The organism is Microbacterium sp. NPDC055442, assembly GCF_053644215.1.
Map to the genome: position 1 here is coordinate 1 of NZ_JBSHLF010000006.1, position 57,292 is coordinate 57,292.

At 69.0% G+C, this 57,292-nt stretch carries 48 protein-coding genes and 2 tRNA genes (1 of these 50 cut by a window edge); 30 read left to right on the forward strand and 20 right to left on the reverse strand.

Features of this window, described 5'->3' with window-relative positions:
* On the forward strand, positions 1-846 hold an 846-nt coding region (locus ACWIBS_RS13510), incomplete at its 5' end, for a DUF222 domain-containing protein (RefSeq protein ID WP_454137032.1).
* Positions 847-875: 29 nt separating this feature from the next.
* Here the strand turns inward: ACWIBS_RS13510 and ACWIBS_RS13515 are convergent.
* Positions 876-1,004 (reverse strand): hypothetical protein, encoded by a 129-nt coding sequence (locus ACWIBS_RS13515; protein ID WP_376127666.1) that lies wholly within the window; start codon positions 1,002-1,004, stop codon positions 876-878.
* 487 nt (positions 1,005-1,491) lie between these two features.
* Here ACWIBS_RS13515 and ACWIBS_RS13520 point away from each other — a divergent pair, with 487 nt between their 5' ends.
* Positions 1,492-2,160, forward strand: coding sequence for a hypothetical protein (locus ACWIBS_RS13520; RefSeq protein ID WP_454137033.1), 669 nt, complete (start codon positions 1,492-1,494; stop codon positions 2,158-2,160).
* Here the strand turns inward: ACWIBS_RS13520 and ACWIBS_RS13525 are convergent, their stop codons facing one another.
* From ACWIBS_RS13525 to ACWIBS_RS13535, 3 genes are all read right to left on the reverse strand, one after another.
* On the reverse strand, positions 2,161-3,573 hold the full coding sequence (locus tag ACWIBS_RS13525; protein ID WP_376127670.1) for a rhamnulokinase: 1,413 nt from the start codon (positions 3,571-3,573) through the stop codon (positions 2,161-2,163).
* 91 nt (positions 3,574-3,664) lie between these two features.
* The gene (locus ACWIBS_RS13530; protein ID WP_376127672.1) at positions 3,665-5,701 is read right to left on the reverse strand and encodes a bifunctional aldolase/short-chain dehydrogenase; all 2,037 of its coding nucleotides are present in this window, start codon (positions 5,699-5,701) and stop codon (positions 3,665-3,667) included.
* A 74-nt stretch (positions 5,702-5,775) separates the two neighbouring features.
* Positions 5,776-6,537, reverse strand: coding sequence for a DeoR/GlpR family DNA-binding transcription regulator (locus ACWIBS_RS13535; RefSeq protein ID WP_376127674.1), 762 nt, complete (start codon positions 6,535-6,537; stop codon positions 5,776-5,778).
* Positions 6,538-6,712: 175 nt separating this feature from the next.
* Here ACWIBS_RS13535 and ACWIBS_RS13540 point away from each other — a divergent pair, with 175 nt between their 5' ends.
* The 6 genes from ACWIBS_RS13540 to ACWIBS_RS13565 are packed head-to-tail and all read left to right on the forward strand — an operon-like array spanning position 6,713 to position 13,563.
* The gene (locus ACWIBS_RS13540; RefSeq protein WP_376127676.1) at positions 6,713-7,969 is read left to right on the forward strand and encodes a hypothetical protein; all 1,257 of its coding nucleotides are present in this window, start codon (positions 6,713-6,715) and stop codon (positions 7,967-7,969) included.
* A complete protein-coding gene (locus tag ACWIBS_RS13545; RefSeq protein ID WP_376127678.1) occupies positions 7,970-9,019 on the forward strand; it encodes an aldose 1-epimerase family protein in 1,050 nt (349 codons plus the stop codon).
* Positions 9,016-10,509, forward strand: a complete 1,494-nt coding sequence (locus ACWIBS_RS13550) for a sugar ABC transporter ATP-binding protein (protein ID WP_376127679.1) — start codon at positions 9,016-9,018, stop codon at positions 10,507-10,509. The genes ACWIBS_RS13545 and ACWIBS_RS13550 overlap by 4 nt, the downstream gene beginning before the upstream one ends.
* Positions 10,506-11,519: an ABC transporter permease gene (locus ACWIBS_RS13555; protein WP_376127681.1), complete on the forward strand. Its 1,014-nt coding sequence runs from the start codon at positions 10,506-10,508 to the stop codon at positions 11,517-11,519. The genes ACWIBS_RS13550 and ACWIBS_RS13555 overlap by 4 nt, the downstream gene beginning before the upstream one ends.
* Complete coding sequence (locus tag ACWIBS_RS13560; RefSeq protein WP_376127683.1) at positions 11,516-12,580, forward strand: ABC transporter permease; 1,065 nt, start codon at positions 11,516-11,518, stop codon at positions 12,578-12,580. Before ACWIBS_RS13555 ends, ACWIBS_RS13560 begins: the two co-directional genes overlap by 4 nt.
* Positions 12,577-13,563 carry a sugar ABC transporter substrate-binding protein gene (locus tag ACWIBS_RS13565; protein ID WP_376127685.1) on the forward strand — a complete coding sequence of 329 codons (987 nt, stop codon included), beginning with the start codon at positions 12,577-12,579 and terminating at the stop codon, positions 13,561-13,563. The genes ACWIBS_RS13560 and ACWIBS_RS13565 overlap by 4 nt, the downstream gene beginning before the upstream one ends.
* A gap of 57 nt (positions 13,564-13,620) precedes the next feature.
* On the opposite strand, the gene ACWIBS_RS13570 is transcribed toward ACWIBS_RS13565, so the two are convergent.
* From ACWIBS_RS13570 to ACWIBS_RS13580, 3 genes are all read right to left on the reverse strand, one after another.
* Positions 13,621-14,622 (reverse strand): LacI family DNA-binding transcriptional regulator, encoded by a 1,002-nt coding sequence (locus ACWIBS_RS13570; RefSeq protein WP_376127687.1) that lies wholly within the window; start codon positions 14,620-14,622, stop codon positions 13,621-13,623.
* 73 nt (positions 14,623-14,695) lie between these two features.
* Entirely contained in the window at positions 14,696-15,862 is a 1,167-nt protein-coding gene (rhaI, locus tag ACWIBS_RS13575; protein WP_376127689.1) for an L-rhamnose isomerase, read from the reverse strand.
* Positions 15,859-16,236, reverse strand: coding sequence for an L-rhamnose mutarotase (locus tag ACWIBS_RS13580; protein ID WP_376127691.1), 378 nt, complete (start codon positions 16,234-16,236; stop codon positions 15,859-15,861). Before ACWIBS_RS13580 ends, rhaI begins: the two co-directional genes overlap by 4 nt.
* A 165-nt stretch (positions 16,237-16,401) precedes the next feature.
* On the opposite strand from ACWIBS_RS13580, the gene ACWIBS_RS13585 reads away from it, so the two are divergent.
* Positions 16,402-17,415, forward strand: coding sequence for a LacI family DNA-binding transcriptional regulator (locus tag ACWIBS_RS13585; RefSeq protein WP_376127692.1), 1,014 nt, complete (start codon positions 16,402-16,404; stop codon positions 17,413-17,415).
* Between the two features lie 155 nt (positions 17,416-17,570).
* Here the strand turns inward: ACWIBS_RS13585 and ACWIBS_RS13590 are convergent, their stop codons facing one another.
* Both ACWIBS_RS13590 and ACWIBS_RS13595 read right to left on the reverse strand, forming a co-directional pair.
* Positions 17,571-18,935, reverse strand: a complete 1,365-nt coding sequence (locus tag ACWIBS_RS13590; protein WP_376127694.1) for an MFS transporter — start codon at positions 18,933-18,935, stop codon at positions 17,571-17,573.
* Entirely contained in the window at positions 18,932-19,360 is a 429-nt protein-coding gene (locus ACWIBS_RS13595) for a MarR family winged helix-turn-helix transcriptional regulator (protein WP_376127696.1), read from the reverse strand. Before ACWIBS_RS13595 ends, ACWIBS_RS13590 begins: the two co-directional genes overlap by 4 nt.
* A 69-nt stretch (positions 19,361-19,429) precedes the next feature.
* Here ACWIBS_RS13595 and ACWIBS_RS13600 point away from each other — a divergent pair, with 69 nt between their 5' ends.
* Entirely contained in the window at positions 19,430-20,281 is an 852-nt protein-coding gene (locus ACWIBS_RS13600; RefSeq protein WP_376127697.1) for an alpha/beta hydrolase, read from the forward strand.
* A gap of 215 nt (positions 20,282-20,496) precedes the next feature.
* On the opposite strand, the gene ACWIBS_RS13605 is transcribed toward ACWIBS_RS13600, so the two are convergent.
* Positions 20,497-22,005: a DEAD/DEAH box helicase gene (locus ACWIBS_RS13605; RefSeq protein ID WP_376127699.1), complete on the reverse strand. Its 1,509-nt coding sequence runs from the start codon at positions 22,003-22,005 to the stop codon at positions 20,497-20,499.
* A gap of 225 nt (positions 22,006-22,230) precedes the next feature.
* Here ACWIBS_RS13605 and ACWIBS_RS13610 point away from each other — a divergent pair, with 225 nt between their 5' ends.
* The 4 genes from ACWIBS_RS13610 (at position 22,231) to ACWIBS_RS13625 (ending at position 29,196) form a co-directional block, all read left to right on the forward strand.
* Positions 22,231-23,280, forward strand: a complete 1,050-nt coding sequence (locus ACWIBS_RS13610) for a lipoate--protein ligase family protein (RefSeq protein ID WP_376127701.1) — start codon at positions 22,231-22,233, stop codon at positions 23,278-23,280.
* 185 nt (positions 23,281-23,465) lie between these two features.
* Positions 23,466-24,446: a DNA-methyltransferase gene (locus ACWIBS_RS13615; RefSeq protein WP_376127702.1), complete on the forward strand. Its 981-nt coding sequence runs from the start codon at positions 23,466-23,468 to the stop codon at positions 24,444-24,446.
* Positions 24,447-24,530: 84 nt separating this feature from the next.
* Positions 24,531-25,520, forward strand: coding sequence for an LLM class F420-dependent oxidoreductase (locus ACWIBS_RS13620; protein WP_376127704.1), 990 nt, complete (start codon positions 24,531-24,533; stop codon positions 25,518-25,520).
* A gap of 145 nt (positions 25,521-25,665) precedes the next feature.
* Positions 25,666-29,196 carry a S8 family serine peptidase gene (locus ACWIBS_RS13625; RefSeq protein WP_376127705.1) on the forward strand — a complete coding sequence of 1,177 codons (3,531 nt, stop codon included), beginning with the start codon at positions 25,666-25,668 and terminating at the stop codon, positions 29,194-29,196.
* 54 nt (positions 29,197-29,250) lie between these two features.
* Here ACWIBS_RS13625 and ACWIBS_RS13630 read toward each other — a convergent pair whose 3' ends face one another.
* From ACWIBS_RS13630 to pgm, 4 genes are all read right to left on the reverse strand, one after another.
* Positions 29,251-30,087 carry an alpha/beta fold hydrolase gene (locus ACWIBS_RS13630; RefSeq protein ID WP_376127707.1) on the reverse strand — a complete coding sequence of 279 codons (837 nt, stop codon included), beginning with the start codon at positions 30,085-30,087 and terminating at the stop codon, positions 29,251-29,253.
* Between the two features lie 525 nt (positions 30,088-30,612).
* A complete protein-coding gene (gene galK, locus ACWIBS_RS13635) occupies positions 30,613-31,794 on the reverse strand; it encodes a galactokinase (RefSeq protein WP_376127709.1) in 1,182 nt (393 codons plus the stop codon).
* Positions 31,791-32,972: a galactose-1-phosphate uridylyltransferase gene (gene galT / locus ACWIBS_RS13640; RefSeq protein WP_376127776.1), complete on the reverse strand. Its 1,182-nt coding sequence runs from the start codon at positions 32,970-32,972 to the stop codon at positions 31,791-31,793. The genes galK and galT overlap by 4 nt, the downstream gene beginning before the upstream one ends.
* 139 nt (positions 32,973-33,111) lie before the next feature.
* Entirely contained in the window at positions 33,112-34,752 is a 1,641-nt protein-coding gene (gene pgm / locus ACWIBS_RS13645) for a phosphoglucomutase (alpha-D-glucose-1,6-bisphosphate-dependent) (RefSeq protein WP_376127712.1), read from the reverse strand.
* A 145-nt stretch (positions 34,753-34,897) separates the two neighbouring features.
* Here pgm and pheA point away from each other — a divergent pair, with 145 nt between their 5' ends.
* Positions 34,898-35,848 (forward strand): prephenate dehydratase, encoded by a 951-nt coding sequence (gene pheA, locus ACWIBS_RS13650; RefSeq protein ID WP_376127713.1) that lies wholly within the window; start codon positions 34,898-34,900, stop codon positions 35,846-35,848.
* A gap of 3 nt (positions 35,849-35,851) precedes the next feature.
* Here pheA and ACWIBS_RS13655 read toward each other — a convergent pair whose 3' ends face one another.
* Positions 35,852-36,916 (reverse strand): LLM class flavin-dependent oxidoreductase, encoded by a 1,065-nt coding sequence (locus ACWIBS_RS13655; protein ID WP_376127715.1) that lies wholly within the window; start codon positions 36,914-36,916, stop codon positions 35,852-35,854.
* Between the two features lie 198 nt (positions 36,917-37,114).
* Between ACWIBS_RS13655 and ACWIBS_RS13660 the strand changes: the two genes are divergently transcribed.
* Positions 37,115-37,615, forward strand: a complete 501-nt coding sequence (locus tag ACWIBS_RS13660; protein WP_376127716.1) for an Ig-like domain-containing protein — start codon at positions 37,115-37,117, stop codon at positions 37,613-37,615.
* A 3-nt stretch (positions 37,616-37,618) separates the two neighbouring features.
* Here ACWIBS_RS13660 and ACWIBS_RS13665 read toward each other — a convergent pair whose 3' ends face one another.
* Together ACWIBS_RS13665 and ACWIBS_RS13670 are read right to left on the reverse strand one after the other, a co-directional pair.
* Positions 37,619-38,953 (reverse strand): cryptochrome/photolyase family protein, encoded by a 1,335-nt coding sequence (locus ACWIBS_RS13665; protein WP_376127718.1) that lies wholly within the window; start codon positions 38,951-38,953, stop codon positions 37,619-37,621.
* 3 nt (positions 38,954-38,956) lie between these two features.
* A complete protein-coding gene (locus ACWIBS_RS13670) occupies positions 38,957-40,126 on the reverse strand; it encodes a diacylglycerol/lipid kinase family protein (RefSeq protein ID WP_376127720.1) in 1,170 nt (389 codons plus the stop codon).
* A gap of 53 nt (positions 40,127-40,179) precedes the next feature.
* On the opposite strand from ACWIBS_RS13670, the gene serS reads away from it, so the two are divergent.
* The 7 genes from serS to ACWIBS_RS13705 all read left to right on the forward strand — a co-directional run bounded on the left by serS (position 40,180) and on the right by ACWIBS_RS13705 (position 46,573).
* Complete coding sequence (serS, locus tag ACWIBS_RS13675) at positions 40,180-41,454, forward strand: serine--tRNA ligase (protein WP_376127722.1); 1,275 nt, start codon at positions 40,180-40,182, stop codon at positions 41,452-41,454.
* Complete coding sequence (locus ACWIBS_RS13680; RefSeq protein ID WP_376127723.1) at positions 41,451-42,368, forward strand: HAD hydrolase family protein; 918 nt, start codon at positions 41,451-41,453, stop codon at positions 42,366-42,368. The genes serS and ACWIBS_RS13680 overlap by 4 nt, the downstream gene beginning before the upstream one ends.
* Positions 42,369-42,624: 256 nt before the next feature.
* Positions 42,625-42,709, forward strand: a tRNA-Ser gene (locus ACWIBS_RS13685).
* 48 nt (positions 42,710-42,757) lie between these two features.
* Positions 42,758-44,050 (forward strand): LCP family protein, encoded by a 1,293-nt coding sequence (locus tag ACWIBS_RS13690; RefSeq protein ID WP_376127724.1) that lies wholly within the window; start codon positions 42,758-42,760, stop codon positions 44,048-44,050.
* Complete coding sequence (locus ACWIBS_RS13695; protein WP_376127726.1) at positions 44,050-45,327, forward strand: LCP family protein; 1,278 nt, start codon at positions 44,050-44,052, stop codon at positions 45,325-45,327. The genes ACWIBS_RS13690 and ACWIBS_RS13695 overlap by 1 nt, the downstream gene beginning before the upstream one ends.
* Before the next feature lie 64 nt (positions 45,328-45,391).
* A tRNA-Ser gene (locus tag ACWIBS_RS13700) sits at positions 45,392-45,483 on the forward strand.
* Between the two features lie 280 nt (positions 45,484-45,763).
* On the forward strand, positions 45,764-46,573 hold the full coding sequence (locus ACWIBS_RS13705; RefSeq protein ID WP_376127728.1) for a MerR family DNA-binding transcriptional regulator: 810 nt from the start codon (positions 45,764-45,766) through the stop codon (positions 46,571-46,573).
* A gap of 357 nt (positions 46,574-46,930) precedes the next feature.
* On the opposite strand, the gene ACWIBS_RS13710 is transcribed toward ACWIBS_RS13705, so the two are convergent.
* Positions 46,931-48,184: a DUF6880 family protein gene (locus tag ACWIBS_RS13710; RefSeq protein WP_376127729.1), complete on the reverse strand. Its 1,254-nt coding sequence runs from the start codon at positions 48,182-48,184 to the stop codon at positions 46,931-46,933.
* A 138-nt stretch (positions 48,185-48,322) separates the two neighbouring features.
* Here ACWIBS_RS13710 and ACWIBS_RS13715 point away from each other — a divergent pair, with 138 nt between their 5' ends.
* The 3 genes from ACWIBS_RS13715 to ACWIBS_RS13725 all read left to right on the forward strand — a co-directional run bounded on the left by ACWIBS_RS13715 (position 48,323) and on the right by ACWIBS_RS13725 (position 50,854).
* The gene (locus ACWIBS_RS13715) at positions 48,323-49,618 is read left to right on the forward strand and encodes a hypothetical protein (RefSeq protein WP_376127731.1); all 1,296 of its coding nucleotides are present in this window, start codon (positions 48,323-48,325) and stop codon (positions 49,616-49,618) included.
* Between the two features lie 100 nt (positions 49,619-49,718).
* The gene (locus tag ACWIBS_RS13720; RefSeq protein ID WP_376127732.1) at positions 49,719-50,243 is read left to right on the forward strand and encodes an excisionase family DNA-binding protein; all 525 of its coding nucleotides are present in this window, start codon (positions 49,719-49,721) and stop codon (positions 50,241-50,243) included.
* Between the two features lie 26 nt (positions 50,244-50,269).
* A complete protein-coding gene (locus tag ACWIBS_RS13725) occupies positions 50,270-50,854 on the forward strand; it encodes a PIN domain-containing protein (RefSeq protein ID WP_454137034.1) in 585 nt (194 codons plus the stop codon).
* A gap of 195 nt (positions 50,855-51,049) precedes the next feature.
* Here the strand turns inward: ACWIBS_RS13725 and ACWIBS_RS13730 are convergent, their stop codons facing one another.
* Complete coding sequence (locus ACWIBS_RS13730) at positions 51,050-52,657, reverse strand: PucR family transcriptional regulator (RefSeq protein WP_454137035.1); 1,608 nt, start codon at positions 52,655-52,657, stop codon at positions 51,050-51,052.
* Between the two features lie 165 nt (positions 52,658-52,822).
* On the opposite strand from ACWIBS_RS13730, the gene ACWIBS_RS13735 reads away from it, so the two are divergent.
* Genes ACWIBS_RS13735 through ACWIBS_RS13750 form a run of 4 tightly spaced genes read left to right on the forward strand, consistent with a single transcriptional unit; the run spans position 52,823 to position 56,886 of the window.
* Positions 52,823-53,671 carry a transporter substrate-binding domain-containing protein gene (locus tag ACWIBS_RS13735; protein WP_454137036.1) on the forward strand — a complete coding sequence of 283 codons (849 nt, stop codon included), beginning with the start codon at positions 52,823-52,825 and terminating at the stop codon, positions 53,669-53,671.
* An 11-nt stretch (positions 53,672-53,682) separates the two neighbouring features.
* A complete protein-coding gene (locus ACWIBS_RS13740) occupies positions 53,683-54,564 on the forward strand; it encodes an amino acid ABC transporter permease (RefSeq protein WP_376127740.1) in 882 nt (293 codons plus the stop codon).
* On the forward strand, positions 54,564-55,328 hold the full coding sequence (locus ACWIBS_RS13745; protein WP_376127778.1) for an amino acid ABC transporter ATP-binding protein: 765 nt from the start codon (positions 54,564-54,566) through the stop codon (positions 55,326-55,328). The genes ACWIBS_RS13740 and ACWIBS_RS13745 overlap by 1 nt, the downstream gene beginning before the upstream one ends.
* Positions 55,329-55,338: 10 nt before the next feature.
* Positions 55,339-56,886, forward strand: coding sequence for a flavin-containing monooxygenase (locus tag ACWIBS_RS13750; RefSeq protein ID WP_376127742.1), 1,548 nt, complete (start codon positions 55,339-55,341; stop codon positions 56,884-56,886).
* Between the two features lie 260 nt (positions 56,887-57,146).
* On the opposite strand, the gene ACWIBS_RS13755 is transcribed toward ACWIBS_RS13750, so the two are convergent.
* Positions 57,147-57,292 carry the 3' end of an aldehyde dehydrogenase family protein gene (locus ACWIBS_RS13755; protein ID WP_376127744.1) on the reverse strand. The gene runs 1,312 nt beyond the window's last position, so only the last 146 of its 1,458 coding nucleotides appear in the window; its start codon lies off the right edge, out of view; the stop codon is at positions 57,147-57,149.

A 57,292-nucleotide genomic window follows, 5' to 3' on the forward strand; every position in this document is an offset into this window, starting at 1 on the left:
TTCCTGGATCAAGACGGTACCGAACCCGGCCAGGCGCGGGCGATGCGCAAACGCGGGCTGACCCTCGGGGTCAGCCGTGACGGGCTCGTCCCGGTGCGGGGGAACCTGCTCCCCGAGGTGGCCGCGCAGTTGCAGCGCGGGTTCGATGCCCTGCTGAACCCGAAAGTGAACGGGGTGCCGGTCACCGGGCCACGGTTCGACGGCCACGACGAGGATGATCGTGACGAACCGTTGCCGGGCACCGCCGATGACCGCACCCGCACGCAGAAGCAGCACGACGCGTTGGCGATCATGCTGACCGCCGCCGCCGAATCCGCCGCCCTTCCCACCCTGGGTGGTGCCGCCCCCACGCTCGTGGTGTCCGTGCGGGAAAAGGACCTCGCCACCGGGCGGGGTGCCGCGTTCCTCAGCGGCCTGAACGACCCGGTATCCCTGTCCGTCGCCCGGCACATCGCGTGTTCCGGGGCGGTGCAGCGGGTCGTGCTCGGCGTCAACGACCGGATCGTGTCGATCCACACCCAGGAACGCGTGTTCAACCGCCGCCAACGCCGCGCGATCGGGCTCCGCGACGGGGGCTGCGTCATCCCCGGATGCCACGTCCCCTTCGAATGGTGCGAACTGCACCATGTCGTCGAGCACGCCCAGGGCGGGCCCACACACACCAGCAACGGGGTGCCCCTGTGCTGGTGGCACCACCGCACCCTCGACACCAGCGGATGGCACATCCGGATGAGACGCGGCGTCCCCGAAATCCGCGGACCCGCCTGGTGGGACCCCCACCTGAAATGGCGACCCGTCACATCCTCACCCACAAGACTCCTCGACAGGCTATCGACGAACAGCTGAACCGTGCCCGCTGGGCGGAACTGCGCCGATCAGGACCGGCGCGGCGCGCTCGATAACCCTCGATAACCCTCGGTGACGGTGACGGTGACGGTGACGGTGGCGGTGGCGGTGGCGGTGTCCTCGTGCTCGTGTTCGCCGTTGTCGGCATCCTCGTGCACGTCCTCAGCTTTCGTTCGCGTCTTCGTCGGCGTCCTTCTTTGGCCTTCCTCGGCCTCCGCGTGACCGTCCTCGTTTTCGTTCGCGTCTTCGCCGACGTCCTCGTCTTGGGTCTTCCCCGGCCTCTCGTGCGCGAGCTCGTCCGCATCCCGTCCCGTCCCGTCCCTGCCCCAGTCCTCGCCACATTCCGGTCCGGTGCGCGCGGGTCACGCTGCTCGACCCCGCTCTTCCAGGGGCGCCTCAGACAAATTCGTCACAGCGCTTCGGCGAGCGCAAGCGGCCGACTTCAGCGTTCGATCCCGCCTGCCACGCGCGTGAACCCGCGATCTCGGCACCCGTTTCTGTCTTTCCGTCGGCGTTGGGCGTTGACAGCGGGCGGCGACGGCCAATAGCTTTGCCTGACTCGGCTCCAGCTGCAGGAGACCGAGGGTGCTTCTGGGGATGCACCGAAGCAGCGCTTGTCGAACGCTCAAAGGAGAGACGATGTCGATGATTTCACGATGGCGCCGGACGATGATGGTGGGGGCGATCGGCGCCGCGAGCTGCGCGCTGCTGCTCACCGGCACGGCCGCGGCGACGGCGGCTCCATCTCACGTGGTCGTGGCCCAGATCGCCGCGCAGGACCTCGTGAGCGTCGAGCTGACACCGCGGATCCTCGCGGGCAGCGTGTTCCTGTCGATCTCGGCCACGAATAACTCATCGGCGCCCGTCGACATCGCCATCTCGACCGTCTACGGCGGCCAGACCTTCACTGCTGTGGCACCCGGCCGGACCGTGGCGACGTCGGTCAACACGCGCCTGGCGACCATTCCGTCCGGGGTCGCCACGATCACCGCGACGAGTGGAACCACCACCGAGACGACGACCGTGCCGTACGGCGGCTACCCCATCGAGGTCGTGCCGCGCACGCTCGCCGGCCGCGTGCACCTGTCGGTGACGGCGACGAACCCGCTCGCCGTGCCCGCCGACGTCGTCGTCACGACGGCATACGGGGGCAAGACCTTCCGCGGCGTCGCGCCCGGCGCCTCCGTCTCGGTCAGCGTGAACTCGCGCCTCGCCGCGGTCCCGGCTGGGGAGGCCACCATGACGGCGACCGCCGTCGCCGGCGGCAACTCGATCACGCGGACAGCGCCCTACCCGGCGTATCCCGGGCAGTAGTCAGCGCGTCGGCTCGTACCGACGCGGCGCGTGCGTGCGCGCCACGAGGTCGCGCAGCGCCTCGAGCGAGCCCGAGACGAGCCCGACGGCACGCGCCTGCACGAGGACGTTGCCGAGCGCTGTCGCCTCGACGGGCCCCGCGAGCACCGGCAGACCCGCCCGATCGGCCGTGCGCTGGCACAGCAGTTCGTTGAGCGCGCCGCCCCCGACGATGTGGATCGTGCGCACGTCGACGCCGCCGATGCGACCCGCCTCACGCGACGCGTCGGCGAACGCCTGCGCGAGCGACTCGACGATCGACCGCGCGTACTCCGCGCGCGAGCGCGGAGGAGTGAGGCCGTGCTCGTCGAACCATGCGTCGATCCGCGCAGGCATGTCACCGGGCGGCATGAAGCGCGGATCGTTGACGTCGAAGACGGGCACGTTGCCCGAGACCTCTTCGGCCGCGTCGAGCAGCGACGGAAGATCGATGCGCTCGCCCGAGCGCTCCCACGTGCGCACCGTCTCGCTCAGAACCCACAGGCCCATGACGTTGTGCAGCAGACGCACGCGTCCGTCGACGCCACCCTCGTTCGTGAAGTTCGCCGCGAGCGCCTCTGTCGACAGCACGGGCCGTTCCACCTCGACGCCGACGAGGCCCCACGTGCCGCACGAGATGTAGGCCGCGGCATCCGCCTGCATCGGCACCGCGACGACGGCCGAGGCCGTGTCATGCGAGCCGACGGCGGTCACGGGCACGCCTTCGGGTGCCCCCACCGCCGCCGCGACGGCGGTCGTGAGCGCGCCGAGGTGCTCGCCGGGCGCGATGAGCGGGGGCAGGATGCCGCGCGGCACGCCGGCTGCCGCACGCAGCCGGTCGTCCCACCGCTGGTCGTGCAACAGCCCCGTCGTCGAGGCGTTCGTCAGTTCGGCGCGGGCGACGCCGGTGAGCCAGTACCCGATGAGATCGGGCACGAGCAGCGCCGTGTCGGCGAACTCGAGCACGTCCCGTGACTCGGCCGCGAACTGATAGAGCGTGTTGAACGGCAGGAACTGCAGGCCGTTGCGGGCGAAGAGATCGGCGTGCGGCATCCGCTCGTGAACCGTCGCCACACCGCGTCCGGTACGCCCGTCGCGGTAGTGGAACGGCTCGCCCAGCAGACGTCCGTCGCGCAGGAGCGCGTAGTCGACGGCCCAGGAGTCCACGCCGATGCTGCGGATGCCGGAATCCCGACGGAACGCCTCGCTCAGTCCGCCCAGGGCGCTGCCGTACAGACCGAGGATGTTCCAGTGCAGCCCGTCGGACGTCTGCACCGGGTCGTTCGGGAACCGTGCGACCTGGGTGAGCTCGAGCGTGTCGCTGCCGACACGACCGACCACGACCCGGCCGCTCGTCGCCCCGAGATCGACCGCCGCGACAGCGCCGGCGCTCACGAGGTCTCCCAACGGTCGCTGAGCTCGTCGAAGCGTCGTCCGTGATCGTTCGCCGACCCGTCGACGACCTCGTGCACCGGGACTCCGCTGCTCATCGCAGGAACGCCGCAGCGACGCCGGAGTCGACCGGGATGTGCAGGCCCGTCGTGCGTGAGAGCTCGGGACCGGTCAGGACGTACACGGCGTCGGCGACGTTGTCGGGCACGACCTCGCGCTTGAGGATCGTGCGGTTGGCGTAGAACTGGCCGAGGTCCTGCTCGTCGACGCCGTAGGTCGCGGCGCGGTTGGCGCCCCAGCCGCTGGCGAAGATGCCCGAGCCGCGCACGACGCCGTCGGGGTTGATCCCGTTGACGCGCACACCGTGCTCACCGAGCTCGACCGCGAGCAGGCGCACCTGGTGGGCCTGATCGGCCTTCGTCGCGGAGTAGGCGATGTTGTTGGGGCCGGCGAAGACGGAGTTCTTCGACGAGATGTAGATGACGTCGCCGCCCATGCCCTGGTCGATGAGCGCCTTCGCGGCGGCCTTCGAGACGAGGAACGAGCCCTTCGCCATGACGTCGTGCTGCAGGTCCCAGTCCTTCTCGGTGGTCTCCAGCAGCGGCTTCGACAGCGACAGGCCGGCATTGTTGACGACGAGGTCGATGCCGCCGAACGCCAGCACGGTCGCGTCGATCGCCGCCTGCACGCCGTCGGCGTCGGCGACGTTCGCCGCGACGCCGATCGCGACATCGGTGTTGCCGAGCTCGGCGGCCACGGCCTGCGCCTTCTCGAGGTCGAGGTCGGCGACGACGACGCACGCGCCCTCGGCGGCGAGGCGGGTGGCGATCGCCTTGCCGATTCCGGATGCCGCACCCGTGACGAACGCGATACGGCCCTGGTGCGTCTTGGGCTTGGGCAGGCGCTGCAGCTTGGCCTCTTCGAGAGCCCAGTACTCGATGCGGAACTTCTCGGCATCCGAGATGGGAGCGTACGTCGACAGCGACTCGGCGCCGCGCATGACGTTGATCGCGTTGACGTAGAACTCGCCCGCGACGCGCGCCGTCTGCTTGTTCGCGCCGTACGAGAACATGCCGACACCCGGCACGAGCACGATGAGCGGGTCCGCACCACGGATCGCGGGGGAGTCTGCCGACGCATGGGCGTCGTAGTAGGCCTGGTAGTCCTTGCGGTACTGCTCGTGCAGCTCCTTGAGGCGCGCGATGGAATCCTCGACCGACGCGTCCGCGGGAAGGTCGAGCAGCATGGGCTTGACCTTGGTGCGCAGGAAGTGGTCGGGGCAGCTCGTGCCCAGCTCGGCGAGCTCGGGGGCACGCGCCGACTCGAGGAAGTCGAGCACGACGTCGGAGTCGGTGAAGTGGCCGACCATCGGCTTGTCGGTTGAGGCGAGACCACGGATCGTGGGTGCCAGCGCGGCGGCCTTCGCGTGGCGCTCGGCCTCGGAGAGGGCCGCGAAGCCGGCCCGGGGTGCGCCGAAGGGGGCGTCCTTGCCGTGCTCGTCGATGTAGCGCTGCGCGGTCTCGATGATCCAGAGCGAGTTCTGCTCGGCTTCGTCCGACGTGTCGCCCCACGCCGTGATGCCGTGGCCGCCGAGGATCGTGCCGATCGCCTGCGGGTTCTTCGCCTTGATCTCGGCGATGTCCAGGCCCAGCTGGAAACCGGGGCGGCGCCACGGCACCCACACGACCTTGTCGCCGAAGATGGTCGCCGTGAGCTCCTCGCCGTCGGCGGCGGTCGCGATCGCGATGCCCGAGTCGGGATGCAGGTGGTCGACGTGCGCCGCATCGACGAGGCCGTGCATCGCCGTGTCGATCGAGGGGGCGGCACCGCCCTTGCCGTGCAGGCAGTAGTCGAACGCCGCGACCATCTCGTCCTCGCGGTCGACGCCGGGATACACGTCTACGAGCGACCGGAAACGGTCGAGCCGCAGCACCGCGAGGCCCTGCTCCTTCAGCGTGCCGAGGTCGCCGCCGGATCCCTTCACCCACAGCAGCTCGACCGGCTCACCCGTGACGGGATCGGTCGCGGTGCCCTTGGCCGACGTGTTGCCGCCCGCGTAGTTGGTGTTCTGGGGATCGGCGCCGAGACGGTTGCTGCGGGCGATCAGCTGAGCGGGGGTGGAATCGGTCATCACGGAACTCTCTGTACGTGGACGATGTTCGTTCGTGTGAAGTATCTCAAGAAATGATCACATGTGCAACGGTGTCAGCGCACGTCGACGACGTCGCGGTAGGCGCGCAGGCGCGCATCGGTCGGATCGAGCTCGGTCACGAGCAGGTCGATCTGCTCCCACTCGAAGCTGCGGGCGACGTCGCGCTCGCCGAGCTTGGAGGAATCCAGCAGGAGCACGATGCGCTCGGCGCTGCGGGCGAACTCCTGCTTCACTTGCGCCTCGGAGAGTGAGACGTCCATCGATCCGAGGTCGGACTGCACCCCGCTCGCACTCGTGAAGAGCGTCGAGTAGCTCATCGACGCCGCCGCGCGACACGCGAGCGGGCCGACGAAGCTGTCCGTCGAGGCCTCGGCCTCCCCGCCGGTGAGCAGGCTGTTCATGAAACCGGCGCGGCGCGCGGCGGAGAAGTTCTCCCACGAGTTGGTCACGACCGTCACGCCGTCGTCGCCCGAGAGGCTCGCGATCAGCGCGCCGACCGTCGTCGACGCATCCATCGCGATCGCGCCGCCGCGCGGAACGAGCCCAGCCGCCTTCCGCGCGATGACCGTCTTGGCGTCACGCTGCAGATTGCTTCGCACGCCGAAGCGCTGCGGTCCCGGAGTGGGAATCGCGCCGCCGCGCACGCGGCGCACGAGGCCTGCCGCCTCGAGCTCGAGCAGGTCGCGACGGACCGTCATCTGCGAGACCTCGAACGCGGATGCCGCATCGGCGAGACTGACCGACCCGTGCTCTTCGACGAGGCGCGCGAGGGCCTGTCGCCGGCGCTCGCTGTCCAGGGAACTCGTGGTCGACATGACGACGACATTGCTGCATCGGCCGCCCCTGCACAACTCGCGCAAGGCCGATTCGCGATCTTGTTGCGCTCTCGAGGACCCTTTGTTAGATTCACTGAATCACAAAAGGTTCATTGAACCCAAGTGAGCCGGATGGACATCGACGTCGAGATATGACGTCACGAAGGAGTGAGAAATGGCGAACGCCGGGCCCTACGAGAACGTCACGAGCACAGAAACCGCCATCGAGCGCGCGATGGATGCCTCGGGCGGCGTTCTGTCACTGGCCCCCGCTTGGGTGCCCCGCTCGTTCTGCACGCCGGGTCGCCGCATCCGCCTCCACCCCGACGACTACTTCCCGCTCGGCAAGGACCGCGGCGGAATCGACGAGCGTTGGCTCGCGAGCGCCATCCGCGCTGAGAACGGTCCGCGCACCGACCCGTTCGAGGGTCTCAGCCTCGTGCGCGACCCCGACGGCAACGTCATCCCGTTCGACGAGTTCATCGCGCACTTCCGTGGCGACGCGATTGGCGGGCTGTGGGATTCGCACGGCCTGTGGCCGATGTACTCCAAGTTCTTCGACAACGAGTTCCCGCTGCCCTTCCACATCCACCACCGCGACGAGCACGCGGCCCTCGTGGGCAAGCCCGGCAAGCCCGAGGCCTATTACTTCCCGACGCAGATGAACAACCACGGCGGTCAGTTCCCGTACACCTTCTTCGGCCTGCACCCCGAGGTCACGAAGGATCAGCTGCGCGAGAAGCTCGCCGGCTTCCTGCGCGGCGGCGACAACCGCATCACCGACCTGTCGAAGGCGTACCGCATCACCCCCGGCACGGGATGGGACGTGCCCGCCGGCATCCTGCACGCTCCCGCCAGCATGTGCACGTACGAGCCGCAGGCGGCGTGCGACGTCTTCGCCATGACCGAGTCCTGGTCCAACAACCGCGAGGTCGGCGACGAACTGCTCTGGAAGGACGTACCCGACGATCGCGTCGGCGACCTGGACTTCATCGTCGAGCTCGTCGACTGGGAGCGCAACGTCGACCCGGAGTTCTGGAGCCACCGTTTCACTCCGCCCGTCGAGACCGTCGCGAGCGTCCGCGCCGCGACGCCCGACTACGTCGAGAAGTGGATCACGTATCGCTCGCCCGCGTTCAGCGCGAAGGAGCTGACGGTCCGCCCCGGTGGCGCCGTGACGGTCGGTGAGACCGACGCGTACGGCCTCGTGGCCGTCGGCGGCCGCGGCACGATCAACGGCCAGCCCCTCGCCGCGATCAGCTCGATCCGGTACGGCCAGTTCTCATCCGACGAGTTCTTCGTGACGGCATCCGCGGCCTCGGCCGGTGTCACAGTCGTCAACGAATCTTCGACCGAGGATCTCGTCATCCTCAAGCACTTCGGTCCCGGCAGCGCCCAGCTGAGCGCCGAGCGCGGGGAACTGGGACTGTAGATGACCGGCACGGCAGAGCTGTTCGGCGTCGACCTCGGCGAGGCGCGACGGCGGATCGGCTCACTCGCTCAGATCGCTCGGATCGACGAGTTCACCGAGACGCAGGGTCCGGCGCGCGGCGCTCGCCGCATCCGCGTCGACACCGGCGGCGGACTGTCCTTCGAGGTGCATCCTGACCGGGCGATGGACCTCGGCCAGGTCACCTTCCGAGGGACTCCGCTGAGTTGGATGTCGCCGGTCGGCATCGGCGCGCCCGCCCACACCCACGACGTGGGCATGGACTGGCTCCGCGCGTTCGGCGGCGGCCTGCTGACGACGTGCGGCCTGGACTCGTTCGGGCCGCCGACGAGCGAGGACGGCGTGGACTACCCCATGCACGGCCGGATCAGCTCGACACCGGCGACCCTCACGCGTGCGCAGGTCGGCGACGACGGGATCGTCATCGAGGGAGAGGTGCGGCAGGCCTCGGTGTTCGGGGAGAACCTCGTCCTCCGCCGCCGCATCCAAGCGCACCTGGGGGGCTCCGTCATCCGGATCGACGACACCGTGACGAACGAGGACTCGCGTCCGGCCGGTCACATGGTGCTCTACCATTGCAATCTTGGCTGGCCGCTGCTTTCGGAGGATGCCGTGCTGCGGATCCCGTCCGCAGCCGTCACCCCGCGAGACGCGACCGCAGAAGCCGGAGTCGCGAGCTGGCACGAGCTCTCAGCGCCCACGCGGGGCTATGCCGAGCAGGTGTTCCGCCACGACTTCCGCGATCAGGGTTTCGCCGAGGTCTCGGTGGACAACCCGGAACGCGACGTGCGTCTGGCGATCAGGTTCGACACGAAGACGCTGCCGGGCCTTCACCAGTGGAAGATGCTCGGCGAAGGTCACTACGTGCTCGGGCTCGAACCCGTGAACGTCGATTGGAGCAGGGGCCGCGCCACGGCCCGCAGCGAAGGCGTCCTGCCCGAGCTGCAGCCGGGCGAGTCGGTGTCGTACGCCATCGAGATCGACGCCGGACCCAGCCGCGCGCGCGGCGCGAAGAGGAAGGAGTCGGCATGAGTGTGCCCGCACTGGAGATGCGGGGGATCTCGAAGTCGTTCCCCGGCGTCAAGGCGCTGTCCGATGTCGATCTCGTCGTCGAACCCGGCGAAGTCCACGCGATCGTCGGTGAGAACGGCGCAGGAAAATCCACCCTGATGAAGATCCTCGCCGGGGTCTACCAGCCCGACGCCGGCTCGGTCGCCCTGTCGGGCGAACGCGTGCGGATCTCCGGTCAGCTGGATGCCCGGCGACGCGGCATCGGCATGGTCTACCAAGAACTCAATCTGGTGCCCGACCTGTCCGTGGCCGAGAACATCGCCCTGGGGGCCACGCCGTCGAGATTCGGCATCGTGCGTCGTCGCGCGCTGCTCGAGTCCGCCCGTGCCGTGCTCGACGCGCTCGATGCGCGGATCGACCCGCGGGCTCGTCTCGGGTCGTTGACGGTGAGTCAGCAGCAGCTGGTCGAGATCGCCAAGGCGTACGCCGCTCGCCCTCAGATCATGGTGCTCGACGAACCGACGTCGTCGCTGAGCGAGCACGAGGCGCAGGCGCTCTTCCGTGTCATCCGCACGATGCGTGCCGATGGCATCGCCATCATCTACATCAGCCACCGCCTGCGCGAAGTGCTGGACTTGGCAGACCAGGTCACGGTGCTGCGCGACGGCCGTCAGATCGAGACGCGGCCCGCGTCGGGGCTGACCGCCACCGAGATGATCACCCTCATGGTCGGGCGCGACCTGACCGATGTCTTCCCCAAGCGCGACGTGCCGATCGGAGACGTCGTGCTCGAGCTCGAGGGACTCAGCCGCTCGGGCGCCTTCGAAGACGTCTCGCTCACGGTCCGCGCGGGCGAGATCGTCGGTCTCGCGGGCCTCGTCGGCGCCGGTCGGACCGAGGTCGCCCGCGCCGTCTTCGGCCTGGACACCGCCGACGCCGGCACGGTCCGTGTCAACGGCTCCGACGCGCGCGTCCGCAGTCCGCGCAAAGCGGTCAACGCCGGCATCGCCTACGTGCCCGAGGATCGCAAGCGCGACGGCATCATCCCCGAGGCATCCATCAAGGACAACATCGCGCTGCCCGTGCTTGCCAAGGTGAGCTCGGCCAGCTGGATCTCGTCGCGGCGCGAGCGCGCCCTCGCGCGGAAAGAGGTCGACGCCCTGGGGGTCTCCCCGCCGGTCATCGAGCGCGCCGTGAGCACCCTCAGCGGCGGCAACCAGCAGAAGGTCGTCATCGCGAAGTGGCTCGCGACGCAGCCCGACGTGCTGCTGCTGGACGAACCGACGCGCGGAGTCGACGTCGGTGCCAAGGCCGACATCCACACGATCATCGGCGAGCTCGCCGCCCAGGGCGTGGCCATCCTGCTCATCTCGTCGGAGCTTCCCGAGGTGCTCGCCGTCAGCGATCGCATCTACGTCCTGCACGAAGGCCGCGTATCGGCGGAGTTCGACCGCGCCGACGCCGACGAGCGATCTGTCATGCACGCCGCGACCGGAGAGGTAACGCAATGACCTCATCGAACGCGCCCACGCGGGCGCAGACCGAAACGACCCGATCGGGCGACCGCCTGACGAAGGGCAGCGCGCTCTCGCGCATCGGTCCCTGGATCGGCATGCCCGTCGGCATCGTGCTGCTGCTCATCGTGGGGTCGGTGCTGTCGGACCGGTTCCTGAGCATCGGCAACCTGACCAACGTCCTCATCAACATCTCGATCCTCGGCGTCATCGTCGTCGGGATGACCTTCGTCTTCATCACGCGAGGCCTCGCCGACCTCTCGGTGCCGGCCACCGTCGCCGTCGGAGCGATCCTCGTGCTCGGCCTGCAGCCGATCATGGGCACGATCCCGGCAGCTCTCGTCGCGATCCTCGCCGCCCTCGCCGCCGGAGTCGTCAACGGCCTCCTGATCGGCTACGCCGGCATCAACCCGGTCATCACGACGCTCGCCGTCGGCACGATCGTGCTCGGCATCGCGCAGTGGAGCGTCGGCGGCGTCATCGTCTACGGCAGCGACCCCGAAGCGCAGGCCTTCCTCAACGGGCGCATCTTCGGGATCCCCGTCATCGTGCTGGTGTTCCTCGTGGTCGCGATCATCGGGCACCTCGTGCTCTCGCGCACCGTGCTGGGGCGCTGGGTGTACGCGGCCGGTGGAAACCCGGATGCCACGCGGGCGAGTGCCGTGCCGCTCTTCTTCACTCGGGGCGCTGCCTTCGTGCTGACGGCGGGGCTCGCGGGCATGGCCGGCGTGCTGCTCGGAGTGACGCTGCAGACCGCACGCCCCGGCATCGGGATCGGCTACGAGTTCGACGCGATCACGGCCGTCGTCGTGGGCGGTGTCAGCCTCCTGGGCGGATCCGGCAGCATCCCGCGCGCGATCGGCGGACTGCTCTTCGTCGCGCTGCTCAACAACATCCTCGTGCTGCAGGGCGTGCCCACCGCAGTGCAGGGCATCGCCAAGGGCGCGCTCATCGTGGCCGCCGTCTCGCTCGATGTGTACCTCCGTCGGAAGGGAGGCCGATCATGATCCGCACCTCGTCGAATCGGATCACCGACAGTGTCGTGTTCCTGAGCCTCGTGCGCTACCGCGTCATCGTCATCCTCGTCGCGACCCTCGTGCTGTCGGCTTCGTTCGTGCCGGGGTTCTTCGAAGGGCGCACGCTCAGCCTCGGCGTCGATCGCGTCGCCACGATGGGGCTGCTCGCGATCGGTCTGACCGTCGTGCTGATCGCCGGCCAACTCGACCTCTCGGGCGGTGCGATCCTCGCACTGTCGGGTATCGCGGCCATCGGATTGCAGCCTGCACTCGGCCAGATCCCGGCGGCTCTCGTGGGCATCGCGGTCGCCATGGCGGCAGGAGCCATCAACGGCGTCCTCGTGGTCGTGCTCAAGATCAACTCGCTCGTGGCGACCCTCGCGACGATGGTGTTCTTCCGCGCCGTGTGCCACCTCATCACCGATTCCCGGCCCGTCAGCGGCACGGACCCGTTCTTCGGCATTCCGCTCACCCAGCCGGTCGCGGGGACGGTGTCCGTGCGTGTGCTGCTGTTCCTCGCGCTCATCCTCCTGCTGCACTTCTGGCTGACGCGCAGCGTCGGCGGACGCAACCTGTTCGCCGTCGGCAGCAACGCCGCCAGCGCGACGGCGAGCGGCGTGCGCTCCAATGCCTACCTGTTCGGCGCGTTCGTCTTCAGCGGCACGATGGCCGGCGTCGCGGGCGTCACGTTCAGCATCGCCTCGAACACCGGCTCACCCGTCTTCGGCGACACGATCGTGCTGACCGCGATCGCGGCCGTCGTGATCGGTGGCACGCGGCTCGAGGGCGGCGTCGGCTCGGCGCTGGGAACCCTGGGCGGTCTGCTGACCCTCGCGGCTCTGACGACGGCGATGGAGTACCAGAGCGTACCCGCCTACGTGCAGGACATCGTGACCGGCTGCATCCTGCTGCTTCTGATCCTGCTCGACCGCTTCACCTTCGCGAAGCAGGGTGTCGACCTCTCCCTGTCGGCACTCGCGCGACGCCTCCGACGACGGGGGCCGGGCGCACAGAAAGACACCACACAAGAGATCGAAAGGACGATCGCATGAAGAAGAAGTTCCTGTTCGGCGGAGCCGTGCTGTCAGCGGCGATGCTGCTCGCCGGATGCGCCGGCGCGGCAGACACCGACTCCGGCTCGACCGATGGCGAGGCCGCAGGCTCCGGCAAGGAGATCTGCTACATCACGGCAGCCGAGTCGCACGCCTACGCCACGCCCGCCAACGAGGCGTTCCTCGCCGCCGCCGATGAGGCAGGCGCCAAGGTCACGATGCTCAGCCAGGACTTCGACGTCCAGACCGGCACCGAGCAGCTCTCGACGTGCATCGGGCGCAACCCCGACGGCATCGTGCTGTGGCCGCTCGACCCGCAGGCCTACATCCCGGGCCTCATCCAGGCGCAGTCGGCACAGATCCCGGTCGTGCTGATCAACTCCCCGATGGATGACGAGGCGCTCAAGCTCGTCGCGAGCTTCACCGGCCCCGACGTCTACGAAGAGGGCGTGCTGTCGGCCGACGCGATGAACGACGCGCTCGGCGGCGAAGGAAACGTCGTCATCATCGCCGGTCAGGCCGGCAACGGCACGAGCATCGGTCGCAGCGACGGCTTCACCGAGCGTCTCGACGAGCTCGGATCGGGCATCGAGATCCTGCAGTCGGTGAACGCCGACTTCGACCAGCAGAAGGCGCTCGTGGCCAGCCGCGACCTCATCACGCGCTTCGGCGACGACATGGACGGCGTCTACGCGAGCGACGACACGATGGCCCGCGGCTTCATCGACGCGTGGACCGAGTCGGGCCGTGACCTTGCCGAGATCCCCGTGATCGTCGGCATCAACGGCCAGGCGGACGCGTTCGCGTCCATCAAGGCCGGTCACTTCTACGCGACGATCCTGCAGTCGCCGGTGGAAGACGGTGCGCTGGCCCTCGAGACGATCCTCAAGGTCGCCGACGGCGAGACGGTCGACGCACGTCTGCCGATCCCGCTGACGGTCGTCACGATCGACAACGTGGACGACATCGAGCCCGCGTTCTAAATCGGGTAGACGAAGGGGCGGATGCGCGCGTGAGCGGCATCCGCCCCTTCGCCGTCCTCACGTCGATTCGCGCACGACCAGCTCGGGCTCGAGAACGACGTGGTTGGTTCGGGGGCTTCGCTGCGGGCTGTCGATGAGGTGCATGATCATCTCGACGGCCGTGCGACCCAGCTGCGCGCGCGGCTGCGCGACGGTCGTCAGGGGAACGGCGCCCACTTCGGACCACACGACGTTGTCGTAGCCGACGATCGCGAGATCCTCGGGCACCCGCAGCCCGCCGTGCGTCACCCGCTGGAGCAGGCCCAGGGCCACCACGTCGTTGGCGCAGAGGACCGCCGTGGGACGCTTGTCGGGTTGCCGTGCCAGCAGCGCCTCGCCGGCCGCGCGTCCTTCCTCGACCGTCCAGGACTCGGTCGAGATGAGTTCGAGCGTGATGTCGCCGGCCGTCCGGTCGATGACCTCGCGCGCGCCCTCGTAGCGCATCCGCACCTTCGGCGACCGATGCGGATGCCCGAGATAGGCGATGCGCCGGTGTCCACGGTCGATGAGATGCTGGGCCCCCGCGCGTCCGCCGTGTCCGTCGTCGACGACGACCGACCAACAGTCGCGATCGTCGCCGACCCGGTCGACGAAGACCATGGGCACGCCGCGATCGCGCAGCATCTCCAGGCGGGAGCTGTTCTCGTCGACGGGGGAGATGATGATGCCCTGCACGCGCTGCTGCACGAGCAGGTCGAGATTCTGCGACTCCCGCACGGCGTCGTAGGCGCTGTTGCACAGCACGACGCCGAGTCCGAGTTCGCGGCTGAGCTGCTCGGCGCCGAGCGCGACGTCGACGAAGAACGGGTTGTCGAGGTTGGCCACGGCGATGCCGATCGTGCGCGTGCGGCCGGCGCGGAACTGCCGCGAGCTCTGGTCCGGCACGAAGTCGAGCTCGTCGATCGCCCGGATGACCTTCTCGCGCGTCTCTGCGCGCACGTACGACGGTCGATTCAGGACGTTGCTGACCGTCCCCGCGGAAACTCCGGCAAGCCGCGCGACATCGCGGATCGTAGCCATCAGCGGGCCCGAGCGGCGCGGTGGGACAGGTTCATTGAACGATCGTATCGCTCGTCCGCCCGGTCCGTAGGGGTCAGGCGCCCCAGCTGGCCTGCACGCCGCCGACGCGCTCGGCCTCGATCCGTTCCTGATAGCCGGATGCCGCATAGGCGGCCATCGGGTCGGCGGGAAGACCGCGCGTCTCGCGCCACTCGGCGAGTGCCGGCCGGACGTCGGTGTAGAACGCATCCATGAAGACCGCGTTGGCGGCCAGCACATCGCCCGAAACCTGAGCGTCGCGGAGGGCGTCGCCGTCGACGAGGAGCGCCCGGGCGGTCATCTCCTGCACGTTCAGCACCGAGCGGATCTGTCCGGGGATCTTCTGCTCGATGTTGTGGCACTGGTCGAGCATGAAGGTCACATCGGGGTTGTTGAGCGCGCCGCCGCGGATCACCTCGAAGAGGATGCGGAACAGCTGGAACGGGTCGGCGGCACCGACGATGAGGTCGTCGTCGGCATAGAACCGCGAGTTGAAGTCGAACGAGCCGAGCTTTCCGAGGCGCAGGAGCTGCATCACGATGAACTCGATGTTCGTGCCCGGGGCGTGGTGGCCCGTGTCGAGGCAGACCATCGCGCGCTCGCCGAGCGCCGCCACCTGCGCGTACGACGTTCCCCAGTCCGGAACGTCGGTGTGGTAGAACGCCGGCTCGAAGAACTTGTACTCCAGCACGAGACGCTGCTCGCCGGAAAGGCGCGCGTAGATCTCCTGGAGGGACTCCTGCAGGCGGTCCTGGCGCCCGCGCAGGTCGGCCTGGCCGGGATAGTTCGAGCCCTCTGCGAGCCAGATCTTCAGATCGCGCGAGCCCGTGGCATCCATGACGTCGATGCATTCGAGATGGTGATCGATCGCCTTGCGGCGGACCGCGGCGTCTTCGTGGGTCAGGGCGCCGAACTTGTAGTCGTCGTCCTGGAAGGTGTTGGAGTTGACGGTGCCGAGTTCCACGCCCAGATCTTCGGCATGGCGGCGCAGCGCGGCATAGTCGTCGACCCTGTCCCACGGGATGTGCAGCGCCACCGCCGGGGCGAGAGCGGTCACGCGGTTGACCTGCGCAGCATCCGCGATCTTCTCGAACGGGTCGCGCGGGGTTCCCGGGGTCGTGAACACCTTGAAGCGCGTGCCGGAGTTGCCGAACGCCCACGAGGGGAGCTCGACGCCTTGCCGTTCGAGGTTCGAAAGGATCTCGGAGGACAGCGTCGTCATGATGCGGAGCTTTCGTTGTCGGAGGCCGCAGCCAACTGGTCGTGAAGGTGGAAGATCTCGGTGAGCGTCGTCGCCGCCTGGTCGGGGCGACCGTCGAGGTCGACGAAGAAGCGGGCCATCTCGGCCTCCCATTCCGCGGCGATCGGCGATGCGGCGAGATACGCCTGGGCGGCAGCGTCGTCATCGGTCTCGTAGTAGCCGATGAGTCGCCCGCGCTCGCCCAGGAAGAGGGAGTAGTTGCGGCGGCCGGCGGCGGCGATCTCGGCGAGCATCTCGGGGGAGACCGGACTGTGGCGGGCCGTGTACTCGTCGATCAGCTCCGGCCGGATCCGCAGTTCGAAGCACACACGGTGCGGGGTGGGGTCATTCGACATCGAGCCGGCTCCTTCCGAGATGGATGACAGGACATGAATCGTTTCAAGATTAGACCTCGGAGTCGACGCGCGCAACCCGGAGTGCGCGTGCGTCGTGCACTGCGCGAGGATGGTCCCTGGCGTGCCATAAACTCCCGGCAGCGCAGCGTCGAGCAGGAGCCCCACATGACGGTGAGTATCAAGGATGTCGCCGCCGCGGCATCCGTCTCGGTCGGCACGGTCTCGAACGTGTTGAACCGCCCCGACCGGGTGGCGCCCGCGACCGTCGAGCGCGTGCACGCCGCGATCGCGGAGCTCGGGTTCGTGCGCAACGACGCCGCACGACAGCTTCGCGCGGGACGCAGCCGCAGCATCGGCCTGATCGTGCTCGATGTGCGCAACCCCTTCTTCACCGACGTCGCGCGCGGCGCCGAAGCGCGGGCCGTTCGCAGCGACCTCACCGTCCTGCTGGGCAACAGCGACGACGATGCCGCGCGCGAGGCCGGCTACCTCGATCTGTTCGAGGAGCAGCGCGTGCACGGCGTGCTCATCACTCCCGTCGACGACATCTCGGACCGCCTCGAGCGGCTGCGCAAGCGCGGAATCGCGACGGTGCTCGTCGACCGGCCGAGCGATGAGCAGGATGTCTCCTCCGTGTCGGTCGACGACGTGGCGGGGGGCCGACTGGCCGTCGAGCATCTGCTCGAGACGGGACGCCGGCGGATCGCGTTCGTCGGGGGTCCCTCGTCTGTGCGCCAGGTGGCCGACCGCCTCGAGGGTGCGCAGCGTGCCGTCGATGCACACGGCGGCGCGACGCTCGAGATCATCGAGACTCCCGCCCTGAGCGTCCTCGCGGGGCGTGCCGCGGGGGAGCGCGTGCATGACCGCGCCCCGGCGGATCGCCCGGACGCCGTCTTCGCCGCCAACGACCTGCTCGCGATGGGGGTGCTGCAGGCGCTCGTCATGCTGGGCGGCGCCTCGGTGCCCGACGACATCGCGATCATCGGCTACGACGACATCGATTTCGCGGCCGCCGCCGTCGTGCCGCTGTCCTCGATCCGCCAGCCGAGTGAGCTCATCGGGTTCCGCGCCGTGGAGCTGCTCCTCGAAGAGGTCGACGACCGCGATGCCCGGGCGCAGATCGTGTTCCAGCCCGAGCTCATCGTGCGCGAGTCCACCGGACGCGCGTCGACCGGCTGACCCGGATGCCGCGGCCCGGCCCGCCCCGGAACCTCCCGCTCTGACCGCGCCTGCCCTGACCGCGCCCGCTCTGACCGCGACACTTCATCGGGGCGCCGAGACAGCGGGCTGACCCCGCAGTCTCGAGCGCCCGTTGCAGTCTCGCGGGTATCGGGTCAGGGGCGTCGGGGGGTGCTGTGTTCCGCTGCCGGGACCCGGATCGGCGTCGTCTGGGCGACCTCGTCGCTGAACTCCTCGGGCGCAGGCTGCACGACCATCAGCGGTCGCGTCTCGTCGATCGTCAGGCGGAAGCGGCTGTCCTCGCGACGCTTGAGCCGCCCCGAGGCGAGCAGCCAGATCGCCCCGATCGAGAACGCGGCGAAGCCGGCGAGGGCGCCGAGGCCGATCGCGACGCGCGGGCCGAACTCGGCCGCGACCCATCCGACGATGGGTGCGCCCACCGGCATCCCGCCCATCAGGATCGCCATGTACAGGGCGAGCACGCGTCCGCGCAGTGCGGGGTCGGTCGTGGTCTGCACGTAGCCGTTCGCCGTCGTCAGCATCGTCACGACGGCGAAGCCGGTGAACATGAGCGTGACGGCATATGTCCAGTAGGTCGGCATGAAGGCCGACACGGCCGCGGCCGTCGCGAACAGCAGCGTGCCCGCGATGACGACGCGGATCCGTGCCCGGTCGCGCCGCGCCGCGAGCAGGGCCCCGGCGAGGGAGCCGATCGCCAGGATCGAGCTCAACAGGCCGTAGCCGTCGGCCTCCTGCCCGAACTCGAGCGCCATGGTCGAGGCGAAGATGGGGAAGTTCATGCCGAAGGCGCCGATGAGGAAGACCATCGCGAACGCGACGACGAGGTCGGGGCGACGCGCGACGTAGCGGAACCCGTCGGCGAGACGGGAGGCTCCCGGCGCCCGCACGCGCGGAATGAGCTCAGCGGGCCGGATGAGCAGCAGTGCGACGATCATGGCGATGAACGTCACGGCGTTCACGACGAACACCCAGCCCGTACCCACCGCGACGATCACGATGCCCGCGACGGCGGGTCCGATCATGCGGGCGCCGTTGAAGGACGCGGCGTTCAGCGCCACGGCGTTCGAGGCATTTTCGCGCGTGACGAGGTCGGACACGAACGCCTGGCGCGCGGGATTGTCGAATGCCGCGACGACACCGAGCACGAGGGCGAACGCGTACATGAGCCAGAGCGTCATGACGCCCATGAGCAGCAGCATCCCGATCACGAGACCCAGCAGAAGGAGCAGGCTCTGCGTCAGCATGAGCAGGTGCCGCCGGTCGAACCGGTCGGCGACCCAGCCGGTGACGCCCACCAGGAGCAGGGGCGGGGCGAACTGGAGCGCCATCGTGATGCCCATCGCGCTGGCGTCGTTCGGGGTCAGCTCGGTCAGGACAACCCAGCTGAGCGCCGTCGACTGCATCCACGCGCCGGTGTTGGACACGAGGGCGCCGATGAACCACACGCGGTAGTTGAAGACCGAGAAGGAGCGGAACATCGCCGACGTGCCGCGGCTCATCGCGTCACCATCCGCTGCATGATCCCGGCCGCACGGGCCATGGTCTCGCGCTCGTCGTCGGTCAGATCGGCCAGCGCCGCGTCGACCCAGGCGTCGCGGCGTCGCGATGTCTCTTCGACGACGGACCGGCCTTCGTCGGTCAGGGCGATGACGACCTTGCGGCCGTCGCTCTCGTCGGGCGCGCGGTCGAGGTAGCCCGCCTCCTGCAGGCAGTTGACGGTGCGGTTCATGGCGGGCGAGGACACGTGCTCGCGGTCGGCGAGCTCTCCGAGAGTGTGCGCGCCGTGCACCCACAGCGCGGCGAGTACGGCGTACTGTCCGTCGCTCATCGTGTCGACGGCACGCTGCGTGCGCATGCGTCGCGCGAGCCGGAAGACGGCGTTGCGCAGGTCGGAGGCGTCGATGGGGGCATCCGGATCAGGCATAGATCATTAGCTTAGGTCATTATCGTTGTTAAGTAAATTCGCGGATGCCGCATGCCTAGACTCGATCGCATGCCCGAGTTCATCGATGCACACGGCATCGCGATCGTCTACGACGTCCATCCCGCGAAGCGCGAGCCTCGGGCCGTCGTCCAGTTGCTGCACGGCGTGGGCGAGCACGCCGGCCGCTACGCGGCGCTCATCGATGCGCTCACGGACGCCGGATACACGGTGTACGCCGACGACCATCGCGGTCACGGCCGCACGGGCATGACGCAGTGGGCCGGCGACGCGTCGAAGCTCGGTCGGCTCGGTCCGGGCGGCATGCCCGCTGCGCTCGCCGCCGTGTGGCAGTTCACGCAGCTCATCCGCGACGAGAATCCCGGCCTGCCGTTCGTGCTGCTCGGCCACTCGTGGGGATCGTTCCTCGCCCAGATGCTGGTGAACGCGCACCCGGACGCGTACGACGCCGTCGTGCTGTCGGGGTCGGCGCTGCGGTGGCCGGGTGCGCTCAACGCGGGCGACCTGAACGCGCCGTGGAAGACGAAGGATGCCTGGGGCACCGAGTGGCTGTCGTCAGATCTTTCCGTGGGCAGGGCGTTCCGCGACGACCCGCTCACGACGACGACTCCGCTGCTCAAGCTGTTCGGCGTGCTCGATGCGTCGCGCCTGTACGGACTGCCGCGGCGCGAGCTCGGACACGATGTGCCGGTGCTGCTCATGGTGGGCCGCGACGACACGGTCGGCGGACCCCGCAGCGTGCACCGGCTCGCCGAGGCGTACCGCACGAGGTCGGGGCTGACCGACGTCACGACCCTCGTGTACCCGGACGCACGTCACGAGATCTTCAACGAAGCGGTCCAGGCCGACGTGCGCGCCGACCTGATCGCGTGGCTCGACGCGCGCCTGCCCGTGCGGGGCTGACCCCGCACCCGCGCCGGCCGTCGTGACAGCCGGGTTCGGGGCGCAGAACCGTGGCGACGCGCCGGGGCCGCCGGCGTGTCGCGGTGGAAAGACGCCCCGAACCGGGCGAGCCGGGATGCGGGTGCTCAGCCGCGGGCGAGCCGGGATACTGGTGCTCAGCCGCGGGCGAGCCGGGATGCTGGTGCTCAGCCGCGGGCGAGCCGGGATGCTGGTGCTCAGCCGCGGGCGCGGCGGTTCGGCGTGCGCGCGCTGCGGCGGATGTCCGCGACGGTCGCACCCGTCGTGAAGCGCTGGCTCGACGAAGTTCCCGTGCGCGCGGCCGGAGCCCCGCTGCGGGGCTGCTCGGACGAACGGGCGCGACCCTGGCCGGAGCGACCCGCGCCCGAGCGTGCCTGATCCGCAGCGGGCTGGCGTGCGGCATCCGTCGTGCTCTTGCCGCGTCCGCCGGAACGGCCACGCGCCGGACGGCCCTGGCCCTCGCCGGATGCCGCGGGCTTCTTCTTCGCCGCGGGGCGCTGCTGCTGCTGGACGGGAGCCGGCGTGACGTGCGGGGCAGGCTCGCCGACGAGCTCGGCGACCGCAGCGTGCGCGGCGTGGACGGGCTCGAGCGGCGCGGTGACCTTGGCCTTGCGCAGCAGGTCCTTGACCTCGCCGCGCTGCGAATCGGTGGCGACGGTCACGACGACGCCCTCGGCGCCGGCGCGAGCCGTGCGGCCCGAACGGTGCAGGTACGCCTTGTGCTCGACGGGCGGGTCGACGTGCACGACGAGCTCGACCTCGTCGACGTGCACGCCGCGCGCGGCGACATCGGTCGCGACGAGCACGCGCACGCCGCCCTTGTCGACGGGGGCGCCGAACGCCGCGAGGTTGCGCTCGCGCGCGTTCTGGCCGAGGTTGCCGTGCAGGTCGACCGACGGGATGCCCGCTGCCGTGAGCTGCTTCGCGAGCTTCTTGGCCTGGTGCTTCGTGCGGGTGAACAGGATGCGGCGGCCACGGCCGGACGCGAGGTGACGGACCAGTGCGAGCTTGTCGTCGGAGCTCGTCACGAACACGCGGTGGGTCATGACGCCCTGCGGGACGCTGGACTCGTCGACCTCGTGCAGGACCTCGTTCGAGAGGAAGCGCTTCACCAGGCTGTCGACGCCGCGGTCCAGCGTGGCGCTGAAGAGCATGCGCTGTCCGCCCGACGGCGTGGCCGCGAGGATGCGGGTGACGCCCGGCAGGAACCCGAGGTCGGCCATGTGGTCGGCCTCGTCGAGCACGGCGATCTCGATGGCGTCGAGCTTGGCGACGCCCTGCTTCATGAGGTCTTCGAGCCGGCCGGGGCACGCGACGACGATGTCGACGCCGCGCCCGAGGGCCTGCTCCTGGGGCCTCTGGCTGACACCGCCGAAAACGGTCGTGACGGTCAGGCCCGCGGCATCCGCCAACGGCTTGATGGTCGCGGCGATCTGCGTCGCGAGCTCGCGAGTCGGGGCGAGGACGAGGCCGCGGGGGCGACCGGGGCGGCGCTTGGCGGCACCGGCGCCGGACAGGCGCGCGACGAGGGGCAGCGCGAACGCGATGGTCTTGCCGCTGCCGGTGCGGCCGCGGCCGAGCACGTCGCGACCGGCGAGCGAGTCCGGGAGCGTGTCGCGCTGAATCGCGAACGCTTCGGTCTTGCCGTCGGCGGCGAGGACGGAGGAGAGGTTCTCGGGCACGCCGAGAGAGAGGAAAGAAGACATGAGTGCTTTCGGTGGTGCACGCGTGCGGAAACGCAGCAGTGCGGAGGTGGCGACGGCGCGGGATCGCGCATCGGTTCGCCGTTCGTAATGAGCCACGGCTTCGGATGCCGGGGAGCGTGACGACGACGCAGCGGCACACAGGCCGCGCCACAACGATAGCAGTCCGGCCGGACCCGAACCTGCGAGCCACCCGCGCGGCGCGTCGGCGCCCGTAGGCTGAGGGCCATGCACGGTGAGTACAAGGTTCCGGGCGGCAAGCTCGTCGTCGTCGACCTCGAGGAGCGCGACGGGCGGATCGTCGACTTCCACCTCGCGGGCGACTTCTTCCTCGAGCCCGACGATGCCCTGGCCGATATCGACGCGGCCGTCAACGGGATGCCCGTCGAGTCCGACGTGACGGCGATCGCCGCGGCGGTGCGGGCGGCGCTCCCCGAGGGGGCGCAACTGCTGGGCTTCACGCCCGAGTCCGTCGGTACGGCTGTGCGCCGCGCGCTCGTGACGGCTCCGGGATGGCGCGACTTCGACTGGGAGATCGTGCACGAGCGCCCCGTGTCGCCGCGGATGAACCTCGCGCTGGACGAAGTGCTCACGACGCGCGTGGGCGACGGGCGTCGTCGCCCGACGCTGCGGATCTGGGAGTGGGACGAGTCGGCCGTCGTGATCGGGTCGTTCCAGTCGCTGCGCAACGAGGTCGACCCCGAGGGTGCTGCGCGCCACGGCTTCGATGTCGTCCGCCGGATCTCGGGGGGCGGCGCGATGCTCATGGGGGCGAACTCGATCGTGACGTATTCGCTGTACGTGCCGGCATCCCTCGTCGCGGGGATGACGTTCGCGGACTCGTACGCGTTCCTCGACGACTGGGTCCTGCAGGCGCTGCGCTCGGTCGGGGTCGAGGCGACCTATCAGCCGCTCAACGACATCGCCTCGCCGCAGGGCAAGATCGGCGGCGCGGCGCAGAAGCGGCTCGCCAACGGGGGAGTGCTGCACCACGCGACGCTCAGCTACGACATGGACGGCGAGGTCATGACCGAGGTGCTGCGGATCGGCCGCGAGAAGCTGAGCGACAAGGGCACGACGTCGGCGGCCAAGCGGGTCGACCCGCTCCGCCGGCAGACGGGCCTGTCGCGCGAGGCGATCATCGAGCGGTTCACCGACACGTTCGCGAACCTCTACGGCGCCGTGCCGGGGTCGATCTCGGACGACGAGTACGCCGCGGCAGAAGCCCTCGTCGAGTCGAAGTTCGCGACCGACGCGTGGCTGCACCGCGTGCCGTGACCTCGGATCCCGACCCCGGTCCGCCCCCGGCCTCGGTCCCGGTCCCTGAGCTTGCCTCGGTCCCTGAGCTTCCCGAAGGGTCGCGCTCCGACCCCGCCTCGGTCCCTGCCCCGGCCCCGGTCCCTGAGCTTGCCGAAGGGTCGTGCTCTGACCCCGCCCCGGTCCCTGAGCTTGCCGAAGGGTCGGTGACCGTCCACCACGGCGACAACCTCGAGGTGATCCGCGGGTTCAACGACGGCTCGTTCACCCTCATCTATCTCGATCCGCCCTTCAACACGGGCCGCCCACGCGAGCGCGCACTCGAGACGGCGCGCGTGCCTCGGCCCGCGGCATCCGCCCCTCTCCCCGCAGCGATCGCAGAGCCCATCCCCGCGAGACTGCAACCGCACGGCGAGACTGCGGGTGATACCCACGGTCTCGGCAGCCCAATGCAGTCTCGCGGTCAAGGGGACGGGCACGCGGGCGGCGAGCAGCGGGGGGTCGTACGGCGGGGGTTCCACGGGCGGGAGTACGAGCGGCTGCGCGGAGACCTGCGTGCCTACGACGACCGGTTCGACGACTACTGGGGGTTCCTCGAGCCGCGGCTCGAAGAGGCCTGGCGGCTCCTCGCCGACGACGGCACGCTCTACCTGCACCTGGACTACCGCGAGGCGCACTACGCCAAGGTGCTGCTCGACGCGCTCTTCGGGCGGGACCGGTTCCTCAACGAGCTCGTCTGGGCCTACGACTACGGAGCCAAGACGCGCCGCCGCTGGCCGACAAAGCACGACACGATCCTCGTCTACGTCAAGAACCCCGATGCGTACTGGTTCGACTCCGAGACGGTCGACCGCGAGCCGTACATGGCGCCGGGCCTGGTCACTCCCGAGAAGGTCGCGCGCGGCAAGCTGCCGACCGACGTGTGGTGGCACACGATCGTGCCGACGAGCGGACGCGAGAAGACGGGCTACCCCACGCAGAAGCCCGAGGGGATCCTCCGCCGCATCGTGCAGGCCTCGAGCCGGCCCGGCGATCGCGTGCTCGACTTCTTCGCCGGCTCCGGCACGACGGGGGCCGTGGCTGCCGCCCTCGGTCGGCACGCCGTGCTCGTCGACGACAACCCCGCCGCGATCGCCGTCATGCGCAAGCGCATGGCGCACGCCGAGGTCGTCGACAACTCCGGATGAGCGCGCGGATCCGGGCTGGAGCGCGACCCGAATCGGCGATCGGTCCGGAGTTGTCGACGCCCTCGCCTCGATAGGCTCGGGCCCATGCGATTCGGAACCTTCATTCCCCAGGGCTGGCGCTTCGATCTCGTGGGCATCGCGCCCACCGAGCAGTGGACCGTGATGGACTCGCTCGCGCGTCGCGCCGACGAAGGCCCGTGGGAGTCGCTGTGGGTGTACGACCACTTCCACACGACGCCCGTGCCGAGCGAAGAGGCCACGCACGAGGCGTGGACGCTCATGGCCGCGTTCGCGGCGTCGACCAGCCGCGTCCGCCTGGGGCAGATGTGCACGTGCATGGGCCACCGCAACCCGGCCTACCTCGCGAAGGTCGCCGCCACGGTCGACCACGTCTCGAGAGGACGCGTCGAGATGGGCATCGGCGGCGGCTGGTACGAGCATGAGTGGCGCGCCTACGGCTACGGGTTCCCCGCCATCGGCGATCGGCTGGGGATGCTGCGCGAAGGCGTCGACATCATGCGCCAGGCCTGGACCACCGGCAGCGCCACGCTCGACGGCACGCACTACCAGGTCGACGGCGCGATCGTGCAGCCGCTCCCCGTGCAGGATGGCGGCATCCCGATGTGGATCGCGGGCGGCGGCGAGAAGGTGACGCTCAAGATCGCGGCGACCTACGCCGATTACACGAACTTCTCGGCGAACGACCTCGACGTCTTCGAGCACAAGAGCGCCGTGCTGCGCGGCCACTGCGAGCGCATCGGCCGCGACCCGGGCGAGATCACCCGCAGCGCCAACTTCAACACGATCGTCGGTGCGACCGAGGCCGAAGCCCGCGATCGGCTGGCCGCGGTCATCGACCGGCTGCGCCCGCACCTCGGCGACGAGCGCACCGACACGATCGAGCGCGACTATCTCTCGTCGCCCGCGTTCGGCACGCCCGAGAAGATCGCCGAGCGCCTGGCCGAGCGCGCCGCCCACGGCCTGGGCTACGCGATCCACTATTTCCCCGAGGCGGCCTACGACCTCTCCGGCATGGAGATGTTCGAGCGCGAGGTCATCCCCGCGCTCAGCTGACACGGTCGGTTCGGGGCGGCGGGGGCGTGGACTGGCCCCGGCCTCTGGTGCCCGCGACGGAATGGGCTTATTCTCCGTTGCACAGCGGGATGCGATGTTGTTCCCCAAGCTCGGTGCGTTCCGCAGATCACCTCTGAGGAGTGCCATGAGCAATTCCCGTTTCCGTCACGCTCGCGCCGTCATCGTCGGTGTGTCCGTGGCGGGGCTGCTGGTCAGCGCGATCGCCGTACCCGCCTCGGCAGCGCCGCCGCCGTCGGACTTCACCGCATCGCCGATCGCACCGGACGGACCCCCGCAGGCCGGCGCGAAATCCGCGTCGGGCAACCTCGCGCAGAGCGATGACGACCTGCTGGCGCGCGCCGATGCCGCGGTCGTGCCGGTGCTCGTCAAGGTCGACGTCGACCCCGTCGCCTCCTACGTGGGCGGCGTGGAGGGCTACGCCGCGACGAGTCCCGAGACGACGGGACGCTCCCTCGCCGACGGCGGCGCCGCCGTCGCGCGGTACACCGAGTACGTCGACGCACAGATCGCGGCGGCACAGGCCGAAGCGCTCGCGCTCGTGCCGAGCGCCCGCATGATCGCGACGTACGCGACGGTCTACGGCGGGTTCGCCATGACGATCCCCGCGAACCGCGCGAAGGACGTCCTCGCTCTGGGATCGGTCGCCGCCGTGCAAGAGAACGCGCTGCGCCAATCGGATGCCGCGACCCCGGCCGTCGACCCGGCTCTGACGCCCGACCCGTCAGCCCCGACGCCCGACCCGTCGGCCCCGGCGACGCCCGAGAAGGCCGCGGCGACGCCCGAGAAGGCGCCCGCCACGACCACCCCGGCCGCCCCCGTCGCACCGCGCGCCGCTGTCACCCTGCCGCCGATGACCCCCGCACCCGACGCCGACGCGACGACCTTCATCGGCGCGGATGCCGTGTGGCCCAAGCTCGGCGGACGCGACAAGGCCGGTGAGGGCGTCATCGTCGGCGTCATCGACACCGGCATCTGGCCCGAGCACCCGATGCTGCGCGACAACGGCATCGACCGGCCCGATGGTGGACCGTGGGCCTGCGAGTTCGGCGACGGCAGCGTCGGCGACGCGTTCGAGTGCAACGACAAGCTGATCGGAGCACACGCCTTCCTCGACACCTACGTCGCGCTGCAGGGTCCCGTCCTCGAGGGCGAGTACTGCACCGTCGACGTGTGCTCGGCCCGCGATGCCAACGGCCACGGCACCCACACGGCGACGACGGCCGCCGGCAGTCACGTCGAGTCCGCCGAGATCTTCGGCGTCGATCGCGGTGCGATCAGCGGCGTCGCCCCCGGTGCATCCGTCATCGCCTATCGGGCGCTCGCGGAGCTCGGCGGATACGACGGCGACCTGCTCGCCTCGATCGGTCAGGCCGTGCTCGACGGCGTCGACGTGATCAACTACTCGATCAGCGGCAGCCAGAATCCGTATGACGCCGTCGAGCTCGCGTTCCTCGACGCGTTCGCGGCGGGAGTCACGGTCAACTCCTCGGCGGGCAACTCCGGACCGGGCGCGTCGACGCTCGACCACGCGAGCCCGTGGACGACGACCGTCGCCGCCTCGACGTCGGATCGCGCATTCACGTCGACCCTCGTGCTCGCCGGTGCCGGTGACGCGACGTTCGTCAAACCCGGCACGACGATCACGGCGGGCGTCACCGACGCTCCGGTCGTGCAGACGAAGGACGTCGCCGGCTACCCCGGCACGGAGTACTGCGACGAGCCGTTCGCGCCCGGCTCGGTCGCGGGGCAGGTCGTGCTCTGCATCCGCGGCGGCGCGAACAGCGGCGGACGCGTCGAGAAGGGCTACTACGCGCTGCAGGGCGGGGCGGCGGGCATGATCCTCGCCAACCCCCAGCCGCAGGATCTGCAGACCGACAACCACTTCCTTCCGACCATCCAGCTCGAGGGCCCGAACGACGACCTCGTCGCGTTCCTCGACGCGAACCCGGGAACGACGGCGACGTGGGCGGCGGGCACCGCCACGGTTGCGCCGGGTGACGTCATGGCGTCGTTCAGCTCGCGCGGTCCCGTCGGCGACTTCCTGAAGCCCGATGTCACGGCACCCGGCGTGCAGGTCATCGCGGGGCACACGCCGACGCCGTCCGAGATCTCCAGTGGCCCTCCGGGTGAGCTCTACCAGGCCATCGCGGGCACGTCGATGTCGGCGCCCCACGCGGCGGGGGTCTCGGCGCTCGTGAAGGCGGCCTACCCGTCGTGGACGCCGGGGCAGATCAAATCGGCGCTCATGACCTCGTCGCTGCAGGCGGTCGTGAACGTCGACGGCTCGCCCGCCGGGGTGTTCGACCGCGGGGCCGGATCGATCCGCGCCGACCGTGCGATCGCGCCCGTGCTCACGATCAGCGAGTCGGCCGCCGACTTCGCCGCGAGCGCGACCGATCCGCTGCACCGCGTGGACCTCAACATCCCGAGCGTCTACGTCGACCCGCTGCCCGGCGCCGTCGCGACGAAGCGCACCGTGACGAACGTCAGCGGCAAGACGCAGCAGTTCACCGTGAAAGCCACGAGTGACGCGGGCGTGCGGATCACGGTCATTCCGTCGAGCTTCTCGCTCGCGCCGAAGAAGTCGCGCGATCTCACGATCGTCCTCGACGCCCTCAAGGCGAACGAGGGGTGGCACGAGGGGCAGATCACGATCACGCCCCGCTCGGGGAACCCGGTCGTGCTGCCGGTGGCTGCCAACGTCGGTGAGGCCGAGATCACGTTCTCGCAGACGTGCGACCCGACGACGATCGCCCGCGGCTCGACGTCGACGTGCACCGTGACGGCGTCGAACTACCTGCCGGTCGAAGTGGCCGCGAAGATCGACGTCGCGGCGAACCCGCTCCTGCAGGTGCGATCGGTCACCGCGCCGGCGAAGAAGACGCTCCTCGGCGCGAAGTGGAGCGGCACCCTGGCGCCGGCTATCCCGCCGACGATCGCTTCCGTCGAGGTCGTGCCCGATTCGTCGCCGGCGGGCTACGTCCCGCTGAGCGCATTCGGCATCGGTCTCACGGCGATCGGCGACGAGGAGATGGTCAACTACAACGTGCCCGCCTTCCAGTACGGGGGTGAGACCTACACGCGGATCGGGGTTGACTCGAACGGCTACGCCGTCGTGGGCGGCGGAACGGCGGCCGACCACAGCTTCGAGCCCAACGGCATCCCCGATCCCATCGCGCCCAACAACGTGCTCGCGCCGCTGTGGACCGATCTCAACCCCGCCGCGGCTGCCCCCGGCGACGGCGTGCGGGTCGGATCCTTGACCGACGGTGTCACGTCGTGGCTCGTGCTGGACTGGCAGAACGTGCCGACCTACACCGGCAACGCGAGGAACTCGTTCCAGGCCTGGATCGAGCTCGGCGCGACCGAAGGGATCTCGTTCACGTACGGCAGTGCCGCCGTCGGCGACGCCGGGTCGGCGGTCGCCGTCGGCGCTGAGAACCGCGACGGCACGAGCGGTGCGACCCTCGCGACGCTCCCCGCCGCAGGCGATGAGGTGCGGGTCACGACCGCGCCGCCGTCGGCGGGTGGCACGGTGACGTTCGACTACACCATCAAGGGTCTCCTGTGGGGCACGTGGTCGACCTTCGCGACGCTGCAGTCCGACGTGCTGCGGGCCACGCCTGCCGAGCAGACCAAGATCAGGGTGAAGTAGAAGAAAAGGGGGATGCTGCAAGCCGCGGCATCCCCCTCTCTTCTGGCCGTCGAGTCAGGCGGAAAGGAAGTCCAGCAGCGCCTCGTTGACCTCGGCGCCGTGGGTCCACAGCAGTCCGTGCGGCGCGCCCTCGAGTTCGACGTAGGTCGCGGTGGGCAGCAGGTCGCGGAAGCGCCGCGCCGTCACATCGGCGGGGAGGATGCGATCGGCCGTGCCGTGCAGGATGAGCGCGGGCACCGTGACCGCCGGGATGTCGTCGCGGAAGTCGGTCGGCCACGTCAGGGGCGCCGCCGCGATCGCTGTGTTGCCGGCCGCGTTGGCCGTCTGCACGCTCGCGTCGACGGCCTCCTGAGAGATGCGCGAGCCGAGGTTCTCGTCGAGGTTGTAGAAGTCGTCGAAGAACCCGCGCGCGAAGGCGTAGCGGTCCTCGCGCACCGACTGCGCGATGCCGTCGAAGAACTCCTGGGGGCCCGCACCGTCGGGGTTGTCGTCGGTCCTGAGTAGATAGGGCTCGAGCGAGCCGAGGAAGGCGACCTTCGCGACGCGCTCCGCGCCGTACCGGGAGAGGTAGCGGGCGATCTCGCCCGTGCCCATCGAGAAGCCCACGAGCACGGCGTCGGTGAGATCCAGGTCTTCGATCAGCGCGTGCAGGTCGGCCGCGAAGGTGTCGTAGTCGTAGCCCGAACCGGCCTTCGTCGAGCAGCCGAAGCCGCGGCGGTCGTAGGCGATGACGCGGTAGCCGGCCTCGAGCAGCGCCGTCTGCTGCTTGCCCCACGACTCGCCGTCGAGCGGAAAGCCATGGATCAGCACGACCGGCTGCCCCGTGCCCTGGTCGGTGTAGAAGAGGTCGATGTCGGCCGAGTTCTCGGTGCCGACGGTGATGTACGCCACGGTCGCTCCTTCCGGCCGGGCGGGATCCCGGCGCACCTCCGACGCTAGAGCGGTACCGCGCCTCGTGCCAAGCGGTGCCGGCCCCGGGAGATCCGTGTGGCGGTCGGTCGGGCGAGCGGGCGGGTGGTCGAGCGGGCGGGTGGTCGAGCTGGATGGGCGGGCAGGCAAGCTGGGGGTTCGTTTGCCTGACTCTGTTGTGCGTCGTGGGTGGGCTCAGCAGATTGGGGCAAGTGAGCGGTCGGGCGGCGGTTGGGCGGCGGTTCGGCGGCGGCCGGTCGGTCGGTCGGTCGAGCTGGTCGATCGAGCTCGGGGTTCGTTTGCCTGACTCTGTTGTTCGTCGTGGGCGGGCTCAGCAGATCGGGGCAAGTGAGCGGTCGGGCGGCGGTCGGGCGGCGGTCGGTCGGTGGGTCGGTCGGCCGGTCGAGCTGGTCGATCGAGCTCGGGGTTCGTTTGCCCGACTCTGATCTTCGTCGTGGGCGGGCTCAGCAGATTGGGGCAAGTGAGCGGGGTGACGAGCCGCGCGGGCTACGCGTCGCGGTCCGCTCCGGCGGACGGTGTCACCGGGAACACCGTGGGGGCGGCGAACCCGGATGCCGCGAAGGCCGACCGCGCGGCATCCGCGACGGCGTCGACGCGGTCGTGCGGCACAAGGGCGATGGCCGCGCCGCCGAACCCGCCGCCGGTCATCCGCGCGCCGAGGGCTCCCGCGGCGAGCGTCGCGTCGACCGCGGTGTCGAGTTCGGGCACCGAGATCTCGAAGTCGTCGCGCATCGAGGCGTGCGAGGCGACGAGCAGGTCTCCGATCGCGGCGGGACCGTGCTCGCGCAGCGTGCGCACGGTGTCCTGCACCCGCTGGTTCTCGGTCACGACGTGGCGGACGCGGCGGAACGTGACGTCGTCCAGGAGGTCGCGCGCGCGGGCGAGGTCGCCGGCCCGCAGATCACGCAGTGCCGGGACGCCCACGATCTCGGCGCCGCGCTCGCAGGCTGCGCGGCGCTCGCCGTAGCCGCCGCTCGCGTGCGCGTGCCGGACGCCCGTGTCGATGACGACGAGCTGCAGGCCGGCAGCGGCGAAGCCGAGGTCGACCACGGTCGCCTCGAGTGTGCGGCAGTCCAGGAAGATGGCGGCATCCGCTCGGCCCTTGATCGAGGCCATCTGGTCCATGATTCCGGTGGGCGCGCCCACGGCTTCGTTCTCGGCGGTCCGGCCCGCTTGCGCGAGGGCATCGTCGTCGAGGCGCAGGTGCCAGATGTCGTTAAGGGCGGCGGCGGTCGCACCCTCGATCGCCGCCGACGAGGACAGTCCCGCGCCGACGGGGACCTCGGTCGTGAAGGCGAGGTCGACTCCGGTCGGGGAGTCCGCGCCCGTGGCGCGCAGGAGCGCCCACGCGACGCCGAGCGGGTAGCGGGCCCACTCGCGGACCTCATCGCGGCGGGCGGGGAAGAAGGTGTCGAGGTCGGTCAGGGAGACCTCGACGGGCGCGCTGTCGTCCGATGAGCCGCCGGGGAACTGCGAGACGATGCGGATGCGGCCGTCTTGCCGCGTGCCGACGGCGACGGTCGTGCGCTGCTGGATCGCGAACGGCAGCACGAACCCGTCGTTGTAGTCGGTGTGCTCGCCGATCAGGTTGACCCTCCCCGGCGCCGACCACGTGCCCTCGGGCTCGCTTCCGTAGACGGCCCTGAACAGGTCGCGCGCGGCGCTCATGCCCGCACCTCGGGGATCGTCGCGACGGCTTCGCGCAGACGCTCGGCGGCGGTCTCTGGGGGGATATCGCCGATCCACGCGCCCATGGCGGCCTCGGAGCCGGCGAGGTACTTGAGCTTGTCGGCCGCGCGGCGCGGGCTCGTCAGCTGCAGGTGGAGGCGCACCGTGTCACGGCCCTCGCGCACCGGTGCCTGATGCCAGGCGGCGATGTACGGCGTCGGGGTGGCATAGAGGGCGTCGACGCCGCGCAGGAGGCGCAGATACAGGGGGGCGAGCTCGTCGCGCTCGGCCTCGTTCGTCTCGGCGAAGTCGGCGACGTGGCGATGGGGCAGCAGGTGCACCTCGAGCGGCCAGCGCGCGGCGAACGGGACGAAGGCCGTCCAGTGCTCGCCCGCCAGCACGACGCGCTCGGAGGCGCGCTCGAACTCGAGGACCCGCTCGAACAGGTCCTCGCCCTCGCGCCGGATCGAGGCCAGGAGCGTCGTGGTGCGCGGGGTGACGTACGGGTAGGCGTAGATCTGCCCGTGCGGGTGGGGGAGGGTGACCCCGATCGCCTCGCCGCGGTTCTCGAACGGGAACACCTGCTCGACGCCGGGAAGGGCTGACAGGGCCGCGGTGCGATCCGCCCACGCCTCGATCACGGTGCGGGCGCGGGTGCGGGTCTGGGTGCCGAACGACCCCTCGTGCTCGGGGCTGAAGCACACGACCTCGCAGCGACCGACCGACGTTCGGGTGCGGCCCAGGCCCGGCGCCGTCAGGTCGGGGGTGCCGTGGGGAGGATCGGCCGCCGCCGGCAGCTCGCCGTGCGCTTCGGTCAGGGCGGGGCCGAACGACGGCGACTTGTTCTCGAACACGGCGACGTCGTAGCGCGAGGGGATCTCGGAGGGGTTGGCCGGAGTCTGCGGGGCCAGCGGGTCGAGTTCGGCCGGCGGCAGGAACGCGCGGTTCTGCCGTGCCGCGGCGATCGAGATCCAGTCCCCGGTCAGCACGTCGCGGCGCATCGACGCCGTCGGCGGGCGCGGGGTGCTCGCGCGCGCGTCGATGCCCCGATCGGGACCGAGGGTCGTGTCCGGGTCGTCGAAGTAGATGAGCTCGCGGCCGTCAGCGAGGACCGTGGACCGCTTGACGACACCGGCGCCGAGCACTTCACCGGGTGCGGGGGGCTCGATCTCCGGAATGTTCACGTCAACACGCTACTCGCGACGCCGTGGGAGCGAGCGCGCCGTGCTCGCTCTCATCGCGGCGATCGACGGTGCGCCCGTCTCGGCGGACGTCACCCCGACGACACTCATCGTGCGCGACAGCGCGCCCTGAGGATCAGGCGCCGAGCGCCTCCGCGACGACGGCGCGCGCCTCGGCCTGCACCTGGGCGAGGTGCTCGGGTCCGCGCAGCGATTCAGCGTACAGCTTGTAGACGTCCTCGGTGCCCGACGGGCGTGCGGCGAACCACGCGTCGGCGGTCTGCACCTTGAGTCCGCCGATCGCGGCGCCGTTGCCCGGCGCGTGCGACAGCTTGCCGGTGATCGGCTCGCCCGCGAGCTCGGTCGCCGAGACTGCTGCGGGTGAGAGCTTCGCCAGCTCCGCCTTCTGCTCCGCCGTCGCGGGCGCGTCGACCCGCTGGTAGGCGGATGCACCGTATTCGGCCTCGAGCTCGGCATAGCGCTCTGACGGGGTCTTGCCCGTGACGGCGAGGATCTCGGCGGCGAGCAGACACAGCAGTATGCCGTCCTTGTCGGTCGTCCAGACCGAGCCGTCCATGCGCAGGAAGGACGCGCCGGCGGACTCTTCGCCGCCGAACGCGATCGATCCGTCGAGGAGTCCCGGCACGAACCACTTGAATCCGACCGGAACCTCGTAGAGCCGCCGGCCGAGCGCAGCGGTGACCCGGTCGATGATCATCGACGACACGAGCGTCTTGCCGACCGCGGCATCGGCCGGCCAGCCGGGCCGATGCGCATAGAGGTAGTCGATCGCGACAGCGAGGAAGTGGTTGGGGTTCATGAGCCCCCCGTCGGGCGTGACGATGCCGTGGCGATCGGCGTCGGCGTCGTTGCCCGTCAGGATGTCGTACTCGTCGCGCCGTGCGACCAGCGAGGCCATGGCCGAGGGTGAGGACGGATCCATGCGGATCTTCTCGTCCCAGTCCAGCGTCATGAACCGCCACGTCGGGTCGACGTCGGGGTTGACGACCGTGAGGTCGAGACCGTGCACCTCGGCGATGAGCGCCCAGTAGTCGACCGAAGCGCCACCGAGCGGATCGGCGCCGATCCGCACACCCGCCCGGCGGATCGCCTCGAGGTCGATGATCGTGACGAGGTCGCGCACATAGGCGTCACGGAAGTCATACACGCCGATCCGCTCCGCCTCGATATCGGCGTAGCGGGTGCGGGTGACCCCGGCCAGCCCCGCGGCGATCAGCTCGTTGGCGCGCGCCGCGATCCACCCGGTCGCGTCCGTGTCGGCCGGGCCGCCATGGGGCGGGTTGTATTTGAAGCCGCCGTCGCGCGGCGGGTTGTGCGACGGGGTCACGACGATGCCGTCGGAGCGACCCGGGTCCTCGGTGCCCATGCCGCGGTTGTGGGTCAGGATCGCGTGCGAGAGGGCCGGGGTGGGCACCCACGAATCGCGGCTGTCCACGCGCACGTCGACCCCGTTGGCCACGAGCACCTCGATCGCGGTGCGTTCGGCGGGGCGGGAGAGGGCGTGCGTGTCCCGCCCCAGGAAGAGCGGACCCTGGATGCCCTGGTCGCGACGGTAGTCCACGATCGCCTGGGTCGTGGCGAGGATGTGGTCCTCGTTGAAGCTCGACGACAGCGACGAGCCGCGGTGGCCGCTCGTGCCGAAGACCACGCGCTGCGCGGGTTCGTCCGGGTCGGGCTTGCGGTCGTAGTACGCCGCGATCGCCTCGTCGACGTCGATCAGGTCGGATGCTTCGGCGGGCTGTCCAGCTCGGCTCATCGTCCCAGTCTGCCCCGGCGCGGACGCTGGCGCACGGGCCGTGTGCACAACGCCGCGCATTCGAAGAGCCCAGAGCGAGAATCCGTGGGGCTCGCCCTCCGCAACCGGCGGATGACCGGCGACGGGCGCGGCGTAGGCTGAGCGGGTGACTGCCGAGCCCGGACCCCGCACCTACAGCTACCTCGGGCCCGCGGGCACCTTCACCGAAGCCGCCCTCGCCCAGGTGCCCGAAGCGCGCGGACAGCGCTGGCGTCCCGTGCGCAACGTCGGCGAAGCGCTCGACGATGTCGTCGCGGGACGTTCGGATGCCGCCATGATCGCGATCGAGAACTCGATCGACGGCGGGGTCTCGACGGCGCAGGATGCCCTGGCGACCGTGCCAGGACTGCGGATCGTGGGGGAGTACCTCGTGCCGGTCGAGTTCGTGCTGGTCGCGCCCCGCGGCACGCGCCTCGACGACGTCTCGCTCGTCGCGGGGCACCCCGTCGCCTATGCGCAGTGCCTGCAGTGGCTCACGAAGAACCTCCCCGCCCACGCGCACCTGCCCGCTGCGAGCAACGTCGCGAGCGCCGTCGGCATCCTCGACGGGACGAGCGACGCCGACGCGGCGATCGCGCCGCCCGGCATCCTCGAGCACCACGACCTCGACCTGCTGGCCTCGAACATCGGCGACAACCCGAACGCCGTGACGCGCTTCGTTCTCGTGAGTCGCACGGTGCAGCCGCCGGCGCCGACGGGCGCCGACAAGACCTCGCTCATCGTCGAGCTTCCCGAGGAGTACCCCGGTGCGCTGCTCGAGATGCTCGAGCAGTTCGCGACGCGTGGCATCAACCTGTCGCTGCTCGCATCGCGTCCCATTGGCGACGCGATGGGACGATACCGCTTCGTCATCGACGCGGACGGGCACATCCACGACGAGCGCGTGGCCGACGCCCTGATGGGCCTGCGCCGGTTCAGCCCCCGCGTGATCTTCCTCGGGTCCTACCCGCGGGCCGACCGTCAGGTCGTGCGCTATCCCGAGCGGTACGCCGACGACGTCTTCGTCGAAGCGCGGGACTGGCTGCGGGCCCTCGTCAGCGGAGAACCCGAGGCCTGAGGCTCACGCCGCGGTCAGCGCGGTGGCGAGCAGCTCGAGCGTCTGCACGCGGCCGGGTGCGGCATCCATCGGCTCGGTCTCATACGCGCCGGCGATGGGCGAGATCATCACTTCGTCGACCTCGTGCTTCGCGGCGAACGCCGTGACGGATGCCGCGACCTCGGCGCCCGTGCCGATGAACCAGCTCGCCCGCGACGACGCCATGATCGACTGGGCGAGGGCGTCGAAGTCGGCAACCCCCGCGATCGACTGCTCGACGGATTCGAGCGCCGTGAGCGGCCGGTTCGTGCGCAGCCGCGCCATCATGCGCAGCTGCGGCAGGGCGCGCTCCTCGGCTTCGCCCGACGTCGGTGCGGCGATCGCGTTCGCCGTGAGGAAGGTCCGCGGGGCCGCGAGCAGCTCGGAGGGCTGGAAGCGCGAGCGGTACAGATCGAGGGCGCGTTCGAGGCCGTCGCCCGAGAAGTGGTTCGCGAAGACGTACGGCAGCCCGAAGCTCGCGGCGAGCTGCGCCGAGTAGTCGCTCGAGCCGAGCAGCCACACCTCGGGAACGGTGCTCGCCGCGGGGGTTGCGTGCACGTCGTACGTGCCGCCCGAAGCGAACCGCACCGTCGCACCGTCGGCCGAGACGAGACCGAGGATGTCGCGGATGTGCTCGGGGAACCGCTCGACGTCGCTCGTCGTGCCCGACATGCGCAGCAACTGGCTGATGACCGGGTCGCTGCCGGGTGCGCGGCCGATCCCGAGGTCGATGCGGCCGGGCGCGATCGCCTCGAGCGCCGCGAACTGCTCGGCGACGACGAGCGGCGAGTGGTTGGGCAGCATGACGCCGCCCGAGCCGACGCGGATCGTGGTCGTGCGCGCCGCCGCCGTCGCGATCAGGACGGGCGGTGACGTCGAGGCGACCGCCGGCATGTTGTGGTGCTCGGCGAACCAGTACCGCCGGTAGCCGAGCCGGTCGGCGTGCTGCGCGAGATCCAGTGACGCCGCGACGGCCTCGGGGCTGGTCTGCCCCGTGCGCACGGGCACGAGATCGAGGACGGACAGGGCGGGAGCGGCGGTGGCAGTCATCCTCTGGCACAACCCGGCGGCGTCGGGGATCATTCCGGACAGCCGGAGGGGCGGGGCTGCGTCAGCGCATCCTTTCGGATTCGCCCTGTTCTTGATACGTTTCTTGCGGAAGCGTGGGGCTTCCGTTTGGGGAACTGATCGCAAGATCACAACTGGGGAGTTGTCCGTTTGCTTACGCACCGCCGTGGGCGCGCTGTCGTGGGCGGCATCGCTGCCGTCATCGTCGCGCAGGCCCTGATCGTCGCCGTTCCGGCGACCGCCGTCGCATCCACCGCCATCGCCGTCTCGGACTCGGTGGGCGCCGCCTCGCCGGCGCTCGCGATCGAGTCGCCCGCCGCGGGCGCCTCGCTCGTGCGGGGCAGTCTCGGCGACGTCACGCTGTCGGCGGCGCACGCCGCCCCGCTGGATCGGCTCACGATCGACCTCTACGACGTCAACGGCACCTTCATCGGGGCCGTCGGATCCACGTCGGCCACCGCGTCGATCGGTGCGCACACGTGGATCGGCTCCTACGCGCTGCCCGCCGATCTCGCCGCGGGCTCGTACACGATCAGCGCCACGGTCACCGACGCCGCCGGCAGTGCGCGCACCGTCACGTCGGGCTTCGACGTGACCGAGCACGAGCCGCCGTCGCTCGAGTGGCTCAGTGAGCTCGTCGCCCGCGTCGTCGCCGGGGTCTTCGCTTCGCTCGGCCGCTGATCCTCAGCCCCGCTTGACGACCTCGTATGCCGCGAGGGCGGCCCTGCGCGTCTCACCGAGGTCGACCATGGGCTCCGTCGGTGCGTCGCGGGCCCACTGCGAGATGTAGTGGCCCTCGGCGTCGAACTTCTTCGCCTGCAGTTCGGGGTTGAACACCCGGAAATAGGGTGCCGCATCGGCGCCTGACCCGGCGACCCACTGCCAGTTGAAGGGGTTGTTGGCGGCATCCGCGTCGACGAGGGTGTCCCAGAACCACTCCTCGCCGCGCCGCCAGTCGATGAGCAGGTTCTTGATGAGGAAGGATGCCGCCACCATCCGCACGCGGTTGTGCATGAAGCCCGTGTGCCACAGCTCCCGCATGCCCGCGTCGACGAGCGGGACGCCCGTCTCGCCCCGTTGCCAGGCGCGCAGGTGCGCGCGGTCCAGCGGCGGCCACGGGAACGCGTCGAACTCGCTCCGCAGGTTGCGCTCTGCCAGATCGGGCTTGTGGAACAGGGTGTGCCAGGCGAACTCGCGCCAGCCGAGTTCGGAAAGGAAGCTGCCGGATCGGCCCGCCGCGACGGCTTCGTGCCACACGGTGTGCGGGCTCACTTCGCCCCAGCGCAGGCGCGGCGACAGCAGCGACGTCGCCCCCGCCGCGGGTTCGTCGCGCGCCCGTTCGTACGAGGCCAGGTCGTCGCGCAGAAACTCCCTCAGGCGCCGGCGGGCCGCCGGTTCGCCCGGCTCCCAGGTGTCGCGCAGCCCGCCCGCCCAGTCCGGGGCGGTGGGCAGCAGCGCCCAATCGTCGAGGTCGTCCGACGCCGGTGCACGGGCAGGGCCCGGGATCTCGCGCGGCTCGGGCAGCGGGGCCCGCGGAGCGGGCCGGGCGAGGCAGGCGCGCCAGAACGGAGAGAAGACCGAGTAGTGGGTCCCCGATCCCGTGCGCACCTCCCACGGTTCGTGCAGCAGGGAGGCCGCGAACGAGGCGACCTCGATGCCCGCCTCGCGCAGCGACGACTTCACCCCGGCGTCGATCTCGCGTTCGGGCTCGCTGTAGCGGCGGTTCCAGAAGACCGCGGCCGGTGCCGTGTCGGCGACGATCTCGCGCAGGACTGCGCTCGCGGGCCCCCGGCGCAGCACGAGGGCCGAACCGCGCTCGCGCAGGCGCGCATCGAGGGAGGCGAGCGAGTGGTGCAGCCACCAGCGTGCCGCCGCACCGAGGGCGCGGATGCCGGGCGACTCCTCGTCGAGCACGTAGAGCGCGACAATGGGTCCGCCCCGGTCGATCGCGGCGCGCAGCGCGGGGTTGTCCGCCAGGCGCAGGTCGTCGCGGAACCAGACGATCGACGGAGCGGTCATCGCTCAGAGCCCGCTGAGGTCGTGCCCCTCGGGCACGGCGAGGAGCAGAGCCCCGGCATCGATGCGGGTGTCGACCTCGACGGCCTCGCCGAACTCGTCGCCGTCGAGTTGCACGGGGTGCGGCTCGCTCGTGCCGATCTCGATCCCGGTGCCGCGCGAATAGATGACCGAGTTGTCCTTCGTGCGGAACGACAGCACGCGCCGCCCCGCCCGGAAGCGGCGCAGGACGCTGTTGTCCCACGCGACCCGCCGCCACACGAAGAGCCAGCCGAACGCGCCCTTCGGCTGCACGATGACGATGTCCAGCGCCCCGTCGAGGATCGACGCGTCGGGCACGAGCTCGAGGCCCGCCGGGAGCGACCCGCAGTTCGCGAAGAGGATGCTCTGCACACGGGCGGCGTGCAGGCGCCGGCCCGCGAGCTGGTACATGACGCGGAACGGCTTCGCGCCGGCGAGCGACCGCGCGGCGCCGTCGACGTACGCGACCCACCCGACCGTCTTCTTCAGCTGCGGGCTCGTGTTCGCGATCATCGCCGCGTCGAGGCCGATGCCGCCCATGACCACGAAGGCGTGCTCGACGCGCTCGCCGTCGGCGCGGCGCAGCCGCGCCCAGCCGACGTCGATGGCGTGCCGGTCGCCGTCGAACGCGGCGCGGATCATCGCGGCGGGCTCGGTGAGGGGCAGGCGCAGGTTGCGGGCGAGCAGATTGCCCGTGCCGCTGGGCACGATCGCGAGCGGCACGCCCGACCCCGCCATCGCCTCCGAGACGGCGCGCACCGTGCCGTCGCCTCCCGCGACGAGCACGACGTCGGCGCCCGCCTCGAGGGCCTGTCGCGTGATGTCGTCGCCGAGATCGGACACGGTGGTCTCGTAGAACAGCGGCTCGGACCATCCGGCATCCGTCGAGATCCGGGTCACGGTGTCGCGCAGCTCGTCGCCGTCGACCTTGATCGGGTTGTAGACGAGCGCAGCCTTGGGGCTCGGCCGCTCCTCGCCGCCCGACATGGTGGCGGTGTCGCCCTCGGCGTCGACGCGTCGCGCTTGCCCGCTCGCGCCGTCGGTGCGATCGGGGGCGATGTCCTCGGGCTCGCGGATGACGTCGTCGGGGGCCGCAGCCTGCACCGGATCCGGCGCGTCTGCGTTTCGAGAACCGTTCCCATCAGGGGTCGCCATTCGACCATTATGCGCAGGATGCCGCGGGGGAGCCCGCATGCGAGGATTGTCGGGTGATCGATCCCGTGCTTCTCCGTGAAAATCCCGAGCTGGTCAAGCGCTCGCAGGAGGCGCGTGGGCACTCCTCCGACACTGTCGATGCGGCGCTCGAGGCCGACCGTGCGCGTCGCTCCGCCATCACGACCTTCGAAGAGCTGCGCGCGGCGCAGAACGCGCACGGCAAGACCGTCGCGCGGGCGCCGAAGGACGAGAAGGCTGCCCTCGTCGCCGAGGCCAAGCAGCTCAGCGAACGTGTCAAAGAGGCCCAGCACGCCGTCACCGCCGCCGAGGAGGCCTCCGACGCGGCGCTCGCGCAGATCGAGAACATCGTGATCGACGGCGTCCCGCCCGGCGGCGAGGCGGACTTCGTCACGCTGCGCACCCACGGCGACGTGCCGACGTTCGACTTCGAGCCCCTCGACCACCTCGCGCTCGGCGAGAAGCTCGGCGCGATCGACATGGAGCGCGGCACGAAGGTGTCGGGCAGCCGCTTCTACTTCCTCACGGGCATCGGCGCGCGGCTCGAGATCGCCCTCATGTCGCTCGCACTCGACCGTGCCCTGCAGGACGGTTTCATCCCGCTCATCCCGCCGACCCTCGTGCGGCCCGAGGTCATGCGGGGCACCGGATTCCTCGGTCAGCACGCCGCCGAGGTGTACCACCTCGAAGAGGACGACCTCTATCTCGTCGGCACGAGCGAAGTGCCGCTGGCCGGATACCACATGGACGAGATCCTCGACCTGACCACGGGCGCGAAGCGCTACGCCGGCTGGTCGACGTGCTACCGGCGCGAAGCCGGCTCGTACGGCAAGGACACGCGCGGCATCATCCGCGTGCACCAGTTCAACAAGCTCGAGATGTTCGTCTACACGGTGCCCGAGGACGCCGAGGCCGAGCACCTGCGACTCGTCGCGATGCAGGAGCGGATGCTGCAGGACCTGGGCCTGAGCTACCGCGTCATCGACGTCGCGGCCGGGGATCTCGGGTCCAGCGCCGCACGCAAGTACGACGTCGAGGCGTGGGTGCCCACGCAGGGCGCGTACCGCGAGCTGACCAGCACCTCGAACTGCACGACCTATCAGGCGCGGCGCCTTGACATCCGTCATCGTCTGCCCGCCGACCAGGGCGGCAAGACGCAGCCCGTCGCGACCCTCAACGGCACCCTCGCCACGACGCGGTGGATCGTCGCCCTCCTCGAGACGCACCAGCGCGCCGACGGTTCGGTCGTCGTGCCCGAGGTGCTGCGGCCCTACCTGGGCGGGCTCGAGATCATGGAGCCGCCGGCATGACCGACGACGACCTGTCCCACCTGCCCGCGACGGGTGAGATCGACGTCGTCGGTCGGGGCGAGGCCGTCGAGATCGTCGACGAGCTCGCCCGCGAGACCGAGGCGCCGGGCATCGTCGTCGAGCACATGCTCATCGCGCTCGACATCGACGGCACCGTCATCCTCGAGGACGAATCGCTCAGCCCGGGTGTCGTCGACGCCGTCGAGCACGCGCAGCGTGCGGGGCATGAGGTGATGATCGCGACGGGACGCAGCTGGGAGGGAACCCGCGGCATCCTCCGTGTGCTGGGTATCGCTCCCGAATACGTCGTGTGCTCGAACGGTGCCGTCGTGCTGCGCCGGATCGACGCCGACGACCTCGAGTACGAGCGGTGGCACCTCGAGACGTTCGACCCGCGCGATGTGCTGACGCTGCTGCGCGAGCACCTGCCCGACGCCCGGTACCTCGTGGAGCTGCCCGACGGAAACCGCCTCTATACCGAGTACCTCGACGACTGGAACCTCGTCGCCGCGCGCCGTGTGCCCTTCGAGGAGCTGGGGGCGCAGCGCGTGTGCCGCGTCGTCGTCGTCGCGCCCGAGCACGCCTCCGACGCCTTCCTGGAGCTCGTCTCGGACATCGGACTCACCCAGGTCTCGTACTCGGTGGGCTGGTCTGCGTGGCTCGACATCGCGCCGCACGGCGTCGACAAGAGCACGGGGCTCGAACGGGTGCGCACGACGCTCGGCATCCAGCCCGAGAACGTGCTCGTCATCGGCGACGGACGCAACGACGTCGGCATGTTCGCCTGGGCGCTCGAGCACGGCGGTCGCGCTGTCGCGATGGAGCAGGGCCCGCAAGAGGTGCGGGATGCCGCCGGTGAGACGACGACGTCGGTCGAGGCCGGCGGCGTCGCCGCGATCCTCCGGGCGCTCTGAGCCTCGCTCGCGTCGCCTTTCGTCGAACCCGACCTTTCCCGTCGAACCCGACCTTTCTCGCGTCGCCTTTCGTCGAACCCGACCATTCCCGTCGAACCCGACCTCGTCGACGTCCCGTTCGGCGGAAACGGTACGGTTCGAGCGACAAAGCCCCGCGCGCCTTTCAGAAGTCCCACAGCCGCCGCTGGAACAATATGTCAGCAGTTCCGTCGACTAGACTCGACGCCTGTTCGACGGATGCCGGTGGCATCCGCCGGGAGGGTTGTCCGAGCGGCCGATGGACCTGGTCTTGAAAACCAGTGGGCAGAAATGTCCCGTGGGTTCGAATCCCACACCCTCCGCTTGATGTGTGCTGGGGGCGAACCTGAAGACGCCGTGAAAGGACCCCCGTGAGCCAGACGACCAAGCCCGCCAAGCGTGGCCGTCGCACCGTCGCGCGTCACGGGGCGCTGACTTCGCCGCATCCGGTTTCGCTGCTGCTCAAGGTGATCGGCGTCATGCTCGGGGTCGTTCTCGTCTCGGGGGCGGGTGTGGCCGCCTATGCGACCTACGATCTCGCGGCGAGCGCCACCGAGGACGCCGTCGATCTCGAAGGACAGGCTCCCGTGCCGCCCGACATCGGTGCGATCGAGACGGGCGTCGATCTGCTGGTCGTCGGCACTGACGAATGCGAGCCCGAGTACGCGTACCTCTTCGGCGACCGCTGCACGGGTCCGGATGCCGAAGGTCAGCTCAACGACGTCAACATGCTCGTGCACATCTCGAACAATCCGCGCCGTGTCACGGTCGTTTCGTTCCCGCGCGATCTCATGGTCCCGATCCCCTCGTGCACGCGCGAGGACGGCTCGACGACGTCGGCGATGAGCAAGCAGCAGATCAATACGGCATGGTCGTACGGCGGGCTGTCGTGCGTCGCCAAGACGATCTCGGCGCTGAGCGAGCAGAGCATCCCCATGGCGGCGAAGGTCAGCTTCGGGAACGTCATCAACATCACCGACGCGATCGGCGGAGTCGACGTGTGCATCGGCAACGGCGGCATCCGCGACCGGTACACGAGCATCGACTGGCCTGCCGGCATGCGCAACGTGCAGGGCGTGGAGGCCCTGCAGTTCCTGCGCACGCGTCACGGCCTCGAGAACGGCAGCGACCTCGCCCGCATCTCGAACCAGCAGCAGTACATGTCGCGACTCGCGCGCAAGCTCGTCAGCGAAGAGGTGCTGTCCGACTTCGGCACCCTGTACCGGCTCGCCACGACCGCCGTCGACAACATCACTCTCAGCAAGAGCCTCGCCAACCCCGTCACGCTCGCCCAGATCGGTCTCGCCGTGAAGGATGTGCCGTTCGACCAGATCGTGTTCGTGCAGTACCCGGTCAACACCGATCCCGCCGACCCGAACCGCGTCGTTCCGAACTATGCCGCGGCCGAGCAGCTGTGGGCCGCGCTCGCCGCGAACGAGCCGATCCAGGTCACGAACGACCCGAACCGCGGCGGCGGCGTCGTCACGGTCGAGCCGTCGGAAGACCCGATCGACGCGGGCGAGGCCCCCGTCGAGCCCGCCGATCCGGCCGACGCCACGACGCCTGAGCCGACCGAGACGGCTGTCGCGTTGCCCAACTCCATCCCCGGCACCTCCGCTGCCGACGAGACCTGCTCGGCGGGCAACCTGAGGTCGAACGGTTGATGTCGGTGCAGGTCCGGCCGGAAGGCCGACGCCCGTTCGCGCGGCATGGCCGGTTCGGGATGCTGCATCCGATCACTCGGCTGCTCGCGGTGCTCGGCGTCGTCCTCGCCGTCGTCGGACTGAGTGCCGGGGGAGTGGGCGCGTTCGCACTGTGGAATGCGGCGCAGGCCGTCGCCGACAGCTCGGTCGCGATCGGCGACGAAGAGTCGATCCCGCCGTCGCTCGGAGCGATCGAGGGCGGCGTCAACCTGCTGCTCGTCGGATCGGACTCGTGCGAGGGGCAGGACGTCGCGCTCTTCCCGCGCTGCGCCAACGAGGATGCCGAGGGTGAGCGCAACGACGTCACGATGCTCGTGCACATCTCGGATGCACCGCGGCGTGTGACCGTCGTGTCGTTCCCGCGCGACATGATCGTGCCGATCCCCGCATGCCCCCGCGAAGACGGCAACGGCGATCACTCGGCGATGAGCGCGCAGATGATCAACGCGTCGTACATGTACGGCGGCCTGCCGTGCACCGTCAAGACCGTCGAGGAGCTCACCGGCGAGAGCATCCATTTCGCGGCATCCATTCGCTGGACCGGCGTCATCAACATGTCCGACGCGATCGGCGGCGTCGAGGTGTGCGTCGCGGGTGACATCAGCGACGGGCACACGGGTCTGAACCTGGCCGCGGGCCCGCACACGCTGCAGGGTGTCGAGGCGCTGCAGTTCCTGCGCATCCGTCATGGAATCGGCGACGGATCCGACCTCGGTCGCATCTCGAATCAGCAGCAGTTCATGTCGTCGATGGTGCGCACGCTGCAGGGTGACGGCGTGCTCGGCAACCCCGGCACGCTGTTCTCTCTCGCGACGACCGCGATCTCGCAGGTGAACGAGGGGCAGCTGGTGCTCAGTCAGTCGCTCGCGAACCCGACGCTCATGGCGCAGATCGCGATGGCAGTGAAGGACGTGCCCTACGAGGACATCGTCTTCGTGCAGTACCCGACCGAGTACGGCGACAACTTCTCGCGTGTGCTGCCGGTTCGGGATGCCGCGGACCAGCTGTTCGCCGCGCTGCGTGAGAACAAGGCGCTCAACCTGACCGGCGACGCGAGCCAGGGCGACGGTGTCGAGGTGACCGGTGAGGCAGCGAAGCCCGAGGGCGACGCCGAGCCCGTCGAGTCGGCGGCGCCGTCGCCGGAGACCCCCGCGGTGCCCGAGGATCGCGTCGATCTGCCCTCGAGCATCGCGGGTCAGACGGCGGCCCAGGTCACCTGCACCCTGCCCGAGCGCTGATGTTTCGCCGGGCTCGACTCGACCGGTTATGATTGCTCTGCGCGTGCTCTTCGAGCGCTCGCCTGGAGACGTCGCATAGTCAGGCCTAGTGCACCACCCTGCTAAGGTGGAGTCCTCGCAAGGGGACCGAGGGTTCAAATCCCTCCGTCTCCGCCATTTTTTCTGGCTCGGTTCCCTTGTAAACACCGGGATCGCGGACCATCTCGGGTTCTAGTTTTCCGGGCTTGCGTTTGAACTGCGTAAAGTCTGCGGGAGTTGGTCTCTGCGGCGTGCGTGAAGCATGCGTAAACCGACGGACCGCCCAATCCGCGAGAGCTCGGCTGACTGTGCCTGAAGTTGTGCTCGGGCGGCTGCCGTCGTGGACTGACTGCAGTCCCTGAGGTGTTGAAGACGTGCCGATTGACTCTCCTCTTAGGGGAGGCTGCAAGCTGGATTCATGTTGAAGATCGGCGAGTTCGCAGGTTTGACGGGGCTGAGCGTGAAGGCGCTTCGCCACTACGACGAGGCCGGGGCGCTCGTGCCCGCCGAGGTGGACGGTCGTACGGGATACCGGCTGTACGCGGAGGGGCAGGTGCGCGCGGGCGTGGTGATCCGTGCGCTTCGGGACGCGGGAGTGCCGTTGCCCGAGGTGGCAGATGTGGTCGGTGGCGGGAAAGCGCTCGAAGTGCTCGAGCAACACCGGCTTCGTGTCCTCAAGGAACGCGAGCGGGAGGACCTCGCGTTCCGCGATGCTGAGGGTGTGCTCCGCGCGCTTGCCGTGGTGGTCGACGTCACTGAGCGGACGATGCCCGCTCAGCCTTTCGTGGGGCAAGTCCTCGCTGTTCCGGTCGATGATGTTGACGCCGTGTCGGACGAGGACGCGAACGAGATCTTCGGCGCACTGTTCGTCCGACTGCAGCGGGCAGGTCTCGGTCCCAGCGGGCCATTCTGGACCGCGCTGCGCGCTGGTGACCAGGGAACCATCGAGATCGCATGCTGCTGGCCCACGCCGGAGGATGTGCCCGAGGATATGCTCGGGTCCGAGAGCTTCGCTGCCGTGCTTCCGGCTCGTACGGAACTCGTGGCGACATGGCGTCCTGCCGGTGGCGAGGAGCTCCCTGATGGGATCCTGCATCCGGCGGTAGTCGGTCTTTTTGATGCCGTCGATGAGCTCGGCTTCGAAATGGGGGCGGTGGAGATCCGTCAGACGGTGACTGGACAGAGCGCTGACGACTTCGTCGTCGAACTGTCGGTGACTGTGTCATGACAGCGGGTGTAGGCGGGGCATGCGACCGCCGACGTCGGCATGGTGCTGACGGCATGGCGGCGTTAGCGCCGGCTCGAGCGAGGTGACGTCGTGCCTATCCGAGCGAGAAGCCGGTGCCGGGCTCGAGGCGCCCGACGGCTCGTGGCGGTGTGACGCGGGTCGTGCATGGTCGTGGCCTGGAGGTCTGCGTCTCGGAGCGCTGTCTTGAACCAGGACTTGGATCCGCTGCTGGCCCGGGTGCGCCGCATGTACTCGCCAGCGGAGTTCGGGACCTACGGGTATGCCAATGCGGGCGGGTGCGGACCGAACAAATCCCTCCGTCTTCTCCGGCAGTTGTCGCCGCGACGGCTCATGGTGTCAGAGCCCGGCGGCATCCATTCTCTGGATCAGGGACGGGCGCCGGGCGTTCTTTCGGCGCACCTCGGCGAGGTAGTCGTCGGCGATCTCGGGGTGTCCGGCTGCTCGTGCGGCGGCGCGGAGTTTCGTCATCCTGCGTACCGCGCCGGGGTAGACGCGGGTGTTCGCCTCGATCAGACGGTCGTCGATGAGCTGCGCCATCACGGGGAGTACGGCAACGGGATCGATCTTGCTGTACCGGTCGACGAGGTCATCCCACTGTTGGGAGAGAATCGACGTGCCGTTCTCGGCCGCGCGGAGTCCCTCTGCCCATGCGCGGGCGATGTCATCCGCGTCGATCAGGTATGCGATCAGCTCCCACGGGCGTTCGCGCATCCGATCGATCGCGTGCTCCCGGATCGCTGGCCAGTCTGGTCCTGAAGCTGACTCCCACGCCTGCGCATTGGCCGTGGTCGGCCATCGTCGGAATACCTCTGAGGCCGCGTCCGCGGCACTCTTGCCCGTTGCGATTGCCAAGGCGACCCAGAGCTCGCCGCACTCCTGCTGCTGGTGCGGCCCGCCGGGCAGAGTCATGCCCTCGTGCGCGATGACGGTCGCGCGGTCGAGCAGTCCGGCCTCATGGAGCGCTTTGGCAGCGGCGGCGTGCATGTGGGCGCGCGGCATGTCTCCGCCGTGGGTGCGGACGATCGCGTCCTCGTCACCACGCAGGACGGCGAGGCGCTGCAGGTTGTAGAGCACGGCATGGCGGGCATGCCACTCGTCGTCGTGTGTGAACTCCGGGTCGGGCCGCCCGTCGAAGGGTGTGGTCAGCGTCCGTCGTCGCTTGTCGAGGTGAGCTTCGAACCTCACGATGCCGGCTTCGCCGAGAGCGTCCGCGTAGTCGACGACGTCCACCGAGAAGTACTCGCCGAGTTCGCCGAACTGCTGCTTCTGGATCCACCCGGTCAGCGTGGCCGGCGGAGGCGGGCTCTGATCGCACAAATCGGCATGCAGGTTCAGCAGCTCCTGGATGACGAGCTGGATGAGTCCGCCGGAATCGTCGGCGCGCATGAGGACACGGAAGGTGCTCCCGATCGCCTTCTGCACGACCGGGATCACGCCTTCGGCGCCGTAGTCGTCGGCCATGTCCGCCAGGAGTGACACCCCTTGTTCGGCTTCGAAGGCGTAGGTCTGCACCGACCGCCAGTCCCACATGTCGCGTCTGGTCGTGCGGAACGAGGCGAGGACGTTCGGGATGTCGAGGGCCAAAGGCATCCGTCCAGGATGCCACTGCCCGAGGCTCCGCGGCCGACCGGTGCCAAGGCCGCAGGCCCCGGTCTCACCGTTTCGGCTGATGGAAGAAGAAGATTCGGCCGGATGTCAATCCAGCTCCGAACGGCTCGTCTCGCGATCGTGAAGTCCATCGCGCTCGTGTATCAACTCCGGCCGGCGTGGCATGCTCGCTGTATGGCGCGGACGTGGCTGTCGGTGAGGGTGGAGCTCTTGGGCGGGCGGGGCGAGGACCTGTGGCCGTGGCCGGGCCGGATATTCGCCGTGGCGCCGTCGCACACGTTCCTTGACCTGGCTGAGGCGATCGATGACGCGTTCGCGCGATGGGATCGCTCGCACCTCTCCGTCTTCACCCTCGCCGATGGTCGTGTCATCACCGACGACGAGACCGGGCAGGCGCTGGCGTCCAGTTCGTTCGGGCCGGTCGTCGCTGCGGTGGACATCGAGTCGGCGAAAGTGGGACGGATGCTGACGCTCGGCGCCACGTTCCAGTACACGTTCGATCTCGGCGACAACTGGGTTCACCGCTGCGTGGTCGGCGAGCGCAAGATCGATCCGCTCGATGAGGTCGGGATTGTGCCTAATAAGCCGCTTCCCTACTGGGGGTGGGGGAGCATCCCCGACCAGTACGGCAGGAACTGGGATGGCGACGACGGTGAGTCGCGGATGCCGCAGCGACCGCGGGCGCTCGATCCGATGCAGACTCATGAGTGGCCAACTGTGGGTGCTGTGGCGGAACTCGACATCCGGGCTGTCCGCGCCGCAGTCGCGGCAGCCGATGCGGTGGGCTTCCTCGATGCGCTGACGGGGCGGGAGATCGATGACGCGCTCCAGCAGGTCGGCTCCGGAATGGCGATGGCATTGCGCAGCCGGCGTCGCCAGGCCGAACCGGTGGCGCTCTCCCTGATCCACCGGCTCACCGGGCGGAGCGGCCCTGGGGACCAGGTGCTCGCCGACGATCTGCTGGCACTGCTGCGACGTGAATCGCCCGCAGCACACACTTCCCCGGTCGACCTCGACGAGCTCAGTTCGTTCCTGGAGGGCGACTTCGGAGAGTCGAGCACGGTCTACGTCGACGTCCTGACCGGTGAGGCCTTCAGCGGAGACTTCACCGACCCGGCCATTGTCGGGGAGGACGCAGCGATGAACGTCGAGGCGGAACCTGATCGGTGGGTCCGGCTCGAACGGGCTGGATCACGGGACCGGTGGGAGGACATGGAAGCGTTCGTGCTCCGTCAGCGCGATAGCGCGCTGCGAGACCGACTGATCCGCGCAATCGAGGGCGCGGGCGCGTTCCGCCGCTTCCGTGACCTCGTCCATGACGAGGGGCTCGCCGAGCAATGGCAGATCTACTCCGACGACCGCCGATGGGGCAGAGCCCGTGACGCGCTCGCGGATGGCGGCATCCGCGTCTTCTGACAGTGTCGAGCAGGTCCATCTACTGATCTGCCAGGGACGCGTGGTACGGTAATCGCAACAAACGCAACCTCCTGCGTTCACGTGTATTGAGGTGATTCCCGTGTCTCGCGCTGCAGTCGTTGAAGAGACGTATCTTCCCAGCAAGGGCGACGAGCTAGCCCCTGTTCTGGACTTCCTTACCGCCCATGAGGCTGCCGGTCGGGTCGTTCCCGAGCCGCGGTACTTTCTTGCGGGAGCGCACCCAGGTGATCAGGTAGAGCTTCCGGAAGAGATCTACCTCGCTCTCCGCAAGATTGTTCATGCGATGCAGAGCGGACTGGCTGTCTCGGTTGTGCCGCAAACAACGAGGCTGACCACTCAGCAGGCAGCGGATCTCCTGAACGTGAGTCGCCCGACCGTTGTGAAGCTCCTCGACGAGGGTGAGATCCCGTTCGAGAGGGCTGGAACGCACCGGCGCGTTCTCCTCGCGGATCTCCTCGACTACCGGGAGCGCCGGCGTGAGCGTCAGTACGACATGCTCGCCGCTACGCGTGACGCTGTTCACGAAGACAACGTCGAACAGACGCTCGAGGACCTCAAGGCGGCGAGGAAGGCGGTCGCGGCGAGGCGGGCTGCACTGCTCTAGCTTCGCAGCCTGACAGGATGGGGGTCGTGTTCACGGCGACCCTCGACACCAACGTGCTGTGGCCGAGCCTGCAACGTGACTTCCTGCTCTCCCTCGCGGTTGAGGGTGCGTATCGGCCAACCTGGAGTGCGGTGATCCTCGAAGAGCTCGAGTATCACGAAGCGGCCAAGCTCACGAAGCGGGGGATCCCCACAGTCGAGGCTGCTGAACGCGCGGCGACCCTCATTGCCGCGATGCGCCGCGAGTTCATCGACGCCGAGGTCGAAGGCTGGGAACCGCTGGAGGGCACGTTCGGGCTTCCCGACCCGGACGACGAGCACGTGGTCGCCGCGGCCGTCATTGCAGGAGCCGGCGCGATCGTCACGGAGAACCTCAGAGACTTCCCCGCAGACAAGATTCCACCGACCATCCAAGTGCTCAGTGCGCGCGAGTTCGCGAAGAACACGGTCGCCCTCAACCCGCGGCACGCGCTCGCCGCGGTGCAGGAGATCGCGAGCCGTTACGGCCGCTACGGTGCGGCACTCACTGTTGAGGAGATCCTCGATACTCTGCGGGACCGATACAGCATGATCCAAGCCGTCGAGATGATGGTCGAAGTTGCAACCGAGTAGGCTCAGATCGCACGCCTGCGGTGCAGGCAAGGCCGCCCAATTCGTGCTTGGCGCCCGCCCGCTCCGGGCCCACAGCATCCGTCTTGTTTCATGCCATAGACCGTCGCGCATTGCCCCGTCGATGAGACCGCGCACCCGCCTCGCTGAACCGGCCGGAACCCGCAGCTGACCGGCGTGCCTGCCTCGAGAGACGCGCTACGGCGCGTCTCTCGTTAGGCCCTCCGCATGAGCACGTACTTCGAGCTCGAGCAGGAGGCGTTCCTGATCGTCTTCGAGGCTCATCCCGGTGACTCGCTCGACGCGCTTGAGTCGCTGCCGCAGCGTGTTCGGATGCAGATGCAGAGCACGCGATGCGCGTTGCGGGCTCTTGCCCTCACGGAAGTACACGTCGATCGTGCGAAGCAACTCGCGGCCATCTACGTACGGACTGGCGAGGATAGCCTCGACCGCCGCTCCGGTGAGCACGCCCCGTTCCCAGAGGGTTCGCACAGCTCGCGACACCTGTAGATGCGCTCTCTTGGATTCATAAGTCGTTACCCCGCTCGTTCCCTCGACGGAGGAGTTCTTCAGCATCGCTTCGACGGTTTCGCGTGCGACGGGCAACTCGCGCGGGCTCTCGACCGAGGGTCCCATTGCGCACCGCATGCTCACCTTCAGCTGTGAACTCAGGGCACCGGAGGTGCGCTCAGCCCATGGGAGGATCGTGGACGCGGGGGGAGGATCGGGGATGAGTACGTACGCGATGGACTGTGCGATGGCCACCTGGGCCTTCTGTCGGATCACGGCCGCATGGAGAGCGATCACCGCGGCGGTCGAGGCGGCGAAGGGCTCGGCGGGTATCTCGTCCGATGCGAGCGCGAACGCGACCAGCATCCATGTTCGCGACTCCTCGAGGCCGAGGATGGCGGCGAGCGTTCGACGGGACTCTGTGCTCCGCCGCAGTCCGAGCAACTGCAGAAGGGTCTCCGAATCGCGAGACTCGACGCGGTCGGCGCGTGCGATTGCCCTGGCGGCGAGAGCAGCACCTGCTGCGAGGATCTGACGGGCCCGCGGCGCGAACTGCGTCGCTCCCTGTTGCACCCATATGGTGCCGAGATGCCTCTGCGTGCGCTCGTCGATGATGCCCGCGGCCAGCCGGGGCTGGATCTCACCGTCTCGCCCGAACTCCAAGACCCGTCCCGGCCGGCTCAACTGATCCCACACGCCCTGGGCCCGCAGCTGCTCGCGATGCCCAGGTGGAGCGCCGCGTCCGAGGATGGAATCACGACGCAGCTGGTCGGCATGCTCGTCGAGCGGCGAGAACGCCAGGACTCGGCTCTGCATGTCGTCGATGGAGACGTACCCGTTAACCTGATCAGCGAGCGAGTTCGCTATCGCGAAGAGATCACCGGCCTGCGGCCGCTCTGGCGTGCCGTCGGGCGGGGCCGTGTCGGCTTCAGGAGCCGACGCGATCATCCTCTCTACCAGCCCGTGAAGTTGACCCCAGGGGACATCGGCGTTCACCCGTGCTACGTGAGCAATACCGGCTGCTTCGGCGAAGTGCTCGAGGTCCGCAGCATCCGAAGACTTCGCCATCACGAGCGCGGGGCGAGACGCCGCGAGGTCTTCTAATCCGCTCGCGAGGTGCTCGGAGGTCTGCCCGATGAGCAGGACGACCTCATCGGAACGATCCAGCCGGGGCACGCCTTCGTCATGCGCCTCGACGATGCTGCATGCCCTGATTGCGAGAGCCGGCGCCCTCGACTCGCCCAAGAGCGTCACCATGCCGCGAAGGTTGGTCACCAGTCGGTCCAGCGTCTCCACGCCACTCCCGTTTCGCCGATTTTTCTAGCCTGTTTCGATCGTGGTAAATCGTTGCATGTACCCACCATTCTCGTAAACATTGTGTGCGCTTGCACGGTACTTTGGTGGCCCGCCTTCCGTAACATCGCTCACAACCAATACTCACCATCACCCGCAGGAGTCCGCATGCGTCCTACTCATCGCATACAGCACGCACTTGTTACGGGCGCCGTTGTCGGTGCCGTCGTCCTCAGCCTGGCCGGGTGCTCGTCCGCTACAGACCCGGCGGCATCGACCGATTCGACGGTCGAAGGGGAGACGTTCGTCATCCCGCAGCAGACCGGTGTGCCGCCGTGGGCCTACACGGACGACACTGACGCACTGATCGGCATGCTGCCTGACCTTTCGTCGGCTCTCGCGCCGTATCTCGGGGTGACGATCGAGAACGAGCGCACGACGTGGGAGAACTCGCTGCTCGGCCTCGAGAGCGAAAAGTACATCTTCGTCCCCGGCGCTGACGCGACACCGGAGCGGCTCGAGAAGTTCGACTTCGCTATTGCGTTGCAGGACGCCTACGGATTTCAGGTCAAGGCCGGCAACCCTGAAATCGCTGACGACATGATGGCGCTGTGCGGGCTGAGCATCGGGCTCCCGGCATCGTCGAGCCCCATCCAGTCTCTGGAGGAGCAGTCGGCGAAGTGCGTCAAAGCGGGCGAGGAGGCGATCGAGATCAAGACTTTTCCTGATTGGGCAAGCGCCGACCTCGCCACGCAGAGTGGGCAGGTCGACACGGCGACGGCAACGCTGAGCTCGATGGCCTATCAGACTGCTGAGAACCCGGATAAGTGGACCATCACAGGCCCACGCTACCTGGAGCTGGAGATCGGCTTCGCGGTGCCCAAGGGCAGCGCCTGGGGCCCGAAGCTCGTCGACGCGTTCAACGAGATGATCGCCGACGGAGCCTATGCCGCGATCTTCGACGTATACGGCACTTCCGGCATGATGATCGAAGAGTCGCACCTGGTGACGCAATGAGTAGTTCGCTCATGACCGCCCCCGACTCCGAAGCCGTGTGGCGCGTGCGGGCCAACAGCCTGGGTGCTGCCCCGCACGAGCAGCACAGCCATATCGTGCGCAACTCGATGGCTGGCCTTGTGCTTCTCGTCGCCGTCGTAGCGATCATCGATTTCGTCATGCGCCCAGCTCTCGGTTGGCCCGTCGTGTGGGAGTACCTGTTCGCGCCGAGCGTGATGCAGGGCATCGGCAACACTCTTCTGCTGACTGTGCTGTCGATGAGCTTGGCACTCGTCGCATCGGTGATCCTGGCGAACATGCGTCTGTCGGCTAACCCCGTCCTGCGCGCGATATCAGGCATCTATGTCTGGTTCTTTCGGTCGATCCCGCTGCTCGTGCTGCTCATCCTCTGGTTCAACATCGCGATCATTTACCCCCGCATCGCGATCGGAGTTCCGTTCGGGCCGGAGTGGTGGGCGATCGACACCTCGACGGTGGTCAGCGGATTCTGGGCGGCGGTCTTCGCATTCGGCTTCCAGCAGGCTGCGTACACGTCGGAGGTGATCCGGGCATCGCTCCTCGCTGTCCCAGCCGGCCAGCGTGAGGCGGCGGCTGCCATTGGCATGACCAAGCCCCTCATGTTCTTCCGCATCGTGCTGCCTCAGGCGATGCGCATCGCGATCCCGCCGATCAGTAATGACACGATCAATCTCCTGAAGGCAACGTCGCTCGCGGCATTCATCTCGGTGCCCGACCTGCTGTACTCGGTGCAGACGATTTACAACCGCACCTACGACATCGTTCCGCTGCTCTTGGTGGCGACGATCTGGTACGCGGTCTTCGTCAGCGTGCTCTCCTATGGGCAATACCACCTGGAGCGAGCGCTCAGCCGCGACCGAAGGGCGGTGAGGTGATGACCGTTCCCCTCATCGCCGCGTTGAACATCTCCAAGTCTTTCGGCTCCCATCAGGTCCTTCGATCAGTCAGCTTTGAGGTAGCTCAGGGAGAGGCTCTCTGCATCCTTGGCCCATCTGGAAGTGGGAAGAGCACTCTGCTCAGATGCCTCAACATGCTCGAGCGTCCCGATGAAGGAGCAGTCTTCCTCGGAGGCGATCTCATGGGCTACCGCATGCACGGGAATGGAATCAGAGAACTCCACGACAAGACCGAGGCGCGGCAGCGGCAACGTCTGGGCATGGTGTTCCAGCAGTTCAATCTCTTTCCCCACATGACGGTTCTCGAGAACCTCACGGAGGGGCCTGTTCAGGTTCAGAAGCGAGCCCGCTCGATCGCGAAGGCCGAGGCTCTCGCCCTTCTCGATCGTGTCGGCCTGGCGGAGAAAGCCCGGAGCTTCCCTGCCCAGCTCTCGGGCGGCCAGCAACAGCGTGTCGCCATCGCACGGGCGCTGGCCATGCGGCCGGAGGCGCTTCTCTTCGATGAGCCTACGAGCGCGCTCGATCCCGAGATGGTGAACGAGGTCCTGCAGGTGATTCGTGAGCTCGTGCGCGATGGGATGACCAGCATCATCGTCACCCACGAGGTGGGATTCGCGCGCGAGGTGTGCGATCGCTTCCTTTTTATGGAAGACGGCCTTCTCGTGGAGGACGGCCCCGCATCGGCCCTCAACCAGGATGCCGCCCACGCTCGCACCAGAGCCTTTCTCGCCAAGGTCCTGTAAGGGGATTCGGATGCCCAAACGCACCAACAGAGCACCCGGCAAGCCGTCGGTCGCGATCATCGGAGCGGGTTTCGCCGGGATCGCTATGGGGGTTCGGCTGCTTCGCAGCGGGATCACGGACTTCACGATCTTCGAGGCCGGTGACGGCATCGGCGGTACGTGGTTCCACAACACCTACCCTGGGGCCGAGGTGGACACTCCGTCCCACATGTACTCGTACTCGTTCAAGCAGCACGACTGGTCCCGACCCTTCGCGACGCAAACGGAGTTGCTCGGTTATCTCGAGGAGACCGCCGACGATTGGAGGCTGCGGGAGCACTTGACGCTTCGCACCCGCATCGTGCGGGTGGAGTGGGATGAAGCATCCCAGAGCCAGCACGTCCGCGCGGAGGACGGGCGCGAATGGCGGTTCGCCGCGGTCGTTTCGTCGGTGGGGCTGCTCAACGTGCCGTCCGAACCTCGCCTGTCGGGGCGAGACCTCTTCGCGGGGCCGGTCATCCACACCGCGCGGTGGGACCACGGCGTGCGTTGGCAGGGCAAGCGGATCGCCGTGATCGGCACCGGATCCTCTGCCGCCCAGGTCGTTCCCGCGCTCGCGCCGGCTGCCGGCACGCTCACGCTCTTTCAGCGACAGCCAGCGTGGGTAGACATGAAGGAACGAAGCACGTTCACCCCGGAGCAGCGCCGCCGGCTCAACTCCGGGCGAGGTTATCGGCGGGAGCGCGCGCGACTCTTCTGGAACCAGGAGAAGAACTGGTTCGGCGGCAGAGTCGTGCGGCCGGGTTCGCGCGCCGACCGCATAGCCGTCGAGCGATGCACCCTGCACCTCGAGCGCTCGGTGGCAGACGCGGAGCTGCGCGCGCTCCTTACTCCGACGGGGGCCTACCTTGCCAAGCGACCGGTCCGAAGCAACGAGTATCTTCCCGCACTCCAGCGGGACAACGTCCGAGTAGTCCCGCGAGCGGTCGCCGGACTGTACGAGGACGGCGTAATCGACTCTGGCGGCGAGCGTCACCCCGTCGACATCGTCGTCACCGCGACCGGATTCCGCCCGGCCGAGTTCTTGCTGGGGATGACGGTACTCGGCGAAAGCGGTCGGGATATCCACGAGGTGTGGGGCGACGACCCGCAGGCCTTCTTGGGTATCGCGGTTCCGGGCTTTCCGAACTTCTTCATGATGTACGGGCCCAACACGAACTTCTATGCCATCGTCTACAACCTTGAACGCCAAGCCGATTACATCGCCCGAATTCTTCAGCGGATGGCGAGAAAGGGCTTCACCTCAGCCACAGTGAAAGCGCGATATCACGACGTGTTCAACGACGCGCTCCAGAGGCGGATGGCCAAGACCAGCTTCACGCAAGGCCAGAGCTACTTCCGCTCGAAATCCGGCCGCGTTGTAACCCAGTGGCCTGAGGGGGCGATCGTCTACGGTCTCCTCACCCGAATGCTCGCGGTCCCGGCAACCCAATTCGAGCGTGGCGGTCACTTGAGGCAGACCGGTTTCGGAGCGGAGCCACGCCGTGTCGAGGCCGTCGAGTCGTTGGAACGCCAGTGACTGCGTTCTGAAACACACGCAGCAGAACCGAACGTGCTGGGCCCGCCGAAGTCGGTGTCGACTGCCGCAAACACTGTGGGCCCGGCACTGAACACGCACCTTCTTGAAGCGGCCTGACTTTCACATTATCGTCGAATCGCCTCAGGTGGAGTTGAGGATCACTTGGGCTTCGGCCATGGGTGACAGCACCGTCGTCGAGATGGCGCGTGGGTCGTGCATGCCGATTTCACGCTAGGGGTCTGCGTGCGAAGTCATCGTCATCAACCGTTGACGTCCTGCGGAATTCCTAGCGGATTGGCGTCCTGCAGTGGCTCGGGCAAGAGCACGGCGGGGAAGTTCTGGAACGCCACGGGGCGCAGAAAGCGGCTGATCGAGGCGGTCCCGACGGCCGTCGTGGTCGAGGCCG

Excerpts from the sequence above, each read along its gene's own strand:
- ACWIBS_RS13520 (WP_454137033.1), top strand. The coding sequence starts at position 1,492 with ATGATTTCACGATGGCGCCGGACGATGATGGTGGGGGCGATCGGCGCC.
- ACWIBS_RS13530 (WP_376127672.1), bottom strand. The coding sequence starts at position 5,701 with ATGACCGATTCCACCCCCGCTCAGCTGATCGCCCGCAGCAACCGTCTC.
- ACWIBS_RS13535 (WP_376127674.1), bottom strand. The coding sequence starts at position 6,537 with ATGTCGACCACGAGTTCCCTGGACAGCGAGCGCCGGCGACAGGCCCTC.
- ACWIBS_RS13540 (WP_376127676.1), top strand. The coding sequence starts at position 6,713 with ATGGCGAACGCCGGGCCCTACGAGAACGTCACGAGCACAGAAACCGCC.
- ACWIBS_RS13545 (WP_376127678.1), top strand. The coding sequence starts at position 7,970 with ATGACCGGCACGGCAGAGCTGTTCGGCGTCGACCTCGGCGAGGCGCGA.
- ACWIBS_RS13550 (WP_376127679.1), top strand. The coding sequence starts at position 9,016 with ATGAGTGTGCCCGCACTGGAGATGCGGGGGATCTCGAAGTCGTTCCCC.
- ACWIBS_RS13555 (WP_376127681.1), top strand. The coding sequence starts at position 10,506 with ATGACCTCATCGAACGCGCCCACGCGGGCGCAGACCGAAACGACCCGA.
- ACWIBS_RS13560 (WP_376127683.1), top strand. The coding sequence starts at position 11,516 with ATGATCCGCACCTCGTCGAATCGGATCACCGACAGTGTCGTGTTCCTG.
- ACWIBS_RS13565 (WP_376127685.1), top strand. The coding sequence starts at position 12,577 with ATGAAGAAGAAGTTCCTGTTCGGCGGAGCCGTGCTGTCAGCGGCGATG.
- ACWIBS_RS13570 (WP_376127687.1), bottom strand. The coding sequence starts at position 14,622 with ATGGCTACGATCCGCGATGTCGCGCGGCTTGCCGGAGTTTCCGCGGGG.
- rhaI (WP_376127689.1), bottom strand. The coding sequence starts at position 15,862 with ATGACGACGCTGTCCTCCGAGATCCTTTCGAACCTCGAACGGCAAGGC.
- ACWIBS_RS13580 (WP_376127691.1), bottom strand. The coding sequence starts at position 16,236 with ATGTCGAATGACCCCACCCCGCACCGTGTGTGCTTCGAACTGCGGATC.
- ACWIBS_RS13585 (WP_376127692.1), top strand. The coding sequence starts at position 16,402 with ATGACGGTGAGTATCAAGGATGTCGCCGCCGCGGCATCCGTCTCGGTC.
- ACWIBS_RS13590 (WP_376127694.1), bottom strand. The coding sequence starts at position 18,935 with ATGAGCCGCGGCACGTCGGCGATGTTCCGCTCCTTCTCGGTCTTCAAC.
- ACWIBS_RS13595 (WP_376127696.1), bottom strand. The coding sequence starts at position 19,360 with ATGCCTGATCCGGATGCCCCCATCGACGCCTCCGACCTGCGCAACGCC.
- ACWIBS_RS13600 (WP_376127697.1), top strand. The coding sequence starts at position 19,430 with ATGCCCGAGTTCATCGATGCACACGGCATCGCGATCGTCTACGACGTC.
- ACWIBS_RS13605 (WP_376127699.1), bottom strand. The coding sequence starts at position 22,005 with ATGTCTTCTTTCCTCTCTCTCGGCGTGCCCGAGAACCTCTCCTCCGTC.
- ACWIBS_RS13610 (WP_376127701.1), top strand. The coding sequence starts at position 22,231 with ATGCACGGTGAGTACAAGGTTCCGGGCGGCAAGCTCGTCGTCGTCGAC.
- ACWIBS_RS13620 (WP_376127704.1), top strand. The coding sequence starts at position 24,531 with ATGCGATTCGGAACCTTCATTCCCCAGGGCTGGCGCTTCGATCTCGTG.
- ACWIBS_RS13625 (WP_376127705.1), top strand. The coding sequence starts at position 25,666 with ATGAGCAATTCCCGTTTCCGTCACGCTCGCGCCGTCATCGTCGGTGTG.
- galK (WP_376127709.1), bottom strand. The coding sequence starts at position 31,794 with ATGAGCGCCGCGCGCGACCTGTTCAGGGCCGTCTACGGAAGCGAGCCC.
- pgm (WP_376127712.1), bottom strand. The coding sequence starts at position 34,752 with ATGAGCCGAGCTGGACAGCCCGCCGAAGCATCCGACCTGATCGACGTC.
- ACWIBS_RS13655 (WP_376127715.1), bottom strand. The coding sequence starts at position 36,916 with ATGACTGCCACCGCCGCTCCCGCCCTGTCCGTCCTCGATCTCGTGCCC.
- ACWIBS_RS13665 (WP_376127718.1), bottom strand. The coding sequence starts at position 38,953 with ATGACCGCTCCGTCGATCGTCTGGTTCCGCGACGACCTGCGCCTGGCG.
- ACWIBS_RS13670 (WP_376127720.1), bottom strand. The coding sequence starts at position 40,126 with ATGGCGACCCCTGATGGGAACGGTTCTCGAAACGCAGACGCGCCGGAT.
- ACWIBS_RS13680 (WP_376127723.1), top strand. The coding sequence starts at position 41,451 with ATGACCGACGACGACCTGTCCCACCTGCCCGCGACGGGTGAGATCGAC.
- ACWIBS_RS13695 (WP_376127726.1), top strand. The coding sequence starts at position 44,050 with ATGTCGGTGCAGGTCCGGCCGGAAGGCCGACGCCCGTTCGCGCGGCAT.
- ACWIBS_RS13705 (WP_376127728.1), top strand. The coding sequence starts at position 45,764 with ATGTTGAAGATCGGCGAGTTCGCAGGTTTGACGGGGCTGAGCGTGAAG.
- ACWIBS_RS13710 (WP_376127729.1), bottom strand. The coding sequence starts at position 48,184 with ATGCCTTTGGCCCTCGACATCCCGAACGTCCTCGCCTCGTTCCGCACG.
- ACWIBS_RS13735 (WP_454137036.1), top strand. The coding sequence starts at position 52,823 with ATGCGTCCTACTCATCGCATACAGCACGCACTTGTTACGGGCGCCGTT.
- ACWIBS_RS13740 (WP_376127740.1), top strand. The coding sequence starts at position 53,683 with ATGACCGCCCCCGACTCCGAAGCCGTGTGGCGCGTGCGGGCCAACAGC.
- ACWIBS_RS13745 (WP_376127778.1), top strand. The coding sequence starts at position 54,564 with ATGACCGTTCCCCTCATCGCCGCGTTGAACATCTCCAAGTCTTTCGGC.
- ACWIBS_RS13750 (WP_376127742.1), top strand. The coding sequence starts at position 55,339 with ATGCCCAAACGCACCAACAGAGCACCCGGCAAGCCGTCGGTCGCGATC.